The sequence below is a fragment of the Burkholderia sp. Bp9143 genome, from assembly GCF_003853645.1.
GTDB lineage: Bacteria > Pseudomonadota > Gammaproteobacteria > Burkholderiales > Burkholderiaceae > Burkholderia.
The window spans coordinates 114,006-171,676 of record NZ_QTPO01000004.1 but is presented as its reverse complement, the minus strand read 5'-3'; the positions used below and the strand labels follow the sequence as shown (position 1 = coordinate 171,676).

At 68.1% G+C, this 57,671-nt stretch carries 48 protein-coding genes (2 of these 48 cut by a window edge); 29 read left to right on the top strand and 19 right to left on the bottom strand.

The annotated features are described in order from the left end of the window. Positions 1-2,153 carry the 5' portion of a penicillin-binding protein 1C gene (gene pbpC / locus DIE23_RS04465; protein ID WP_124610991.1) on the bottom strand. Its footprint begins 85 nt before the window's first position, so the window shows 2,153 of its 2,238 coding nt (coding positions 1-2,153); it begins with the start codon at positions 2,151-2,153; the stop codon falls past the left edge of the window. Positions 2,154-2,163: 10 nt separating this feature from the next. After that, the gene (locus DIE23_RS04460; protein ID WP_124610990.1) at positions 2,164-8,193 is read right to left on the bottom strand and encodes an alpha-2-macroglobulin; all 6,030 of its coding nucleotides are present in this window, start codon (positions 8,191-8,193) and stop codon (positions 2,164-2,166) included. A 303-nt stretch (positions 8,194-8,496) separates the two neighbouring features. Between DIE23_RS04460 and DIE23_RS04450 the strand changes: the two genes are divergently transcribed. The 5 genes from DIE23_RS04450 to DIE23_RS04430 all read left to right on the top strand — a co-directional run bounded on the left by DIE23_RS04450 (position 8,497) and on the right by DIE23_RS04430 (position 13,667). Continuing rightward, positions 8,497-9,003 carry a sugar dehydrogenase complex small subunit gene (locus DIE23_RS04450; RefSeq protein WP_124610989.1) on the top strand — a complete coding sequence of 169 codons (507 nt, stop codon included), beginning with the start codon at positions 8,497-8,499 and terminating at the stop codon, positions 9,001-9,003. Then, entirely contained in the window at positions 9,003-10,622 is a 1,620-nt protein-coding gene (locus DIE23_RS04445; protein ID WP_124610988.1) for a GMC family oxidoreductase, read from the top strand. Before DIE23_RS04450 ends, DIE23_RS04445 begins: the two co-directional genes overlap by 1 nt. A gap of 2 nt (positions 10,623-10,624) precedes the next feature. Then, positions 10,625-11,902: a cytochrome c gene (locus tag DIE23_RS04440; RefSeq protein ID WP_124610987.1), complete on the top strand. Its 1,278-nt coding sequence runs from the start codon at positions 10,625-10,627 to the stop codon at positions 11,900-11,902. 178 nt (positions 11,903-12,080) lie between these two features. Then, positions 12,081-12,500, top strand: coding sequence for a DoxX family protein (locus DIE23_RS04435; RefSeq protein ID WP_124610986.1), 420 nt, complete (start codon positions 12,081-12,083; stop codon positions 12,498-12,500). A gap of 63 nt (positions 12,501-12,563) precedes the next feature. Further along, positions 12,564-13,667 (top strand): porin, encoded by a 1,104-nt coding sequence (locus DIE23_RS04430; protein ID WP_124610985.1) that lies wholly within the window; start codon positions 12,564-12,566, stop codon positions 13,665-13,667. Positions 13,668-13,762: 95 nt separating this feature from the next. Here the strand turns inward: DIE23_RS04430 and DIE23_RS04425 are convergent, their stop codons facing one another. From DIE23_RS04425 to DIE23_RS04415, 3 genes are all read right to left on the bottom strand, one after another. Then, a complete protein-coding gene (locus tag DIE23_RS04425; RefSeq protein WP_124610984.1) occupies positions 13,763-14,305 on the bottom strand; it encodes a cysteine hydrolase family protein in 543 nt (180 codons plus the stop codon). A gap of 229 nt (positions 14,306-14,534) precedes the next feature. After that, positions 14,535-15,860 (bottom strand): MFS transporter, encoded by a 1,326-nt coding sequence (locus tag DIE23_RS04420; protein ID WP_124610983.1) that lies wholly within the window; start codon positions 15,858-15,860, stop codon positions 14,535-14,537. Between the two features lie 43 nt (positions 15,861-15,903). Then, positions 15,904-17,088 (bottom strand): M20 aminoacylase family protein, encoded by a 1,185-nt coding sequence (locus tag DIE23_RS04415; RefSeq protein WP_124610982.1) that lies wholly within the window; start codon positions 17,086-17,088, stop codon positions 15,904-15,906. 181 nt (positions 17,089-17,269) lie between these two features. Between DIE23_RS04415 and DIE23_RS04410 the strand changes: the two genes are divergently transcribed. Both DIE23_RS04410 and DIE23_RS04405 read left to right on the top strand, forming a co-directional pair. After that, a complete protein-coding gene (locus DIE23_RS04410; RefSeq protein WP_124610981.1) occupies positions 17,270-18,172 on the top strand; it encodes a LysR substrate-binding domain-containing protein in 903 nt (300 codons plus the stop codon). Between the two features lie 177 nt (positions 18,173-18,349). Beyond that, positions 18,350-18,670 carry a pyrimidine/purine nucleoside phosphorylase gene (locus tag DIE23_RS04405; protein ID WP_006478890.1) on the top strand — a complete coding sequence of 107 codons (321 nt, stop codon included), beginning with the start codon at positions 18,350-18,352 and terminating at the stop codon, positions 18,668-18,670. A 112-nt stretch (positions 18,671-18,782) separates the two neighbouring features. Here the strand turns inward: DIE23_RS04405 and DIE23_RS04400 are convergent, their stop codons facing one another. From DIE23_RS04400 to DIE23_RS04385, 4 genes are all read right to left on the bottom strand, one after another. Beyond that, positions 18,783-19,115, bottom strand: a complete 333-nt coding sequence (locus tag DIE23_RS04400; protein ID WP_185646383.1) for a hypothetical protein — start codon at positions 19,113-19,115, stop codon at positions 18,783-18,785. 513 nt (positions 19,116-19,628) lie between these two features. Next, positions 19,629-21,416 (bottom strand): chloride channel protein, encoded by a 1,788-nt coding sequence (locus DIE23_RS04395; RefSeq protein WP_124610980.1) that lies wholly within the window; start codon positions 21,414-21,416, stop codon positions 19,629-19,631. A 30-nt stretch (positions 21,417-21,446) separates the two neighbouring features. Then, complete coding sequence (locus tag DIE23_RS04390; RefSeq protein ID WP_124610979.1) at positions 21,447-21,860, bottom strand: MarR family winged helix-turn-helix transcriptional regulator; 414 nt, start codon at positions 21,858-21,860, stop codon at positions 21,447-21,449. A 102-nt stretch (positions 21,861-21,962) separates the two neighbouring features. Beyond that, positions 21,963-23,138 (bottom strand): HPP family protein, encoded by a 1,176-nt coding sequence (locus DIE23_RS04385; protein WP_124610978.1) that lies wholly within the window; start codon positions 23,136-23,138, stop codon positions 21,963-21,965. A 363-nt stretch (positions 23,139-23,501) separates the two neighbouring features. Here DIE23_RS04385 and DIE23_RS04380 point away from each other — a divergent pair, with 363 nt between their 5' ends. After that, the gene (locus tag DIE23_RS04380; RefSeq protein WP_124610977.1) at positions 23,502-24,470 is read left to right on the top strand and encodes a LysR family transcriptional regulator; all 969 of its coding nucleotides are present in this window, start codon (positions 23,502-23,504) and stop codon (positions 24,468-24,470) included. Between the two features lie 39 nt (positions 24,471-24,509). Here DIE23_RS04380 and DIE23_RS04375 read toward each other — a convergent pair whose 3' ends face one another. Continuing rightward, on the bottom strand, positions 24,510-25,886 hold the full coding sequence (locus DIE23_RS04375; protein WP_124610976.1) for an MFS transporter: 1,377 nt from the start codon (positions 25,884-25,886) through the stop codon (positions 24,510-24,512). A gap of 71 nt (positions 25,887-25,957) precedes the next feature. Then, the gene (locus tag DIE23_RS04370) at positions 25,958-26,896 is read right to left on the bottom strand and encodes a 2-hydroxyacid dehydrogenase (protein WP_124610975.1); all 939 of its coding nucleotides are present in this window, start codon (positions 26,894-26,896) and stop codon (positions 25,958-25,960) included. Between the two features lie 113 nt (positions 26,897-27,009). Between DIE23_RS04370 and DIE23_RS04365 the strand changes: the two genes are divergently transcribed. The 8 genes from DIE23_RS04365 to DIE23_RS04330 all read left to right on the top strand — a co-directional run bounded on the left by DIE23_RS04365 (position 27,010) and on the right by DIE23_RS04330 (position 36,561). Further along, on the top strand, positions 27,010-27,918 hold the full coding sequence (locus DIE23_RS04365; protein WP_124610974.1) for a LysR substrate-binding domain-containing protein: 909 nt from the start codon (positions 27,010-27,012) through the stop codon (positions 27,916-27,918). A gap of 238 nt (positions 27,919-28,156) precedes the next feature. Then, positions 28,157-29,185, top strand: coding sequence for a TRAP transporter substrate-binding protein (locus DIE23_RS04360; protein WP_124610973.1), 1,029 nt, complete (start codon positions 28,157-28,159; stop codon positions 29,183-29,185). Between the two features lie 3 nt (positions 29,186-29,188). Then, entirely contained in the window at positions 29,189-31,075 is a 1,887-nt protein-coding gene (locus DIE23_RS04355; protein ID WP_124610972.1) for a TRAP transporter large permease subunit, read from the top strand. A gap of 8 nt (positions 31,076-31,083) precedes the next feature. After that, positions 31,084-32,163 carry a LacI family DNA-binding transcriptional regulator gene (locus DIE23_RS04350; protein WP_124610971.1) on the top strand — a complete coding sequence of 360 codons (1,080 nt, stop codon included), beginning with the start codon at positions 31,084-31,086 and terminating at the stop codon, positions 32,161-32,163. Beyond that, complete coding sequence (locus tag DIE23_RS04345) at positions 32,160-33,182, top strand: D-isomer specific 2-hydroxyacid dehydrogenase family protein (RefSeq protein WP_124610970.1); 1,023 nt, start codon at positions 32,160-32,162, stop codon at positions 33,180-33,182. The genes DIE23_RS04350 and DIE23_RS04345 overlap by 4 nt, the downstream gene beginning before the upstream one ends. Next, positions 33,179-34,033 (top strand): amidohydrolase family protein, encoded by an 855-nt coding sequence (locus tag DIE23_RS04340; protein ID WP_124610969.1) that lies wholly within the window; start codon positions 33,179-33,181, stop codon positions 34,031-34,033. Before DIE23_RS04345 ends, DIE23_RS04340 begins: the two co-directional genes overlap by 4 nt. 603 nt (positions 34,034-34,636) lie before the next feature. Further along, positions 34,637-35,407, top strand: coding sequence for a hypothetical protein (locus DIE23_RS04335; RefSeq protein ID WP_124610968.1), 771 nt, complete (start codon positions 34,637-34,639; stop codon positions 35,405-35,407). Positions 35,408-35,427: 20 nt separating this feature from the next. After that, entirely contained in the window at positions 35,428-36,561 is a 1,134-nt protein-coding gene (locus DIE23_RS04330; protein WP_124610967.1) for a transporter substrate-binding domain-containing protein, read from the top strand. A 93-nt stretch (positions 36,562-36,654) separates the two neighbouring features. Here DIE23_RS04330 and DIE23_RS04325 read toward each other — a convergent pair whose 3' ends face one another. Then, positions 36,655-37,743 carry a calcium:proton antiporter gene (locus DIE23_RS04325; RefSeq protein ID WP_124610966.1) on the bottom strand — a complete coding sequence of 363 codons (1,089 nt, stop codon included), beginning with the start codon at positions 37,741-37,743 and terminating at the stop codon, positions 36,655-36,657. An 11-nt stretch (positions 37,744-37,754) separates the two neighbouring features. Further along, on the bottom strand, positions 37,755-38,126 hold the full coding sequence (locus DIE23_RS39390) for a hypothetical protein (protein WP_185646382.1): 372 nt from the start codon (positions 38,124-38,126) through the stop codon (positions 37,755-37,757). 164 nt (positions 38,127-38,290) lie between these two features. Here DIE23_RS39390 and DIE23_RS04315 point away from each other — a divergent pair, with 164 nt between their 5' ends. The 5 genes from DIE23_RS04315 to DIE23_RS04295 all read left to right on the top strand — a co-directional run bounded on the left by DIE23_RS04315 (position 38,291) and on the right by DIE23_RS04295 (position 44,078). Further along, a complete protein-coding gene (locus DIE23_RS04315) occupies positions 38,291-39,844 on the top strand; it encodes a 3-hydroxyacyl-CoA dehydrogenase (protein WP_124610964.1) in 1,554 nt (517 codons plus the stop codon). Positions 39,845-39,912: 68 nt separating this feature from the next. Further along, on the top strand, positions 39,913-41,235 hold the full coding sequence (gene paaK / locus DIE23_RS04310) for a phenylacetate--CoA ligase PaaK (RefSeq protein ID WP_124610963.1): 1,323 nt from the start codon (positions 39,913-39,915) through the stop codon (positions 41,233-41,235). A gap of 40 nt (positions 41,236-41,275) precedes the next feature. Beyond that, the gene (locus tag DIE23_RS04305; RefSeq protein ID WP_124610962.1) at positions 41,276-42,076 is read left to right on the top strand and encodes an enoyl-CoA hydratase-related protein; all 801 of its coding nucleotides are present in this window, start codon (positions 41,276-41,278) and stop codon (positions 42,074-42,076) included. A gap of 119 nt (positions 42,077-42,195) precedes the next feature. Continuing rightward, positions 42,196-42,870, top strand: coding sequence for a MarC family protein (locus DIE23_RS04300; protein ID WP_185646381.1), 675 nt, complete (start codon positions 42,196-42,198; stop codon positions 42,868-42,870). A gap of 227 nt (positions 42,871-43,097) precedes the next feature. Continuing rightward, positions 43,098-44,078, top strand: a complete 981-nt coding sequence (locus DIE23_RS04295) for an aldo/keto reductase (protein WP_124610960.1) — start codon at positions 43,098-43,100, stop codon at positions 44,076-44,078. A 46-nt stretch (positions 44,079-44,124) separates the two neighbouring features. Here DIE23_RS04295 and DIE23_RS04290 read toward each other — a convergent pair whose 3' ends face one another. The 3 genes from DIE23_RS04290 to DIE23_RS04280 form a co-directional block, all read right to left on the bottom strand. Continuing rightward, the gene (locus tag DIE23_RS04290) at positions 44,125-44,991 is read right to left on the bottom strand and encodes a CPBP family intramembrane glutamic endopeptidase (protein ID WP_124610959.1); all 867 of its coding nucleotides are present in this window, start codon (positions 44,989-44,991) and stop codon (positions 44,125-44,127) included. Between the two features lie 92 nt (positions 44,992-45,083). Beyond that, entirely contained in the window at positions 45,084-45,740 is a 657-nt protein-coding gene (locus DIE23_RS04285; RefSeq protein WP_124610958.1) for a VC0807 family protein, read from the bottom strand. A 214-nt stretch (positions 45,741-45,954) separates the two neighbouring features. Continuing rightward, on the bottom strand, positions 45,955-47,019 hold the full coding sequence (locus tag DIE23_RS04280; protein WP_124611042.1) for a 2,3-butanediol dehydrogenase: 1,065 nt from the start codon (positions 47,017-47,019) through the stop codon (positions 45,955-45,957). A gap of 499 nt (positions 47,020-47,518) precedes the next feature. On the opposite strand from DIE23_RS04280, the gene DIE23_RS04275 reads away from it, so the two are divergent. Next, positions 47,519-48,001, top strand: a complete 483-nt coding sequence (locus DIE23_RS04275) for a DUF3331 domain-containing protein (protein WP_124610957.1) — start codon at positions 47,519-47,521, stop codon at positions 47,999-48,001. Between the two features lie 23 nt (positions 48,002-48,024). On the opposite strand, the gene DIE23_RS04270 is transcribed toward DIE23_RS04275, so the two are convergent. Then, on the bottom strand, positions 48,025-49,224 hold the full coding sequence (locus DIE23_RS04270; RefSeq protein ID WP_124610956.1) for a GNAT family N-acetyltransferase: 1,200 nt from the start codon (positions 49,222-49,224) through the stop codon (positions 48,025-48,027). Between the two features lie 175 nt (positions 49,225-49,399). On the opposite strand from DIE23_RS04270, the gene DIE23_RS04265 reads away from it, so the two are divergent. Beyond that, positions 49,400-50,872 (top strand): PLP-dependent aminotransferase family protein, encoded by a 1,473-nt coding sequence (locus DIE23_RS04265; RefSeq protein ID WP_124610955.1) that lies wholly within the window; start codon positions 49,400-49,402, stop codon positions 50,870-50,872. Between the two features lie 40 nt (positions 50,873-50,912). Here DIE23_RS04265 and DIE23_RS04260 read toward each other — a convergent pair whose 3' ends face one another. Beyond that, positions 50,913-51,809 carry a LysR substrate-binding domain-containing protein gene (locus tag DIE23_RS04260; protein WP_124610954.1) on the bottom strand — a complete coding sequence of 299 codons (897 nt, stop codon included), beginning with the start codon at positions 51,807-51,809 and terminating at the stop codon, positions 50,913-50,915. Between the two features lie 198 nt (positions 51,810-52,007). Here DIE23_RS04260 and DIE23_RS04255 point away from each other — a divergent pair, with 198 nt between their 5' ends. The 5 genes from DIE23_RS04255 to DIE23_RS04235 all read left to right on the top strand — a co-directional run bounded on the left by DIE23_RS04255 (position 52,008) and on the right by DIE23_RS04235 (position 56,146). After that, positions 52,008-52,667 (top strand): RraA family protein, encoded by a 660-nt coding sequence (locus DIE23_RS04255; protein WP_124610953.1) that lies wholly within the window; start codon positions 52,008-52,010, stop codon positions 52,665-52,667. Between the two features lie 29 nt (positions 52,668-52,696). After that, positions 52,697-53,377 (top strand): RraA family protein, encoded by a 681-nt coding sequence (locus DIE23_RS04250; RefSeq protein WP_124610952.1) that lies wholly within the window; start codon positions 52,697-52,699, stop codon positions 53,375-53,377. After that, positions 53,378-54,025 (top strand): RraA family protein, encoded by a 648-nt coding sequence (locus DIE23_RS04245; RefSeq protein ID WP_260435959.1) that lies wholly within the window; start codon positions 53,378-53,380, stop codon positions 54,023-54,025. Then, positions 54,022-55,239, top strand: a complete 1,218-nt coding sequence (locus DIE23_RS04240) for a pyridoxal phosphate-dependent aminotransferase (RefSeq protein WP_124610951.1) — start codon at positions 54,022-54,024, stop codon at positions 55,237-55,239. The genes DIE23_RS04245 and DIE23_RS04240 overlap by 4 nt, the downstream gene beginning before the upstream one ends. A 100-nt stretch (positions 55,240-55,339) precedes the next feature. After that, the gene (locus tag DIE23_RS04235) at positions 55,340-56,146 is read left to right on the top strand and encodes an alpha/beta fold hydrolase (RefSeq protein WP_124610950.1); all 807 of its coding nucleotides are present in this window, start codon (positions 55,340-55,342) and stop codon (positions 56,144-56,146) included. Between the two features lie 38 nt (positions 56,147-56,184). Here the strand turns inward: DIE23_RS04235 and DIE23_RS04230 are convergent, their stop codons facing one another. Beyond that, positions 56,185-57,426: an MFS transporter gene (locus DIE23_RS04230; protein WP_124610949.1), complete on the bottom strand. Its 1,242-nt coding sequence runs from the start codon at positions 57,424-57,426 to the stop codon at positions 56,185-56,187. Between the two features lie 142 nt (positions 57,427-57,568). Here DIE23_RS04230 and DIE23_RS04225 point away from each other — a divergent pair, with 142 nt between their 5' ends. Then, positions 57,569-57,671: the start of a LysR family transcriptional regulator gene (locus DIE23_RS04225; protein WP_124611040.1), read on the top strand. 773 nt of this gene lie beyond the right edge of the window; the window shows 103 of its 876 coding nt (coding positions 1-103); the start codon lies at positions 57,569-57,571; its stop codon lies off the right edge, out of view.

Genomic DNA, 57,671 nt, shown 5'->3' with positions numbered 1-57,671 from the left:
AGTTCCAGCCGGTGCCGGCCCGGCCACGGCATCCACGCGATGCGGTCGGCGTGCCCGATCACCTTGTCGTCGAGCCGCCACGCGAATCGCGCGGCATGCCCGGACGATCGCTCGAACCAGATCCGCTGATTCTTCGGCGGAATGTCCGGATCGATCGCGAAGATCGTGCCGTCGGTCGGCGCGCCGATCGTCAGGGGGGCGCGCGCGCCGTCCTTGCCCGGCGTGACGGGCGCGGCGAGCCGGATCGTGTCCAGCGCCGTGCCCGCAACGAACCACTCGTCGCGCGACGGCTCGACGTCGCGCTCGAACGTGATGCGGCGCGTTTCCACACCGGCCGGCGGACGCGGCGCGCGGCTCGGCAGGTCGCGGTGCAGGTAGCCGACGACGGCCGACCACACCGGCGACGCGCCGGTTACCCCCGACACGTCCCACATCGGCGAACCGTCCGCATTGCCGACCCACACGCCGACCGTATAGCGCGACGTGAAGCCGACCGTCCAGTTGTCGCGCATGTCCTTGCTCGTGCCGGTCTTGACCGCCGAGAAGAAGCGCGTCGCGAGCGGGTTGTCGAAGCCGAACGTGCGCACGCGCGCGTTGTTGTCGGAGAGGATGTCGGTGACGACGAAGCTGGCCGCTTCGCTGAATACGCGCGTGCCGTTGTCCGGACGTCCTGGTGTCGATACGCCGGAAACGGGCGCCGACGCAGGCAGGTCGACGACCGTTCGCGCGACGCCGCCGTTCGCGAGCGCGCGGTACGCATTGGTCAACGACAGCAGCGTGACGTCGGCGCTGCCGAGCGCGAGGCTGAAGCCGTAGTAGTCGCCTTCCTGCGCGAGCGGCAGGCCGAGCGCGGTCAGCGTGCGCGCGAAGCGGTGCGGCGTGACGAGCACGAGCGTGCGCACGGCCGGCACGTTCAGCGAGCCGCCGAGCGCGGTGCGCACGCTCACCCAGCCCTTGAAGTCCTTGTCGTAGTTCTGCGGAATGTAGAGGCCGCCGCCGGCCGAGAGGTTGATCGGTGCGTCGTCGAGCAGCGATGCGGCCGTCAGCCGCTTCTCGTCGATCGCCTGCGCGTAGAGGAACGGCTTGAGCGTCGAGCCGGCCTGACGCGGCGCGAGCACGGCGTCGACGTCGCGCGCGTTCGACAACGCACCCGACGAACCGACCCATGCGCGAATCTCGCCGGTCGCGTTGTCGATCACGACGACCGCGCCATCCTGCACGTTGCGCCGGTGTGCGGGCGCGTTGAGTTCGGTCAATGCGCGCGTCAGCGTGTCGCGCGCGAAGCGCTGCAGCGGTGCATCGAGCGTCGTGCGCACCTGCGCGCCGGCCGCCGGTTTTACCTCGGCCGCGATGCGGCGCGCGAAGTGCGGGGCGAGGGCGGCGCCGTCGTCGCGCACAGCGTTGGCCGGGCGGGCGATCACGAGCTGCACGTAGCCGTCGAGCGACGCGCATGCCTGCTCCGCATGCATGTCGCGCAGGATCCGGCAAGCACGCTCGGCGACCTTCGCGGGTGCCGCGTTGGGTGCCCGCACCAGCGCGGCCGCGATCGCGGCTTCACGTGCGTCGAGGCCGGACGGCGCCTTGCCGAACAGCACCTGCGACAGCGCGGCGAGCCCGACCGTTTCGCCGCGGAACGGCACGAGATTCAGGTAGGCCTCGAGGATCTGGTCCTTGCGCCAGCCGCGTTCGAGCAGCAGCGCGTTCATCGCCTGCGTGGCCTTCTGCGGCAGCGAGCGCTGGCCCGAGCGGCGCGGTGAATCGCTGAGCAGCCCGGCGAGCTGCATCGTCACGGTCGACGCGCCGCGCGTGCGTTCGTTCCACAGGTTGCCCCACGCCGCGCCGGCGATCCCGCGCCAGTCGACGCCGCTGTGTTCGTAGAAGCGCTTGTCCTCGGACACGACGATTGCCTCGCGGAACGCGGGCGACACGTCGGCGAGCGACACCCAGTCGCCGCGCCGTTCAATGAGGTCGACACGCGTGCGCTGCAGCGGCGTGCCGTCGCGCGCGAGCAGCACCCAATCGGAACTGCGCCAGTTGCGGCGCACGTCGTCGTAGCCGGGCAGCGCGTGCGCGACGAGCGGCACGGCCAGCACGGCGGCGATGAAGACGCGGCCGGAGAAACGCGCCGGCCGCGGCAAGACACGATCGATCATCACGGTCTCATTACTTGCCCGCGTCGGCGGGCTTCACGGTCATCGGCGGATTCGGCCACAGACCGTACACGGATGGCGCATACAGAGCCTCGACGCGCGTCGGCGGCAGCCCGAAGGTGCCGACGTTGTTCAGCCGCACCGTGTACTCGACCGAGAATTTGCCCTTCCGCAGATAGTCGTAGTACGCGCGGTAGCCGTCGAAATCGCGTTCGATGAACGCCGGCCATGCACCGTCCGGTGTTTTCTCGCCCTGCGTCGCGGCTTCGGAGTCGCGGCCAAGGCCCGAGCCGAGGATCGTCGCGCCCGACGGGATCGGATCGTTGACGACCACCCACGTCATATCGCTCTGCGCATCGATGTCGAGATGCACGCGTACGACGTCGCCGCGCGTCAGCACGCCCTTGACGGCGGGCGACACGGGCGTGACGGTCTTGGTAATCCGGTAGCCAGCCGCGAACGGCGCGCGCAACGGGACGGCCGCGAGGCTCTCGACAGTCGCCCACGGGCGGCCCGTGCCGTCCCGCGTGACGGATAGCGTGGCCGGCGCCTGCGACGCACGCGGCCACGGCATCAGCACGCTGCGTGCGGCGGCGCGGGTCGCGGCAGTGGCCGACGCGGGCACATCGGCGGGCGCCGGTGCCTGCGACCACGAGATCGCGCGCTCGTTGCCGCCGAGCGCGACCTTCGTCGTGCCGGCGACCGGCGTGCTCTCGTAGGTGCGCGAGAAGCGTTCGATCGCGAGCTGGCCGAGTGCGTTCGACGTCGTCGTCTGCCATGCGCCCTGGCGTTGCAGCGCGAGCAGGCCGGTCGCCACGCGCGGCATCTCGTCCTTCCACGCCGGGTCGCCCGCGAATTCCAGCGCGAGACGCGCGGCGTTGGTCTCGTTGCTCGTCATCAACCACCACAGGTCGTCGTCGCGCGCGGTCGAGAACACGAGCTGCGTGCCCTGGTAGGTGAGGCGCGCACGCAGGATCTGCTCGACCTGTGCGCGTTTCTCGTCACGCTGCGGGATGTCCTTCACGCGCGTGAGGATCGCGTGATAGTCGATCACCGCCGACGTCGGCCACTGGTTCGGCGCGATCTCGATCGAACCGAGCATGCGGCCCTGTGCTGCGCCGTAACGCGACAGCGCCTCGATCGCCGCGAGCTTGCGCAGGTCGCGATCCTGGCGCGGCGCCCACGCGTTGCGCTCGATGCGGCCGTCGACGAAACGCGCGAGCCCGGCCTCGATCTGCGTGCGCAGGTCTTCCGGCAGCGCGAAGCGCGGGTCGAGGCGGCTCGCCTCGTCGGCGACCACGAGCAGGTACGACGACAGCGTCGGGCTGCCGTAGTGCGCATCGTCGGACGATGGCGGGAAGTAGCTCGCGAGCCCGTCGTTGTCGAGGTAGACGGGCATGCGTGCCACCAGCGCCTGCCATTGCGCGGCGTCGTGCAGGCCGATCGCGCGCGACGTCTGCTGTTCGAGGCAGCGGTACGGATAGCGCTCGAACCAGCGCCGTACGCCAGGCAGGCCGTCCGCGAGCTTCGATTGCAGCGACACGGCGATGCCGCCGCGCGGCGCGCCTTGCGCGTTGTTGACGGCACCGGCCGGGGCTGACACGGGCACCGTCAGCGTGCCGTCGACCTGGGTGAGCGTGGCCTGCTGCACGGTCACCGGCAGCGCGGGCACGACCTTCTGCGCGACGGCCAGCGCGTCGGACGCGCGCTTGCCGCCTTGCTCGGCTGCCTCGATGCGCCAGTTCAGCGCGCCGGCCGCGTCGAGCGCCTGCTCGGGCACGGTGATCGTCCACGCGACCTCGGTTGCCGCATTGGCCGCGAGCGATACGGTTTGCGGCGCGACGTCGAGGCCCGTCACGTGCGGCGTCACGACGACCTGCATCGCGCGGTCGGTCGTGTTGCGCAACGTGACCTGCGCGCGGAACGCATCGCCTTCGCGCACGAGCGGCGGCAGGCCGGAGATCAGTTGCAGGTCCTGCGTGCTGCGAATCGACGTGCTGCCGGTGCCGAAGCGGTCGGGGCCGACCGCCGCGATCGCGACGATCCGGAAGCGCGTGAGCGCGTCGTTCAGCGGCACCTCGACGGTCGCGCTGCCGTTCGCGTCGAGCGTCACGCGCGGATTCCACAGCAGCAGCGTGTCGAACAGCTCGCGCGTCGGTGCGCTGCCGCCGCCGCCGCCGGCCGGCACGGCCTTGCGGCCGAAATGGCGGCGGCCGACGATTTCCATCTGCGCGGTGGCCGTCTCGACGCCGTACGCGCGTCGCTGCAGCATCGCGTCGAGCAGGTCCCAGCTGTTGTTCGGCATCAGTTCGAGCAGCGCCTCGTCGACGGCCGCGACCGCGATCTGCGTGCCGGCCGGCGCGGGCTGGCCGTTCGGCAGCGTGACCTTCACGTGCGCCTGCGCCTTGCTGCGCACCGTGTAGCGCGTCGCGTCGGTCGTCACGGCCACGCCGAGACGATGCACGCCCGTGCCGACCTTGATCTCGCCGAGGCCGTAGCGGAACGCCGGCTTCGACAGGTCGACGAACGCGGTCGGCGCTTCATAGTGACGGCCTTCGCGCCAGAACGCGCGGGCCCATTCGACCGGAGCCTTCCAGCCCCACGTGAAGAACGAGTACCACGGCACTTCGCGAATCCGGCCGCGTAACGCGAGCACCGACACGTACACGTTCGGCCCCCACGATTCGCCGACCTTCAGGTCGACGGTCGGGTTCTTGCCGTTCAGTTCGACGATGTGCGTTTCCATCACGCCGCCGCGTTCGACCGCGACGAGCGCGGTCGCGTAGCGGAACGGCATGCGCACCTGGAAGCGGGCTGTTTCGCCCGGTTCGTAGGACGTCTTCTCCGGGATCACGTCGATCCGGTCGGTGTTGTCGCCGCCGAACCAGAGTTCGTCCTCGCGCGTGACCCAGACGGACGTCGACGCATTCGACGTCCGCCCGTCGCCGTCCTTCGCGACCGCGATCAGCTGCACGTTGCCGGCCTGCTCGAGCGTCGCGTCGCAGGCCATGCGGCCCTTGTCGTCGGTCTTGCCCGAGCACAGCACGCCGAGGTCGCGCGTGTCGCTCTTGTTGTCGTATGCATAGAAGCCGCCGACCATCCGCTTGCGCGACGACGTCGTGATGTGCGCGACGCCCTTGATCTCGATCGGCACCGATGCACGGGGCTTGCCCTGCAGGTCGACCGCGAGCGCCTGCACCGGCACGCGCTGGCCGACCGATACCCAGCGGCCGGCCTTGATGCCGGCCACCACCGCGGCCGGCCACAGGATCGTGTCGCCGCGGATCGTCTGCACTTCGCCGTTCGGGTCCGCGAACGTCGCCTCGAGCGCGATGCGCTTCGGCGCGTCGACGTCGGGCAGACCCTTGAGCGTGACGGCACCCGCGCCGTTGCGGTCGAGCGTCAGCGGCAGCTTGTCCGCGATCAGCTTGGTCGCGTCGGGATCGTTGTTCGCGGCCGATGCGCTGTCACCGTCCTGCGAGTCGTCGTCGGCATTGCCGTCGCTCCGTTCCGGACGATATGGCGTGAAGCTGAAGTCCTCGAAGCGATCCACGAACGGCGGCGACGCCCACTTCATCAGCGCCGATACCTGCACGGGCAGATTCGATGCACCGCCACCCGACACGTAGTCGATCTGCACCGCGAGCGGCGCTTCCTTGACCGCGACGAGCGGGCTCTTTTGTGCGTCGCGCGCGCTGATCGTCCCCTTGAGCACCGGCAGGCGGAACGCCTCGACACGGAAGCTGCCGCTGTAGTAGCTGGTGGTTGGCGCATCGTCCGGGCCGCCTTCGAGCGACACGCTGTATTCGCCGAGCTTCGCCGCGGGCGGCAACGCGAACCGCGTGTCCGCGCTGTGATCGGCCGACCACGTGAGCGGCAGCTTGTAGGTCTGGTCGGAGCCGAGATGGCGGATCGTCACGCGCGTCGGGTATTGCGCCGGGATCGCGAGGCTTTGCAGCGTCTCGGTGCGCAGGAAGTGCTTCATCGACACGGTTTCGCCGGCACGCAAGAGTGTGCGGTCGAACACGGTATGCGCGCGCACGGTCGGCGCGCTGTCGGTGTCGGTCGGCACGTTGAAGCGCCACGCTTCGATCCCGCGGTTCCAGTTCGAGCTGACGAACGCCATGTCGGGGCCCGTCTTCGGATCGTCGACGCGCGCCGACACGAAGTAGTCGCCGAAGCGTTCCGACTGGCTGCATTCGTGCTTCGGCTCGAACGGACCGTCGATCTTCAGCAGGCCTTGCGCGTCGGTCTTGCCGGACGCGATCTCGTCGCCGTTGCAATCCGACACGCGGATCCGCGCGTTCGGCACCGGCTTGCCCTTGTCGAGCGTCGTGACCCACACGAGGTTGTTCTCGCGGCCCTGTTTCAGATGCACGCCGAGGTTCGTGACGAGCACGGTGGTGCGCACGTACATGCTCGACGGCTTCGCGAGCAGCGAGCGGCCGAGCGCGGGCGACGCGAGTTCGAGCACGTAGAAGCCGGGTTTTTCGATCGGCACGCCGACGACCTCGAACGGGCGCAGTGCCTTCGGATCGGCCTTCGGCAGCGTCAGCGCCTGCGCACCCCGTTCGCCGGTGAGCAGCGACAGCGAGCGCACGTCGATGCGGCGGTTCTGCGGCGCGGGCATCTTCTCGCCGGCCTCGAGCGGCACGTAGACGGGGTGCTGGCCCTTGCGCCGGAGCAGGCCCGGGATGCGCTCGTCGATCGTGCCGGCCGTCATCGACCAGTTGTCGAAGCGCTCGACGGTGCGCATCCATTGACGGATCGCGGTGTCGTCGTCGACCTTCAGGTTCGAGAATTGCGCGCCGCTCGTGTTGAGGCCCGCGATATGCAGGTCGGCCTCGACGTTGCGCAGCGTGACGGGCACGAGCGCGGGCGTATCGGGTTCGGCGAAGCGCTCGACGATCCCGAACGTGCCCGACGAGAATTTCGCGAGCGGTGGCATCGGCGCGGTGCGCGTCGCGAGCGGGAACAGGTCGGCGTTCGCGAGCGAACGGTCGGTCACGTCGCGCAGGCCGGACGGCAGCTCGATCGTCAGGTTCGCCCGCGCGGGCAGCGGCGGGTTGAACGTGACGGTCGTCACTTCGTCGCTGTGGTCGTCGGCGGCGAAGGTCGGCGAAAGCGAACCGTCAGGGCCGCGCAGCTTGATCGCCTCGGCGTTCTTGCGCGAGATCGGTGCATTGAACGAAAGCGTCAGCGGACGCAGCGGCGTGCATGGCGCCTTCGCGTTCTCGCGCTCACACGAGAAGCTCGCGGCGAACGGGGCGCGCACGGTGAAGTCGAAGCGGCGCTCGGTGTCGTTCGCGATGCCGCTCGGGCTCGCGACGCCCTTGCCGTAGACGAGCTGCATCTTCGCGCTCGCGGGCAGCGCCTGCGCGCACGACAGCGTCAGCACGCGCGCGGCGTCCTTCTTCAGCCCGAAGTGGTCGAGCAGCGCGTTGCGGGTATCGTCGTCGGCGGCCGTGACGGGGATGCGGTTGCCGATGCCGGCCGCTTCGCACCAGATGTTGGCGAGCGCGGAACGCGGCTCGGCCGGGCCGTTCAGCTTCAGCACGAAGACCTGGCGTTCCTCGATCTCGCGCGAGCCGGGGCGCACCGTCACCGGGAACGGGCCGCCGGTTTGAAACGTGAAGCGGCGCGGGCCGCTGACCGCATTGCCGGCGACCGAGCGCAGCGTGTCGTTGAGCGCGACCGAGCAGCGCACGCCTGGCGGCAGGTCGTTCTCGAAATCGTAGACCCACGTCTTGTCGTCGAGCCAGTGACCCTGGCCGCGTGCGGCGGTGGAATCGTTGCAGGTCATGCGCGCGGGGTTCGGCGCGGACGCCGAGCCGAACGCGACCATCGGTTCGTCGAACTTGACGACGCTCTGCCGGACTTCGGTGACCGTGCCTTGCGGCGATACGCTCACCGTGCGTGCCGCAAGTGCATGCAGTGACAGTGCCGCGGCGCCCCCGAGTGCGGCGACCGCGCCGATGCGCCAGAGCAGCCGTGTGGTGTGATTGGATTGATGCGTGTTGTTGTGTTTGTCGTGCTGCTTCATCGCTCGGTGCCCTCGGAGGGAAGCTTTCTGTTTGATTGCACGGGATTCTAACCGACGGGCATGCGAGCGGATGGCGGGAGGGGCCGTGTCGTCGGCGTGCGACACACTGGATCGCAATGCAGAATTGTCGCGTCGACGACACAAAATTGCAGCGAAATGTCGATTGTCTCGGATTGCGGAACATTTAATGGACTATAAAAGCATTGTCCGATCCGAATTGTGCGCGTACATTTCAGGGCCGCGCGAAAGTTTGAGAAATATCAAGCGTGGTTTTCCCGAATCCGGTGTTCGAGAGAAGGAAACATGCACAACGACAACACCCCCCACTCGCGTCGTGACAACGACGCAGCCGCAAGCGGCATCACACGGCGTCAATGGCTGCAGGGCGCACTGGCGCTGACGGCGGCGGGCCTCACGGGCTCGCTGGCGTTGCGGGCCCTGGCCGATAACCCCGGCACCGCGCCGCTCGACACGTTCATGACGCTCTCCGAAGCACTGACAGGCAAGAAAGGGCTGAGCCGCGTGCTCGGCGAACGCTTCCTGCAGGCCTTGCAGAAGGGTTCGTTCAAGACGGCCGACGGTCTGTCGCAACTCGCCGGCGCGCTTGCGTCCGGTTCATTGAATCCCGATCAGCAGGCTTCCGCGCTGTCGATTCTCGAAGCCTGGTATCTCGGCATCGTCGACAACGTCGTGATTACCTACGAAGAGGCATTAATGTTCAGCGTGGTGTCGGATACGCTCGTGATCCCTTCGTATTGCCCCAACAAACCTGGCTTCTGGGCCGAAAAACCGATCGAGAGGCAAGCCTGATGGCCGATACCGATACGCAAAAAGCCGACGTCGTGGTCGTCGGGTCCGGTGTCGCAGGCGCGATCGTCGCGCACCAACTCGCGATGGCCGGCAAGTCGGTGATCCTGCTCGAGGCAGGCCCGCGCATGCCGCGCTGGGAAATCGTCGAACGCTTTCGCAACCAGCCCGACAAGACGGACTTCATGGCGCCATACCCGTCGAGCTCGTGGGCCCCGCATCCGGAATACGGCCCGCCGAACGACTACCTGATCCTGAAGGGCGAGCATAAATTCAATTCGCAGTACATCCGCGCGGTGGGCGGCACGACGTGGCACTGGGCCGCGTCGGCGTGGCGCTTCATCCCGAACGACTTCAAGATGAAGACGGTGTACGGCGTCGGCCGCGACTGGCCGATCCAGTACGACGACCTCGAGCATTACTACCAGCGCGCCGAGGAAGAGCTCGGCGTGTGGGGCCCCGGCCCTGAGGAAGACCTGTACTCGCCGCGCAAGCAGCCGTACCCGATGCCGCCGCTGCCGTTGTCGTTCAACGAGCAGACGATCAAGAGCGCGCTCAACGGCCATGACCCGAAGTTCCACGTCGTGACCGAGCCGGTCGCGCGCAACAGCCGTCCGTACGACGGCCGCCCGACCTGTTGCGGGAACAACAACTGCATGCCGATCTGCCCGATCGGTGCGATGTACAACGGCATCGTTCACGTCGAGAAGGCCGAGCAGGCCGGCGCGAAGCTGATCGACAGCGCGGTCGTCCACAAGCTCGAGACGGGCCCGGACAAGCGCATCGTCGCCGCGATCTACAAGGACAAGACGGGCGCCGACCATCGCGTCGAGGGCAAGTACTTCGTCGTCGCCGCGAACGGCATCGAGACGCCGAAGATCCTGCTGATGTCGGCGAACCGCGATTTCCCGAACGGCGTCGCGAACAGCTCCGACATGGTCGGGCGCAACCTGATGGACCACCCGGGCACGGGCGTGTCGTTCTATGCGAGCGAGAAGCTGTGGCCGGGCCGCGGCCCGCAGGAGATGACGTCGCTGATCGGTTTCCGCGACGGCCCGTTCCGCGCGACCGAAGCCGCGAAGAAGATCCACCTGTCGAACATGTCGCGCATCAACCAGGAGACGCAGAAGATCTTCAAGGCCGGCAAGCTGATGAAATCCGACGAGCTCGACGCGCAGATCCGCGATCGTTCCGCGCGCTACGTGCAGTTCGACTGCTTCCACGAAATCCTGCCGCAGCCCGAGAACCGCATCGTGCCGAGCAAGACGGCCACCGACGCGGTCGGCATTCCGCGCCCGGAAATCACATATGCGATCGACGACTACGTGAAGCGCGGCGCCGTGCATACGCGCGAGGTCTATGCAACGGCCGCGAAGGTGCTGGGCGGCACGGAGGTCGTGTTCAACGACGAGTTCGCGCCGAACAACCACATCACGGGCGCGACGATCATGGGCGCGGATGCACGCGACTCGGTCGTCGACAAGGACTGCCGCACGTTCGACCATCCGAACCTGTTCATCTCGAGCAGCTCGACGATGCCGACCGTCGGTACGGTGAACGTGACGCTGACGATCGCGGCGTTGGCGCTGCGGATGTCGGACACGCTGAAGAAGGAAGTCTGACCGTGCGGAAATCTACTCTCACCTTCCTCCTCGCCGGCTGCTTCGCGCTGCCGGGCCTCGTGCGCGCGGCCGATTCGGCCGATCCCGCGCAGATCAAGCGCGGCGAATACCTCGCGGTCGCGGGCGACTGCATGGCCTGCCACACCACGAAGGGCGGCAAGCCGTTCGCCGGCGGCCTCGGGATGCCGGTGCCGATGCTCGGCAAGATCTATACGAGCAACATCACGCCCGACCCGGACACCGGCATCGGCAACTGGACGTTCGACGACTTCGAGCGCGCGGTGCGTCACGGTGTGTCGAAGAACGGCGACAACCTGTATCCGGCGATGCCGTACGTGTCGTACGCGAAGATCAACGACGACGACGTGCAGGCGTTGTACGCGTACTTCATGCACGGTGTCCAGCCGGTCAAGCAGACGCCGCCGAAGAACGAGATCCCCGCGCTGCTGAGCATGCGCTGGCCGCTGAAGATCTGGAACTGGCTGTTCCTGAAGGACGGCGCGTACCAGCCGAAGCCGTCGCAGAGCGCCGAGTGGAACCGCGGCGCGTACCTGGTGCAGGGCCTCGCGCACTGCAGCACGTGCCACACGCCGCGCGGCATCGCGATGCAGGAGAAGTCGCTCGACGAGACGGGCGGCAGCTTCCTGTCGGGTTCGGTGCTGGCGGGCTGGGACGGCTACAACATCACGGCCGACCCGAACGCGGGGATCGGCGGCTGGACGCAGCAGCAACTCGTCCAGTACCTGCGTACCGGCAGCGTGCCGGGCGTCGCGCAGGCGGCCGGTCCGATGGCCGAGGCGGTCGAGCACAGCTTCTCGAAGATGACCGACGCCGACATCGGCGCGATCGCGACGTACATCCGCACGGTGCCGGCAGTGGCCAGCGGCGACGCGAAGCAGCCGCGCTCGTCGTGGGGCAAGCCGGCGGAAGACGGCCTGAAGCTGCGCGGCGTCGCGCTCGCGTCGTCGGGCATCGATCCGGCGCGGCTGTATCTCGGCAACTGCGCGACGTGCCACCAGATGCAGGGCAAGGGCACGCCGGACGGCTATTACCCGTCGCTGTTCCACAACTCGACGGTCGGTGCGTCGAATCCGGCGAACCTGGTGCTGGTGATCCTGAACGGCGTGCAGCGCAAGGCCGGCAGCGAGGACGTCGGCATGCCCGCGTTCCGCAACGAGCTGTCGGATGCGCAGATCGCCGCGCTGACGAACTACCTGACCGGCCAGTTCGGCAACCCGGCCGCGAAGGTGACCGAGCAGGACGTCGCGAAGGCGCGTTGACGCCAGGCGCGACGCGGCACGAAGCAGGGCAACACTGACAAGAGGAGGAGCACAGCACATCGGGCGGGCCCCGATGCCGGTTGTTGCAGAGCGGGGCGGGCGGCACGAGTGGCCGCCCGTCCCGGTTCATTGGCAATCCGGTGCGCGCGGTTCGCGCATCGCTTTCGTTGATCACACCATGACACCGAATCAACCGTTTCTCGCGTCCCAGCGCGATGTGCTGCTGCTGCTGTCCCGAATCCTGCTCGTGATCCTGTTCGTGATGTTCGGCTGGAAGAAGGTCGTCGACTTCCACGGGACCATCGCGTTCATGGGTTCGGAGGGCGCGCCTGCGCCGATCATCTCCGCCGCGATCTCCGTTGTGATGGAGCTGTTCGTCGGCATCGCAATCCTGGTCGGCTTCCAGACGCGGCCGCTCGCACTGCTGCTTGCGCTGTATACGATCGGCACCGGCATCATCGGCCACCACTACTGGACGATGACGGGCGGCGAGCAGATCGACAACATGATTCATTTCTACAAGAACATCGCGATCTCGGGTGGCTTGCTCGCGCTTTGCGCGGCCGGCCCCGGGCGTTTTTCGATCGATCGCGGGTGAACGGACCGCCGACGCGCGCATCGGGCGCGTGTCGGATGGTCGAGACTCCGAGGGGGCAACATTTTGCGACTCAAACACTTCGCATGGCTGATCGCGGCTGCCGCACCGGCGGGCGCGTTCGCACAGACCAGCGTGACGCTGTACGGCCGTATCGACGGCGGCGTCGAATATCTGAACCACATCGCGACGCCCAACGGCAGTTCGACGCGCTGGAGCGCGGAAGGCGGCGACTGGGGCACCAGCATGTTCGGCCTGAAGGGCGTCGAGGATCTCGGCGGCGGGATGTCGACGGTCTTCAACCTGGAAACCGCGTTCCAGGTGATGAACGGCACCACGGGCGGCGGACGCATGTGGTCGCGCCGCGCGTATGTCGGGCTGAAGAGCGACACGTGGGGCCAGCTGCAGGCCGGCCGAAACCTGTTCATCGACAGCGACGGCGTGTGGGAATTCGATCCGTTCGTCCAGCAGGCGTTTTCGTCGGCATCACTCGTGCGCGGCCGCAACTGGCAGCAGAGCAGCAACAATATCGAATATCACAGCCCGGTGATCGGCGGCTTCGACGTGCAGGCGCAATACGCGTTCGGCAACCAGTCGCGCGGCTTCAATTACGGCGCGGCCGACGATTTCGGCCGCTCGGACGGGATCATGATCTCGTATCACTCGCCGGTGCTCGACGTGCGGGGCATCTACGACGAACTGCGCGACAACAACGGCAAGTTCAGCAACATCTTCACCGCGTCGCGCGAGTATTTCGTCGGCGCGAACGTGAAGGTGTCGAAGTTCAAGATCCAGGGCGCGTATACGCACTACCAGGCGCCGGATAGCCTGGCCGGTGTCGCCGATCGCGCCGATCACTACTGGCTCGGCGCGACCTATACGGCCACGCCGCAGTGGGCCGTGACGGGCGGCGGGTACTACGTGAAGGTCGGCGACGGCGGTGGCGATGCGTCGCACGATCCGTCGGGGCACGCGATCATGTATGTGCTCGGGACTACGTACAACCTGTCGAAGCGTACGTTCCTGTACGGCACGGTTGCGTACGTGCGGAATGGCGGCAACTCGAACTTCTCGCTGCTCGCGTCGCCGCGCGACGCGACTTCAGGGACGAGCCCGATGACGGGCGAGTCGCAGACGGGTGCGTATGTGGGGATGATGCATACGTTCTGAGCGGGGCGTGGCGCACGCAAGGCACGGGTGAGGGCGGCACGTGCCTTGTTGCGTTTACGGGCGGCAGGCATGCGGCGCGCCGTAGGCGTTGCCGGTCAGAACACACAGGCCTCGGTCGTCGTCAGCGTCGCGAACGGCCCGCCAAGCGTCGCATTGTGATGTGCGACGATCCGCTCGGCCGACAGTTCAGGCGTATCCATGCAGGTATGCGCATCCGTCACGAGCACCGCGCGAAAGCCGAGATCGGGCGCCGCGCGGCACGCCGTGTCGATGCAGTACTGCGTCTTCATTCCGGCAATCACGATCTCGCCGATACCGGCCGCGTGCAGCCATTCGGCGAGCCGGGTGCCTGCGAAGCAGCTCGGCCGGGTCTTGTCGAACACGATGTCGCGTGCCGTATCGATCGCGAGCTCCGGCAGCAATGCGGCCAGCGGCGCATCGGGCGCGATCGGCGAGCCGGCCGGGCCGGTGTGACGCACGGCGAACACCGGCGCACCGGCTTCATGTGCGTGGCGAATCAACCGGTTGATGTTGCCCAGCACGCGCTCGCCGTCATGCGGACGATCGGGGCCATGGAACAGCCCGACCTGCATGTCGATGACGAGCAGCGCGCGTTTCGGGGAAGGGGCTTCGGACATCGCGTTTCTCCTGAGTGGCCGATGCGGACGGAGAAACGACAAGACCCCGTCCGGAACCGGCGGGGCCTGTGAGGAATGGCGCTACGACCTTGCGTGCACTCGCCGCACGGGCCCGCCGAAGGCGGTCGTGCGCGTCGTGGTCGAAGAGGTGGTCGTGATGTGGCGCATGGATCGATCATGCACGATGCGCGCGCACCACGTCAATCACGCATCGTGCATCGGCCATCGGTCAGTCGAGCGCCTTCCCGGCCTTCTCGTCCATGCACCGTATGGCGAGCAGCGTCAGCACACCGCAACCGATCGCATACCACGCGGGCGCATTCGGATTGCCGGTCGCCGCGATCAACCATGTCACGAAGAACTGCGCGAAGCCGCCGAAGATCGCAACCCCGACGCTGTACACGAGTGCGCCGCCGGTCGCCCGCACCGCGCGCGGGAACAGCTCGCCGAGCATCGCGCCGGTCGCGCCGATGTTGATCGCATGCACGATCGACAGCGCGGCGATGATCGACAGCAGCGACGCGGCGCCCGGCCAGCGGTTCAGCGCGATGAACGCGGGATAGATCGCGGTCATCAGCACGATGCGCGTCCACCAGACGATCCGGTTGCGTCCGTAGACGTCCGACAGATGGCCGCCGATCGGCGTCACGAGCATCAGGATCGCGCCGGCGACGCAGCCGGCCGTCATCGACAGCCAGGTCGGTAGGTGCAGCACCTGCACGCCGTAGATTGCCATGTAGAACACGATGATGTAGTGGATCGACGTGCCGCCGATCGTCACGCCCAGGCCCGCGAACACGGCCTTGCCGTGATGGCGCAGCACGTCGGCGAGCGGCAGCGACGCGACCGGCTCGTCGTGCGTGGCAGCGGCAGCAGGCGCGGCAGCCGGCACTTCCTCGACGGTGCGGCGCAGCCAGTAGCCGATCGGTACGAACAGCGTGCCGATGATGAACGGCACGCGCCAGCCCCAGCTTTCGAGCTGAGCGGCATTGAGCGTCGACGTCAGCGCGACGCCGGTGAGCGCCCCCGCGAGCGCGGCGAGCCCCTGGCTCGAGAACTGGAACGACGCATAGAAGCCGCGGCGGTGCTGCGGCGCCTGTTCGAGCAGCAGCGTGGTCGACGCGCCGACTTCGCCGCCCGATGCGAACCCCTGCAGCAGGCGCGCAAGCACGAGCAACAGCGGCGCGGCGATGCCGATCTGCGCGAAGGTGGGCGCGACCGCGATCGTCGCGGTGCCGAGCGCCATCAGCAGCAGCGTCAGGATCATCGCTTTCTTGCGGCCGGCGCGATCGGCGTACATGCCGATCACGAGCCCGCCGAGCGGACGCGTGACGAAGCCGACGCCGAAGCTCGCGACCGCGAGCATCAACTGCCCGAACGACGAGTGCACCGGAAAGAACAGCTTGCCGATCAGGATCGCGAAGAAGCTGTAGACCGTGAAGTCGTAGAACTCGAGCGCGTTGCCGACCGCGGCGGCCGCGATCAGGCGGCGTTTCTTCGCGGCGGCGCGGGCATCGGCCGGCGAGCCGGCGTACGAAAGGGCGGACGTTTCCATGGGGTTCCCCTGCTAAGGCGCGGAACTGCGTGATGAAGGGCCGTCAGGCCGCGAGCCAGGCTTCGGCGATGCGAACCCAGTAACTCGCGCCGATCGCGAGGATGTCGTCGTTGAAGTCGTAGCCGGGGTTGTGCACCATGCAGCCGCCCTTGCTGCCGATCCCGTTGCCGATGAACGCATAGCAGCCGGGGCGTGCCTCGAGCATGAACGCGAAATCCTCGCTGCCCATCAGCGGCGCGGCCTCGGTTTCGACACGCTCGGCGCCGAGCATCTGGCGTGCGATGTCCGCCGCGAACGCGGTCGGTTCGGGATGGTTGACGAGCACCGGATAACCGTAGTCGTAATCCACTTCCGCGGTGACGCCGAAGCTTTCCGCCTGGCCTTTCGCGAGCGCTTCGATGCGGCGCGCGAGCAGCGCGCGCACGTCGGCGTTCAGCGCGCGCACCGACAGCTTCATCGTGACGGTTTCGGGAATGATGTTGAAGGTCTCGCCGGCCTGCACGCTGCCGACCGTGATCACGGCCGCATGCTGCGCATCGACCTCGCGCGCGACGATCGTCTGCAGCGCGACCATGATGCTGCCCGCGGCCGACATCGGGTCGCGCGCGAAATGCGGCATCGCGCCGTGGCCGCCGACGCCGCGCAACGTGATCGTCACGCGATCGGCCGACGCCATCGCGGCGCCGGTGCGGAACGCCATGTCGCCGGCGGCGCGGCCCGGCATGTTGTGGATCGCGAAGATCGCGTCGCACGGGAAGCGGTCGAACAGGCCGTCGTCCATCATCGATTTCGCGCCGCCGAAATTTTCCTCGGCCGGCTGGAAGATCAGGTTCAGCGTGCCGGAGAACTGGCGCGTGGCGGCCAGGTGACGCGCCGCGCACAGCAGCATCGCGGTGTGGCCGTCGTGGCCGCACGCATGCATCTTGTTCGCATGGCGGCTCGCATAAGGCAGGCCGGTGGTTTCGGCGAGCGGCAGCGCGTCCATGTCGGCGCGCAGGCCGACGGTGCGCGTGCCTTGCCCTTCGCGCAGCACGCCGACGACGCCCGTCTTGCCGATGCCGCGATGCACTTCGTAGCCCCAGCCGGTGAGCAGCTCGGCGACGAGATCGCTGGTCAGCGTTTCCTCGAACGCGAGCTCCGGGTGCGCGTGGATGCGGCGGCGCACTTCGATCAGGTCGGGGGCGATCGCGGCGATGCCGGGGATGACGGGGTTCACGGCTTGCAGCATGGTGTCTCCTGTGGGGCCGGTGGGGCGTTTGACGCGCATATGACGTGACAGCATATAAATTTCTTTTGTGCACCAGAAGCTGCTAAATTGCTTCGGTGCACACCATCGGTTGCCGCTCGGGAATACCCTGAGCCGGCATGCGCCGCGCCGCACAGGGTTTCCACGAATCACGCATGCCGCCATGAAATACCATCAGCTGAAAGCGTTCGTCACCGTCGCGGACGAAGGGAGCATCCGCGCGGCCGCGCGGCGCCTGAACGTGTCGCCGGCGGCGCTGACGAAGGCGGTCAAGGAGCTGGAGATCGCGCTCGGCGTGTCGCTCGTCGTGCGCACCGCGCGCGGCGTGCAGCTCACCGCGTTCGGCCAGCAGCTGCAGGTGCGCGCGCGGCTGATCGTCGCCGAGATGCAGCGGGCGCGCGACGATATCGAGCAGGCGCAGGGCGCGATGACGGGCTCGGTCGCGGCGGCGATCACGCCGGCCGCGGCGGTGACGATCCTGCCCGACGCGTTTCGCGCGTTCCGGCGGCGCTTTCCGGTCGCGCGCGTCAATCTGATCGAAGGGTTTCCGGGCGTCGCGCTGCCGCGGCTGCACGACGGCTCGCTCGATTTCGCGGTGGCCGTCGTCGTGCCCGAATTGCTCGCGGCCGAGTTCGATCACGCGGAACTCTATGCGAGCCGATCGCTGATCGTCGCGCGCAAGGGGCATCCGCTCGCGTCGGCCACGTCGCTCGCCGATCTCGTCGAGGCCGACTGGCTGATGAATCCGTCGCCCGAAAGCTCGACCCAGGTGCTGTTCAACTCGTTCGTCGCTTATGGGCTGCCGGTGCCGCAGCGGGTCGTCGAATGCCCGAGCTTCGGGCTCGCGCACAGCCTGATGACGGGCTGCGACCTGATCGCGTCGATGCCCGAACAGTTGCTGCAGGGCGAGTGGGCGCGTGACCAACTCGCGGTGCTGCCGATCCGTGAGCGGCTGCCGGGCGTGTCCGTGCAGGTCGTCACGCGCCGCGACAGCCCGCTCACGCCGGCCGCGGCGATGCTGCTTGACTGCCTGCGCGATTCCGCGCGACGCAAGGGGCTCGGATGAGGCAGTGAATCCGGGTCGTGCAATGCATCAGGTAGTGATCCTGACTATCCGTTGCATATCCTCGGCGAGCCTCACTCGCGGCACGTCCGCCGCGAGCCGGTATCATAGCGGCCGGCCTGCCGCTCCGGCCGGCTTCCGACAACACGCCATCCGGCACCCAGCAATCAGAGGCATCACATGACCAGTGCAACCCAATTCGACAACGTATCGGTCGTCAAGCGCGCGAACGTCTATTTCGACGGCAAGTGCGTGTCGCATACCGTGCTCTTCCCGGACGGCACACGCAAGACGCTCGGCGTGATCCTGCCGTGCGCGCTTAACTTCGGCACGGACGCGCCCGAATTGATGGAAGTGCAGGCCGGCAAGTGCCGCGTGAAGCTCGATGGCAGCAGCGAATGGCAAACCTACGGCGCCGGCGAATCGTTCTCGGTGCCGGGCAAGAGCCGCTTCGACATCGAAGTGCTCGAGACGCTCGACTACGTCTGCAGCTACCTGTAGGCGCGCAAGCACCGGCCGCGGCATGTGCGCGCGGCCGGTGCGACCAAACAAAAAGCCCCGCCGAAGCGGGGCTTGTCGCATGTGGACGGCGCAAGGCCGTCCGGCGCGGCGCTTACAGGCAGGCGTTGATGTCGCCCGCGGCAGCGGCGTCGCCGCGCACGGCGACCCACGTCTTCGCGCCCGGCTTCGACGCCGGACGAACCATCGCGGCCGCGCCGTTCGGCGGCTGCTGGCCCGGTGCGTAGACATCGGTCGCGAGGCCGTTGGCCAGCACGTTCTGCGAAATCACCTGTTGTTGCGACTTGTCGGCCCAGGTCTTGGCGATGCACGCCGAGACGTCCTGCGTGGACTTCTGGCTTTGTCCCACATTCTGCATGGCAGGATCGGCGGCATGAGCAGAAACTGCCACGGTCAATGCGATGAGCGGTAAGTATTTCACGTTCACGTTTTATCTCCCTCGAGTCGTGATTGATTGGGTGGGATGCGCAGCAGGACTGCGTAACAGTGAGATTGCATCGGACAAATGCGGTTCCGGCGATTCCGAAACAAGTTGTTAACGCGCTTGCCAAACGACAACCGGATGCTGTGAGTGCTGCGGCGCAGAGGCATGTGTCGCTTGCGGCCCGCATGGAGAACGGGGGACGCGGCAACGACGTCATGCGTCGTGAGGCCGGCTCGCTGCCCTGTGGTGTGGCGGATTGACGGCCGCGGCGTGCTGCATGTGTCTGCATGTCGCGCCGCGACGTTTCTTTATTGGATGACGAAGTGGAACGGCTGAATGGTGGCCCCGTCGCATGAGCACCATGATGACAAATTTTCGTCCGACGAATTGTCAACGAAGTTTAAACGCCGGACGCGGCGAAATGCGAAAACGGCGCGCAGGGTGCGCGCCGTTTCGGAAGGCGGAAGACGACGATGAATGCGGTGCACGTCCGGCGCGCCGCGCACGCGGCAAAGGTCAGCCGGCCTTGCGGGCACCGGCTTCGCGCAGGTTGACGGGTACGACCGGACGGAAGCGTTCGCGCTTATGTTCGTCGTCGAAGTGCTGGAGCGCGGGCTTGATGAGGTCGCTACGCGACACGATGCCGATGATGCGCAGCGATTGCGGATCGTCGACGACCGGCAGGCGTTCGTGGCCGAGCATCGCGAGCCGCGACGCGACCACGCGGCACGTTTCGTGTGCCTGCGCGACGGCCGGTGAGCGATCGACGAACGCGCTCGCGAGCGCCGCGCCGGGGCCGGCTTGCGCGCGCTGCGCGTCGAGCGTCGCGCGATCGACGAGGCCGAGCAGGCGGCCGTTCTGCACGACGGGGTACGCACGGTGCGTCTGCTTCGCGCCGAAGTACTGCGACTCGACGGCGTCGAGCGTCGTGGCGCCGTCGATCGCGACGAGCGCGTCGGCCGGCGTCATCACCTCGGCCACGTCATGGCGTTCGAGCGGGTCGACACCGTATTCGCGATAGATGTGATAACCGCGGCGCGCGATCTTCTCCGTCATGATCGAGCGCTTCATCACGACGGTCGCGAAGCCGTGCGCGACGAGCGTCGCCGCGAGCAGCGGCAGCAGCGCGTTCGCGTCGTGCGTGAGGCCGAATGCAAACACGATCGCGGTCAGCGGCGCGCCGAGCGTGGCGCCGAGCGTCGCGGCCATGCAGACGAGCGGCCACAGCGCCGGATCGCCGCCGGGCAGCACCGGAGACAGCACGGTGCCGAGGCCCGCGCCGAGCATCAAGAGCGGCGCGAGCACACCGCCGGACGTGCCGGAGCCGAGCGCGATCACCCACATCACGGCCTTCACGATCAGCAGCGCGAGCGCGATCTTCAGCGCGATGTGCTGATGCAGCAGGTCGCCGATCACGTCGTAGCCGACGCCGAGCGCGCGCGGCTCGAGCCAGCCGCCAATGCCGATCGCGATCGCGCCGAGCGCCGGCCACCACATCCAGTGCACGGGCAGCTTCGCGAAGGTGTCCTCGACGCGGTACAGCGCGGCCGACAGGCCGCACGCGAGCATGCCCGACAGCAGGCCCGCGACGATGCACGACAGCAGCGCGACGGGCGTCGGCGAAGCCGTGGTCAGCGGAAACAGCGGGTCGACACCGAAGAACACGGCGCGGGCGAAACCGGCGACCGCGCAGGCGAGCGCGACCGGCAGGAAACTGCGCGGACGCCATTCGAACAGCAGCAGTTCGACCGCGAGCAGCACGGCGGCGACCGGCGTGCCGAACACGGCGGTCATGCCGGCGGCCGCGCCCGCGACGAGCAGCGTCTTGCGCTCGGCGGCGGTCACGTGCACGCATTGCGCGATCAGCGAGCCGAGCGCGCCGCCCGTCATGATGATCGGGCCTTCGGCACCGAACGGGCCGCCGCTGCCGATCACGACGCCGGACGACAGCGGCTTGAGGATCGCGACCTTCGGCGACATGCGGCTCTTGCCGAACAGGATCGCCTCGATCGCTTCGGGAATGCCATGGCCGCGGATCTTCTCCGAACCGAAGCGCGCCATCAGTCCGACGATCAGCCCGCCGATCACCGGCACGACGATCACCCATGCGCCGAGCGTGTTGTGGGCGGGCGAACGGTCGGCGAACGAAAACTGCTGGAAGAAGAACAGGTTCGTGAACAGGTGGATCAGGCTCAACAGCACGAACGCCGCCAGTGTGCTGAGCAAGCCGATCCCGGCAGCGAGCAACGCGATCCTGGGCAGGCGTTCGTTGGTCGAGAAATCGCGTTTGTGTGGTGCGTTCATCGGAGTGGGGAAAGGTCGGTAAAGCCTGGGTCAATAATCGATCTGCGGGACCTGGAACGCGTCCTTCAGCGATTTCAGCTCGGCGCGGTGCATGGCCGCGAGGCGCGCGAGCAGCGTTTCGCCGGCGTCTTCGAGGTGGACCTCGACCTGCCGGCGGTCCGCTTCGCTCGTCTTGCGCTTCACGAGCCCGAGCGCCTCGCAGCGCGTCACCAGCGCGACGACGCCGTGATGCTGCGCCTGCAGGCGTTCCGCGAGTTCGCCGATGGTGGCCCATTCGCGATGCGGGTAGCCCTTGATGTGCAGCAGCAGCAGGTATTGCAGCGGCGTCACGCCTTCGCTTTGCGCGGCGCGTTCGGAGAAGCGCTCGAAGCAGCGCATCTGGTAGCGGAACTCGGACAGTTGCTGAAAATCGCTCTTGGTCAGCGCGCGTCGGGTATCGTTCATTACGGTCGGTCGGGCAGCAGTTTCGGTAGCGTGAAATATATCACAACATGATATAAATGGCCGATTTTCAGCGGAATTTCTGCATTCCGCTGTTCGTCAGCGTTACGCGGCCTCGAGCATCCGCGTCTGCTGGTACAGGCCCGTGACGAGATCCGTCTGCGTGATGATGCCGACGAGCCGGCGCGATGCGTCGACGACCGGAATATGGTGGTGGCCCGAATGCGTAAACAGCGGCACCAGCGCGGTGATCGGCATGGTCTGCGGCACGGAGGCGACGTCGCGGGTCATCACGGTGGCGACGCTGGGCGGCAGGCCGCGGAACGACTCCGGCAGCCGCGCGGCCAGCCGCTGCCACAGCGGGGCCGGGCGGCGCAACTGGCGCGTGAGGTCGGCGCGCGTGACGATGCCGACCAGGCGATCGTCGCCGTCCACGACGGGCAGCGCCTTCACGCGATGGCGGTCGAGCAGGGTCAGCGCGGCCGTGACCGACGTCGACGGTGTGACTTCGATCGCGTTCTTCGTCATCAGGTCGGTACACGTGAGCTGGCCGAACGTGCGCGCATAGGCTTGCATCTCGGTTTCGCGCAGCAGCATCTCGAGGTCGTCCGGATCGACGTCGAGCCATTCGCCGCGGCGCTTCAGCACGGCGTCGAGATCGGCGCGCGTGAAGCCGCCGCGTGCCGGCGCGGCGCTGCCGCCTTGCGGCTTCGCGTCGGGACGCACGCCGCCGTGCGGATAGCGGTGGCCCGTCAGCGCGTGGTACACGAGCGCGGCCGACAGCAGGATCGCCGATTGCAGTGCGATCGGCTCGACCACGAAGCCGAAGCCGAGCGCGTGGATCGCCGGGCCGCCGAGCACGGCCGTCAGCGCGACCGCGCCCGACGGCGGGTGCACGCAGCGCAGTACGAACATGCCGCCGATCGCGAGGGCGACCGCAACCGCGGCGGCCGTGATCGGATCGGCGATCCACTGCGCGCAGGCGACGCCGACGGTTGCCGCCACCAGATTGCCGCCGATGATCGACCACGGCTGCGCGAGCGGACTCGCGGGCACCGCGAACAGCAGCACGGCCGACGCCCCCATCGGCGCGACCAGCAGCGGGACGAGGCCCGGCACGCCGGGCAGCAGCCGCATCGTCACGCCGACCGTCGCAATGCCGACGAGCGCGCCCGCGCACGAGCGCATGCGCTCGCGCCAGCCGAGCGTCATCGGATGGGGAATGAAGCTGTGCAGCCATTGGCGGAACGTGCGGCGCGACGGGGAGGAGCCTGACGACATGGACGGTAAGCGGTAAAAATGACGGCGCGGATGACGCAGCGCAAGAGAAGTGGAATTATATCGTGTTGTGATACAAATTGTCGCGCCGCATCAACGCGTTGCATGTGCGCGACGCGTCCGTCTTGCAAAAATCTTTCATCGGATGAAAGCCTGGGGCCGTGCGATCGCGCAAATTTGTCTGCGGCGGCGTACAATTCGGGCCACCGAATTCCCCGATATGCCACAACCACGCACGCGATGCCCGCTCTCCCGCCCGTTCCCCGGCATGGTGATCGCTTGCGCGTGGTTCGCGCGCACGCCCCGATTCCCGTCTGACGCGAGCGCCGCCGACGTTTCCCCACCGACACTCCCCAAGCCAATTCAATGGACATGCTCGAAAACATGCGCCTGTTCGTGCGCGTTGTCGAAGCCGGCAGTTTCACCGCGGTCGCCAAAGAAATCGATGCGACCACCGCGCAGGTGTCGCGCGCGGTGTCGAATCTCGAAGCCCACGTGCAGACGCGCCTGCTGCATCGCACGACGCGCCATCTCGGCCTGACCGAAAGCGGCGAGCGCTACTTCGAGCGTGCGAAATCGATCCTGGCTGAATTCGACTACGCGAACGCCGAGGCGCGCAACGCGCTGCTGCGGCCGAGCGGCAAGATGCGCATCCATGCGATGACGGGGCTGGGGCAGAGCCATGTTGTGTTGTCGATCGTGCGCTACCAGGAAGACAACCCGGACGTATCGGTCGAGCTGACGCTCGCGCAGCGGATGCCGAACCTCGTCGAGGAAGGCTACGACGTGTCGATCGTGACCGCGTCGCAGCTGCCCGATTCCGGCTACGTCGCGCAGACCTGCGGCACGAGTTGCAGTGTGCTGGTCGCCTCACGCGAATACCTGGCGCGGCACGGCACGCCGAAGACGCCCGAAGACCTGCCGAACCATGTGTGCCTGCGCCTCGATACGCCCGCCTCGCCGGCCAGCGAGTGGCGGCTCGAGCGCGGCGACGACGAGGAAACGGTCTACGAACTGCAGCCGGCGCCGTTCCAGGTCAACGTGCCGGATGCGCTGTGCGTCGCGGTGCGGGCGGGGCGCGGCATCGCGTGCGTCGCGCTGTACACCGTGCTCGACGACATCCGCGAAGGTCGGCTGATCCGCGTGTTGCCCGAGTATCGGTTGCAGACGGTCAGCGTGTATGCCGTCTATGCGACGCGCCGCTATCTCGACGCGAAGATCCGCACCTTCCTCGACCATCTGCGCACGACGCTCACGCCCGCGCTGGAAAACGACCTGCGCGAACTCGACCGGCTCGCGGTCGAGCCGACGCCGGGCAGCCGCCAGCGCGCGTGACGCCGCCGCCGCCGGTTGCTTGCCCGGCGGTGCCGGGTGTCATGCGTCCGGCGTGACGCGAATCCGTTCGAAGCGGCCGGCGAGCCACGCGTAGGCGGCGATGCCGATCAGCCCGTGCGCGGCAACGAACCACAGTGCACCCGCGAACGAGCCCGTGTGCGCGACGAAGTAGCCGATCACGAGCGGCGTGACGATCCCCGCGATGTTGCCGAGGCCGTTGAACACGCCGCCGCTCAGGCCGACCATGCCTTCCGGCGCGGTATCGGCGAGCACGGCCCAGCCGACCGCCGCGAGCCCCTTGCCGAAGAACGCGATCGTCATCAGTGCGATCACGACTGCGTTCGACGACACACCGTTCGCGAGCACGAGCAGCGTCGCCATCGCCATTCCCACGACGAACGGCGTCTTGCGGGCGCGCGACGGATGCACGCCGCGCCGGATCAGCCAGTCCGACAGCACACCGCCGAGCACGCCGCCCGTGAAGCCGCAGAGCGCCGGCAGCGCGGCCACCCAGCCGGCTTCCATGATCGTCATCCCGCGTCCCTTGATCAGGTAGATCGGGAACCACGTGATGAAGAAGTAGGTGAGCGCCGTGATGCAGTACTGGCCGATATAGATCGCCCACAGGTTCCGGTGGCGGAACAGCTGCGATGCGTCGCGCCACGATACGCGCGAGCGCTGGCGGACGCGGTTCGCCTCGAGATCGACGAGTGCGCCGTGCGCGCGCAGGTAGTCGCGTTCGGTGTCGGTGACGCGCGGATGGCCGTGCGGCTCGCGATACCACGCGAACCAGAGCGCCGACAGCGCGACGCCGAGCAGCCCCATCCACAGGAACACGTGTTCCCAGCCGAGCGCGTGCGTGAGCCACGCCATCACGGGCGTGAACAGCACGACGGCCATGTACTGCGCGGAATTGAACAGCGCCGATGCGGTGCCGCGCTCCGCGGTGGGGAACCAGCAGGCGACGATCCGTGAATTGGCCGGGAACGCCGGCGATTCGACCAGGCCGAGCATGAAGCGCATCGCGAACAGCGCGAGTGTCGCGGCCGCCCCTTGCACGGCGAACCCGCCGACCGTGCCCTGCAACATCGTGAAGACCGACCACAGCAGCAGGCTCAGGCCGTACACGCGGCGCGCACCGAAGCGGTCGAGCAGCCAGCCGCCCGGAATCTGGCCGATCGCATAGGCCCACGCGAACGCGGAAAAGACGATGCCGAGCTGCACGGGCGTCAACTCGAGGTCGTGCGCGACGCCGGTGCCGGCGATCGACATCGTCGCGCGGTCCGCATAGTTGACGACGGTGACGGCGAAGATCAGCGCGAGGACCGTGTAACGGACGCGGCCGATCGTGCGCGACGCGGCGGATGAGGCGGGTGAGGCGACGACGGCAGCGCTGCCGCTGGATCGATTGGGCATGCGAGTCTCCTGGCCTCCGTCGTGCGGAGGCGTTTCGTTTGGTGTCTTGGTCGGGGATGGGCGTGAGGCGGTCAGCTGGTGACGCTGGTCGGCGGGCGCTGGCCAGCGAAGCACGCGGCGAGGTTGGCGAGCACGATCCGGCCCATTTGTTCGCGCGTCTCGTGCGTGGCGCTCGCACGGTGCGGCTGCACGACGACGCGCGCGAGTTCGAGCAGCGCGTCCGGCACGCGCGGTTCATCGGCGAACACGTCGAGGCCCGCGCCGGCGATCGTGCCGTCCGCCAGCGCGCGTATGAGCGCGGCTTCGTCGACGAGCTTGCCGCGCGCGACGTTGATCAGGAATCCTTTATTGCCGAGCGCGGCGAGGACGTCGCTGGTCACGAGCACGTTGCCGTGATCGGCCGACGCCGCGAGCACGAGCACGTCGCTGTCGCGTGCGAGCGCGACCAGGTCGGGCACGTAGCGGTGGCCGCTGTCGCGGTGTTCGCGCGGGCCGAAATAGCTGACCGGCATCCGGAACGCCTGCGCGCGCTGCGCGATCGCGCGGCCGACGCGGCCGAGGCCGACGATGCCGAGCCGCTTGCCCGTCACCTGCGTCGCGAGCGGCTGCGCAACCTTGCCCCAGCGGCCGGCGCGCACGATGCGCTCGCCGGCGCCGAGGTCGCGCAGCGTCATCAGGATCAGGCCCATCGCCATGTCGGCGACGTCGTCGGTCAGCACGTCGGGTGTCGTCGTCACGTGGATGCCGCGGGCGCGCGCGCGGTCGAGATCGACGGCGTCGGTGCCGATGCCGCTGATCGCGATGATTTCGAGCGCGTTCAGCCGGTCCATCAACGCGGCCGACAACCCGTTCGCGCCGCCCGTGACGACACCGCGGATACGCGATGCGACGCGATCGAGCAGCGCGTCGGGCTGCTCGGCCGCATACAGCCGATGCACCGCATAGCGGGCGGACAGTTCGGCGTCGATGGTGTCGGGGAGCGGCTGGGTGAGCAGGATGTCGATGGTCATGAAGGTCTCGGTCGTCGTGCGCGGCGCGGGCCGCGCATCAGGTGCAACCGAGTATAGAAATCGTATCGATATCGGTCTAACATCAAGAGGCTATCGATTGATTCAAGATTTGAATGATTGAACTGAACCAGCTTCGCTGCTTCGTCGCCGTCGCCGAGGAACTGCATTTCGGACGCGCGGCCAGGCGGCTCTTCATGACGCAGCCGCCGCTCAGCCGGCAGATCCAGTTGCTCGAACATGCGCTCGGCATCGCGCTGCTCGAACGCAGCAGCCGGCAGGTCAGGCTGACCGCGGCCGGCGAGCGCTTCCTGCGCGATGCGCGGCACATCCTCGAGTTTTCCGCGCGGGCCGAACAGGCCGCGCAGCGCGTCGCGCACGGCGGGGCCGGCCGCATCACGCTCGGCTTCACGGCCGTCAGCGCGTACCGGATGATTCCGGTGCTGCTCGCGCATGCGGCGCACGCGCTGCCGGACGTCGATGTCGAACTGCGTGAAATGGTGTCGACCGTGCAGATCGACGCGCTGGCGTCGCGCATGCTCGATGCGGGCTTCGTGCGCCAGCGCGCGGCGCGCCACCCGCTCGAATACCGGCTCGTGCAGCGCGAACCGATGCTCGTCGCGGTCGCGCAAGGCGCACCGCTGGCCGCGTACGAACGGATCGGCCCGGACGAGCTCGACCGGCAGCCGTTCATCGCGTATTCGCCGAACGAGGGCAAGTACTTCCACGACATGATCTCGGGGATGTTCGCCGGCGCCGGGCGCTTGCCGAACTACCTGCATTACGTCGGGCAGACGCATACGATCCTCGGCCTGGTGCGCGCCGGGCTGGGTGCCGCGCTGGTGCCGGCGTCGGCGCGGGAGCTGCATGTCGACGGCGTGGTGTTCCGGCCGCTCGCGGGCGTCGACGTGGCGGCCGAGCTGTATCTCGCGTGGCGCGCGGACAACGACAATCCGGCGCTGCCGGTGTTCAACGCGATGGTCGAGCAGTTTCTGACGGAAGGGGCGGCCGGCGGCGCCGTGTAGCCAAGGTCGGTTGTCTGACGATGCAGGCAACCGCGCCTGGCGCGCGCTGTGGGCCCGAAAGGCCGAAACAGGCCGCCACCGCAGGCCCTTCCGGCCCGAAATCGCCGTCCGGAATCCCCGCTTTTCATCCTGGTCACGGGAAAACCCTCATTTTTCTCTCGTCGGTCGTCGTATTACTGTATCGATACACTAAATCGATACAGCTGCGCCGGGAGGCGCACTTGCAAAGGAGACGGCCATGACTACCTTTACCCGGCGGCGCTTTCTGCAAACGGCGTCCGCCGCCACGCTCGCGGCCGCGGGCGGGCTGCCGCAGATCGGCCGCGCCGCGCAGACCGTGACGCTGCGCTGCTCGTCGTCGATGCCGGCCGACCAGAACGCCGCGCACTACGTATGGTACGAGCGCCTCGCGGCGAACCTGAAGGCGAGCGTTGGCGACGCGATCCGGGTCGACTACTTTCCAAACAGCCAGCTCGGCAAGGAGAGCGACGTCGCGCAGCAGGTGAAGATCGGCGCGATCGACATGATGATTGCCGGGTCGTCGATCTGGGCCACGGTCGCGCCGGAGCTCGGCATGCTCGATCTCGGCTACCTGTTCGACAGCTATGCGCACGTCGCGAAGGTGCTCGACGGCGAGGTCGGCACCAGCCTGAACGCGCTGCTGCAAAAGCGCGCGGGCTGCTCGGTGCTGACGTGGGGCTCGCACTTCGGCGGGCGCTGCGTGTTCACGAAGCAGCCGGTGACGGCGCTGCAGGGCGTGAAGGGCACGAAGCTGCGCGTGCTGCCGACACCGGCGTTCATGGACACCTTCAAGGTGATGGGCGCGGTGCCGACGCCGATTCCGTTCGGCGAGCTGTACATGGCCGTGCAGACGGGCGTCGTCGACGGGCTCGAGCACGATCCGGCCACCGTGCTCGCGAGCCGCTTCGACGAGATCGTCAAGTCATGCTGGCAATCGCACCACGTGTTCGCGGCGATGACCGTCGTGATGGGGCGGCGCGCGCTCGAGCGGATTCCGGCAAATCTGCGCCCGGCGTTCGACCGTGCGGTGGCCGATGCGACCGCGCAGCAGCGCGCGATCGCGACGCAGAAGGCCGCGCAGGCGGAGGCGGCGCTGAAGCAGCACGGGATGACGTTCCATCCGATGGCGGAGGCCGAGCGCACGGCGCTGCGGCAGACGATGCACGACCGCCTCTACGTCGCGTTCGCGAAGCAGTATCCGGCCACCGCGCCGCTGTTTCCGGCCATTGTCGCCGCGCGGGGTTGAGCGATGGATACCGGTTCCGTTTCGAGCGCCGTGCCGAGTGCCGGCACAGGCCGCCTCGTGCGCGTCGCCGCCCGCGCGCTGGAGGTGGCGATGCGCTGGATCGAATACGTGTCGGCCGCGGTGCTGGCCGTCGACGTGCTCGTCGTGTTCGTGTCGGTTGTCTTCCGCTATTTCCTGCACGACCCGGTCGACTGGGCGGAGGAGGTCGCGAGCGCGCTGATGATCGTGCTGGTGTTCTTCGGTGCGGCGACGGTGCTCGGGCGCAGCCAGCACGTCGGCATCGACCTGTTCCGCGGCTGGCTGCCGGCGCGCTGGCAAGGCGCGCTCGTGCAGATCGGGCACTGGATCGTCGCGGCGGTGTCGCTGAACCTGCTGGTGTCGTCGTGGCAACTGCTCGGCGATTCGTACGATCAGTTGACGACCGGCGGCCTGCCGGGCTGGATCAACGTGTATCCGATGATGTTCGGTGCGCTGTTCATGAGCGTGTTCGCGCTCGCGAACGCGCTGAACGCGCCGCGCCGCCGCGTGCTCGGTACGCTCGCGTGCTGCGCGGTGCTCGCGGGTGCCGTGTACGGCTGGAACGCGCTGTGGCCCGAACATGCGATCGCGCCGGGGGCGCTGCTGATCGCCGGCTTCGTCGGCGGGCTCCTGCTCGGCGTGCCGATCGGCTTCGTGCTCGCGTTCTCGGCGCTGCTGTACTTCCTAGCCGACCCGACGCTGCCGTTGCTCGTCTACTCGCAGCAGGTGATGGCAGGCGCGGATCACTTCGTGCTGCTGGCAGTACCGTTCTTCGTGCTGGCCGGCTTGCTGATGGAGTCGAACGGGATGTCCGCGCGGCTCGTCGAATTGCTGCTGCGGATCTTCGGGCGCGTGCGCGGCGGGCTCGGGCTGATCGTGATCTTCGCGACGGCGTGCTTTTCCGGCGTGTCGGGTTCCAAGCTGGCCGACATCGCTGCGGTGGGCGGCGTCGTGATGCCGGCCGTGCGCCGTGCGCGCCAGGACCCCGACGAAACCGCGGCGCTGCTCGCGTGCAGCGCGGTGATGGCCGAGACGATCCCGCCGTGCGTGAACATGATCATCATGGGTTTCGTCGCGAACATCTCGATCGCGGGGCTGTTCGTCGCGGGGATCGTGCCGGCGGCTGTGCTCGCCGTGTCGTTGGCGGTCGTGACCGTGATCTGCGGACGCCGGATCGACATCGATGCGGTGTTCGTCGAGCGCCGCGCGTGGCTGCCGCTCGCGGGCGGCGCGCTCGTCGCGTTGATCATGGTCGCGATGATCGGCAAGGGCGTGACGTCGGGCATCGCGACGTCGACGGAAGTGTCCGCGTTCGCGGTGGTCTATGCGCTCGGGGTCGGCTGGGCGGCGTTCCGCGAACTGACCTGGCGTTCGGTCGGCCGCGTGTTCGTGCGGGCGGCGTCGATGGCGAGCGGTATCCTGTTCATCGTCGCTGCGGCGTCGAGCGTGTCGTTCGCGCTGTCGATCGAGCAGATTCCGGCGCTCGTCTCGGGCACAATGACCGCGTTTGCCCATCACTATGGCGCCACGGCATTCCTGTTGCTGGCGGCGCTCTTGATGATCGTGTTCGGCGCCGTGCTCGAAGGTGCGCCCGCGCTGATCATCTTCGGGCCGCTGCTCGCGCCGATCGCGCTGCAGCTCGGCATCAACCCGCTGCATTTCGGCACGGTCGTGGTCGTGGCGATGGGGTTGGGGTTGTTCGCGCCGCCCGTCGGCCTCGGGCTGTTCACGACCTGCGCGATCACGGGGACCGAGGTCGCGCGCGTGACCCGGCCGATGCTGAAATACCTGCTGGTGCTGTTCGTCGCCCTCGTGGCGCTGATCTTCGCACCGGCGTTTTCGTTGTGGCTGCCGGCCCACTTCGGCCTGTAGCCCGTTCAATGCAAGATGACATGAGTACGATTCAGGACGTGGCCCGTCATGCGGCCGTTTCGGTCAGCACGGTTTCGAACGTGCTCAACGGCCGCACCGATCAGATGAAGCCCGAGACGCTCGAGCGCGTGAAGGCGTCGATGGATGCGCTGCAGTACCGGCCGAGCACGCTCGCGCGCCAGCTCAAGACCGGGCAGACGCCGCTCGTCGGGTTGCTGGTACCGTCGATGGCGAATCCGATGTATGGCTACATCGCACGCGAGATCGAGGCCTGCGCGCAGGAGCAGTACGGTCATCGCGTGCTGATCGGCAACACATACCGCGATGCGGGCAAGGAGGCGGCGTTCTTCGACGATCTGTTCGCGCACGGCGTGCGGCGCGTAATCGTGATTTCGTCGCTCGCTGACGAAAGCCACCTTGAACGCGCGGCTGAACGCGGGATGACGGTCGTCAGCTACGATCGCCGCGCGACGCCCGGCGAGCAATCGAAGGTCGATCACGTGACGGCCGACAACGAGGCGGCCGCGCGGCTCGCGACCGGCTGCCTCGTCGCCGCGGGCCATGCGCGGCTCGCGTTCGCGACGGTGGCCGGCATCACCGTGAGCCGCAGCGACAAGATTCGCGGCTTTCTCGCGGTGGCGCGTGACGCGGGAGCCGACGGGCAAGTGCTCGACGGCGGTCCGGCGAACGAATATGGCGACGCGGTGATCGTCGAGGTCGGGCGTGCGCTCGGCGCCGCGCTCGCGGCCGATCCGGCGCGGCCGACCGGCATCGTCGCGGTCAACGACCTGTTCGCGCTCGGCCTGATGGCCGGGCTGCGCGACGGCGGATTGCGCGTGCCGGACGATGTGTCGGTCGTCGGGATGGACGGCCATTTCCTGTCGGCGATCTCGTGGCCCGCGCTGACCACGGTGCAACTGCCCGTCACCGACATGGCCGCGGAGATGGTGCGGCGCGTGATGCGGCACGATGGCGACACGTCGTCGTCGGAGCCGGGGCAGTGCGTGTTCCCGGGCGTCACGCTCGTCGAGCGCGCATCGGTCGCGCCGCCGCCGCGCGCGGTCGAATCGAAGGGAGACAACGCATGACGCGCGTCTACGTGACCCATCCGTCCGGGATGCTCGATTACTACTTCGGTGCGAAGGCGCTGCGTGCGTTGCAGGCGATCGCGGACGTCACATGCAATCCGTACGACCGGGAGCTCGGCACGGACGAGCTGATTGCTGCCGCGCAGGGATGCGACGCGATGATCGCGTACCGGCAGACACCGGCGCCGCGCGCGCTGTTCGCGGGATTGCCCGTGCTCGCCGCGTTCCTGCGTTGCGCGGTCGACATCCGTACCGTCGATGTCGGCGCGGCGAGTGAGTTCGGCGTGCTGGTCACGCAGGCGAGCCCCGGGTTCGGGCCGGCCGTCGCGGAGTGGGTGATCGGTGCGATGATCGACCTCGCGCGCGGTATCGGCGGCTATGTGGATGCGTACCATCGTGGCACGCCGCCGCTGCCGCGGATGGGCCGCGAATTGCGCGGCAGCACGCTGGGCATGGTCGGCTATGGACAGATCGCGCGCCATCTTGCGCCGATCGCGACGGCGTTCGGGATGCGCGTGCTCGTGACCGATCCGTACGTGCGGGTCGATACTCCGTCGCTCGAGCAGGTCGATTGCGCGACCTTGCTGCGCGACGCGGATTACGTCGTGTGCCTCGCGCCGGCGACGCCGGCCACCGCGAACCTGTTCGATGCGCGCGCGTTCGCCGCGATGAAGCCGGGCGCGTGCTTCATCAATGCGTCGCGCGGCGAGCTCGTCGACGAGCAGGCGCTTGCCGACGCGCTCGCCGGCGGCCGGCTGGCTGGTTGCGCGCTCGATGTCGGCCGCGCGGCGGACCAGATGCCGACGCCCGAACTCGCCGCGCATCCGCGCGTGATCGCCACGCCGCATATCGGCGGGCTGACGCGGCCGGCGGTCGAGCACCAGGCGCTGGAGACGGTCGACCAACTCGCCGCGCTGCTCGATGGACGCGTGCCGAAGGGCGTGGTCAACGTCGAGCATGCGACGCGGCTCGAACGCTGGCGGTCGGTCGACGCGTCCGCCGCATCGGGTGCACGATGACGCGCGACGACGTCGGCATGCGGCTGGCGCACGCGTGCGATTGCCATATCCACATCTACGACGATGCCTATCCGCTCGCGCCGATGGCGACGTTCCGCCCGCCACATGCGCCGGTGGACGCGTATTGCCGTGTGCAACAGGCACTCGGCCTCGCGCGCGTGGTCGTCGTGCAGCCGACCGGTTATGGCTTCGACAATCGCTGCACGCTCGATGCGCTGGCCGCGCTGGGCCCGCAGGCGCGCGGCGTCGCGACGTTGCCGGTCGATGTGCCGGATGCCGAACTTGAGCGGCTGCACGCGGCGGGCATCCGCGGCGTGCGGTTCATGACACTGTCGGGCGGCGTCGCGCGCTGGGACGATCTGGAGCGGGTGGCCGCGCGAATTGCGCCGCTCGGCTGGCACATCGACCTGCAGCTCGACGGCCGGACGCTGCCCGACGTCGAGCCGATGCTGGCGTCGTTGCAGGCGCCTGTCGTGATCGATCACACGGGCAAGTACCTGACGCCGGTGGTACCGGATGCGCCGGCGTTCGTTGCGTTGCGGCGCCTGCTGGATCGCGGCCACGTATGGGTGAAGCTGTCCGCGCCTTACGAAACCTCGCAATCCGGTGCGCCCGGTTACGACGACGTCGCACGCCTTGCCGCCGTGCTCGCGCGTGAGCATGCGGCGCGCTGCGTCTGGGGCACCAACTGGCCGCACCCGAACGCGTCGCCGGTGCCCGACGATGCGCACCTGCTCGGTTGGTTGCACGCCTGCGCGGCGGACGATGCGGCTAGCCGCGCGATTCTCGTCGACAACCCGGTCGTGCTGTACGGGTTCGACGCGGACGCCCCGATCGGCGCCGCGACGTGACGTCCTGTCGGCCGCGCCTCGGTGACGAGCAATCCTGACCGAGCGCCGCGAATCGCTGCATCGGCAACATCCTTACCGTTCTGAAAGCTGGCGCGCCACGCACGCTTTCAATCGCGAAACGCATCGCACCGCGCCGCGCCGACCGCTTGACGCTGCATGCCGGTCGGCGCAGGATACGTGCGTGCATTTCGAGCGGGGCGCGCTGGCCGCGTGTTCCCGCATCCGCGACGCGCAAAAGAACAATGATGAGCCTTCACGCACTCGTACCGGAATCCCGGCGCCGCAGCCCCCGGCGCGCCGGAGCCACGATTCTCCCGACGCCCGTCGCGTCACGTATCCGTCATCCCGTTTCGTACCGTGCATCGGTACACTTTCCCGTCCGCGCACGGGCCGTGCCGACGAACGGTGCCGATCGGCGCCGCCGCGTCGCGCGGCAGCCTGCCACGCCCGAATACCGTATCGCGCATGACGCTTACACCGGCGTCTCGTGACGCCGCCGCCGCCCGTCCCGCACGCGCGGCGGCACCGGAATCCGAAGCATTTCGATTGAGCATGACGCAGCACACGCACGCAGTTCAGTTCGAGGTTCAAGGAGAAAAACTCATGTCGCAGCTTTCGAATGAAGCAAACGGCAGTTCGGGGAGTGGCAAGGCAAAGCTGATCAAGTGGGCGATCATCATCGCCGGCGTCGCGATCGCGGCACCGGCCGCGCTGTTCATCCTGAAGGGGATGATCGCGCTGATCACGGCGGCCGTGATCGGTCTCGGGGCGATCTATTTCGCGCCTGTCGTCGCGATGAAGTTCGCGAACCAGAAGGTGAAGATGATCGTCGAGGAAGCGCAGTCGAATCCGATCGAGACGCTGATCAACCAGCTCGCGGAAAAGCGCCAGGCGGCGCAGAAGTTCGCGGACAGCATCACCGCATTCCGCACCGAGGTGAAGAACTTCGAGAACAAGACCGAGCTGTTCGAGAAGCAGTATCCGGACGACGCGCCGCGCTTTCGCGCGCAGCTCGACACGATGAAGCAGCTGCTCGCGTTCCGCGAAAGCCGCTACAAGCAGGTGCAGGCCGAACTGAAGAATTTCGCGTTGGCGATCGATCGCGCGAAGGCGATGTGGGACATGTCGCAGGCCGCGCAGCACATGAACAAGCTCGCGGGCCGGCAGACGGCCGATACGTTCGAGCAGATCAAGACCGACGTGGCCGTCGATTCGGTGATGCGCTCGGTGAACAAGGCGTTCTCCGAAATGGAGACGTCGCTGCTGGACAACCCCGAGGTCAAGCAGGCGCAACAACAGGCGGTGATGAACGGCACCCCCGTGCCCGGCCCCGATGCGGCACAGGCCGCCGCACTGCCGTCGAAACAACAATAACTTCCCGCAGGCACGCAACCATGAAAAAACTTCTCGGCGCAGTCGTGTTCCTGGTGGTGCTCGTCGGCGTATGGATCGTCCACCAGGGCGGCCTGTCGACGCTGATTCCCGCGCATGATGCGGCCCCGACCTCGACGTCCGCGCAAAACGGCGACGCGGGCCAGCCCGCGCAGCCGTCGGCGTCGGGCAACGTGCTGCCGGCCGGCTTCACGCCGCAGGCCAGCACGCTGAAATCGATCGCCGAAAACGGCATCGTGCGGGTCTCGGTGCAGAACCCGAGCGAGCCGTTCTTCGGTGAGGACAAGGGCGCACCGCACGGCTTCAACGTCGAATTCGCGCGGCTGCTGTTCGCGGACCCGTCGTTCTCGCACGGCGGCAAGCCGGTCGTCGTCGATACGCGTCACGAAGTCGATACGTACCCGGGCGTGCCGAAACAACTGCTCGACACCGATGCGAAGGGCAACCATGTCGTCGACGTCGCGATGGACGGGCTGACGTTCCCGGACAACACGCCGGCAGGCGTCGTCTACTCGGTGCCGTACGTCGACGATTTCGGTTATTCGCTGATCGTGCGGCAAGGCTCCGCGATTCGCTCGGCCGACGATCTGGTCGGCAAGACGGTCGGCATCCTTAAGGGCGATCCGGACGTGCGTGCGTTCGTCACGCGCCAGTATCCGAACGTCCGGTTCGTCGAGGTCGACGATTCCGATCCGGCATTCATCGCGAAGAGCCTCGACGGCCATGCGGTCGACGCGTTCATCTACGACTATCCGTTCGCGGTCAGCTCGATCAAGGGCACCGACCTGAAGTTCGCGGTGACCAAGCTCGACGGCTCGAACATCGCGTACAAGATCGGCGTGCGTGCCGACGACCAGGATCTGCTGATCTACCTGAATGCCGCGATCGCGAAGCTCAAGCAGTCGCCGCAGTATCTGGACCTGCTGCGCAAGTATTTCGTCAGCGACCAGACGATGACGACCGCGGCCGCATCCGGCGAGCACACGTACGTGGTGAAGGCGGGCGATACGCTGAACCTGATCGCGGCGAGCAAGCTCGGCAGCGGCCAGCGCTATCGCGAGATCCAGCGCCGCAACAACCTCGCGAACCCGAACCTGATCCTCGCCGGCCAGCATCTCGTGATTCCGGTCCGGTAGGCGCGCGTGCAGCGAAGAAGGTGAAGCAGAGGACGGTGAAGCGACGCGCGGGGCCCGGCGGAGAGAATCCGCCGGGCCCCGCGCCGTTCTGCATCAGTGCGTGATCGACAGGAACAGGTAGGCGGCGAACAGCGACAGGTGCACGACGCCGTGCAGCACCGTCGTGCGTCCCTGGCTGAGCGTCAGCGTGCTGACGAGCAGCGTCAGCGACAGCAGCACGGTTTCCATCGCGCCGATGCCGAGCGTGAGCGGCTGGCCGACCCAGATGAACACGGCCGCGACGGTCGGGATCGTGAGCCCGATGCTCGCGAGGGCCGAGCCGAGCGCGAGGTTCATGCTGGTCTGCAGACGGTTCGCCCGCGCGGCGGTGACGGCCGCGAGCCCTTCGGGCAGCAGCACGAGCGCGGCGATCACGATGCCGACCGCGGCTTCCGGCGCGCCGAGCTTCATCACCGCATGCTCGACGGCCGGCGACAGCAGCTTTGCGAGCAGCACGACCGCGACGAGGCTCGCGAACAGCAGCACGAGGCTGATCAGCGCGGTGCGGCTGCTCGGCGGCGCCGCGTGCACCGATTCGTTCGCGCTGTCGTGCTCGGTGAGGAAGTAGTCGCGGTGGCGCACGGTCTGCACGAACACGAATGCGCCGTACAGCACGAGCGACGAAACACCGGCGAACGCAAGCTGCGATTTCGAGAAGAACGGGCCCGGCGCGGCGTTCAGGTAGTTCGGCATCACGAGCGACAGCACCGACAGCGACGCGAGCACCGCGAGCGCCTTGCTCGCGCCGCGCCCCTGGAAATCCTGCTCGCCGTGCTTCCACGCACCGACCAGCAGGCAGAGGCCGACGATGCCGTTGCAGATGATCATCACGGCGGCGAACACCGTGTCGCGCGCGAGGCCCGATTTCTCGGGACCGGCGCCGAGCATCACCGACACGATCAGCGCGACTTCGATGACGGTCACGGCGACCGCGAGCACGAGCGTGCCGAACGGCTCGCCGACGCGGTGCGCGACGACTTCGGCATGGTGGACGGCGGCGAATACGGCGCCGGCGAGCGCGGCGGCGAACACGGCGATGACGAGGCCTTCGGCCGGCACGACGCGCGACAGCGCGAGTACCAGCCACGCGGCAAGCGGGGCCACGAGGGTCCAGCGCGGGAGCTGGTTGGACGAGAGCGGCATGGAGGGTTTCCTTATGCGAGTGGCGGCGCGCGACGCGCCGTCACGGGTTGACGAAGCCCGGCCGGAAAATCCGCCGAACGAGGACGATGAAACTGATGGGCGGCAGCACGGCGCTGTGCTGCCTCGGGTTCGCCACCGTGAGGCGGCGAGCGGCGCGGGCGGGCCGAGGCCCGTCGCTGGATGAAACGGTTCGATGCGACCGGGTGCGGATGGCGGAGCGCTTGCACGTGACGACAAACGGGCCGGCGGTTCTGAATCGACCCCGAAATGGCGCGGACGATGGACGGCAGCGGCGTGACACGCGGTTTCCCCCTGAAATCCGGCGGTTTGTCGAATTTTATCAGGCGTTTGGGGGACACTATCTCATATTCGAACGATTTCATTGACCTTTCGGTTTGCAAAAAGTGCCCCGATCGTTCGATTTTTTTGTTTTTGCAGTTTTCGTAACGGTCTCTTGCACGACATATTCGGGCTCGCCCTGACATAAATCTACCGACCGGTCGGTTTATAATCGCTCGCACTTCCACTTCATGACGGATCGCAAGCGATGGCTGTTTCTTCTGCACATTCGGTGAATTCGGGCGCGCTCGCGCAGTCGGCGGTCGTTGGCGTGATCGGCGCGGGCGCGATGGGCGCGGGCATCGCGCAGGTTGCCGCGGCGGCCGGCCATGCGGTGCTGCTGTACGACCTGAACGAGACGGCGTGCGACAAGGCGCTGGCCGGCATCCGCGCGCAGTTCGCGCGGCTCGCGGAGAAAGGCCGGATGGCGCCGGCGCAGGCCGATGCGGCCGGCAGCCGGATTCGCGCGGTGCGCGCGCTGGCCGATTTCGCCGGCGCCGCGCTGATCGTCGAGGCGGCGGCCGAGCGGCTCGACGTGAAGCGCGAGATCTTCGCCACGCTCGAGCGTCATGTCGACGACAGCTGCGTGCTGGCGACCAATACGTCGTCGATCTCGATCACGTCGATCGCGGCCGGGCTGCGCGCGCCGCAGCGCGTGGCCGGCCTGCATTTCTTCAATCCGGCGCCGCTGATGGCGCTCGTCGAGGTGGTCAGCGGGCTCGCGACCGCGCCGGACGTCGCGCAGGCGCTGTACGACACGGCCGCCGCGTGGGGCAAGCGGCCGGTGCTGGCGAAATCGACGCCGGGCTTCATCGTGAACCGCGTCGCGCGGCCGTATTACGCGGAGGCGCTGCGCGTGCTGAACGAGCAGGGCGGCACGCCGGCCTCGATCGACGCGGTGATGCGCGACGCCGGCGGCTTCCGGATGGGGCCGTTCGAGCTGATGGACCTGATCGGCCACGACGTGAACTTCGCGGTGACCGAGTCGGTGTTCCGCGCATACTTCAACGATCCGCGCTACACGCCGTCGCTGATCCAGCAGGAACTCGTGAACGCGGGCTTCCTCGGTCGCAAGTCGGGGCGCGGCTTCTATTCCTATGCGGACGGCGCGACGCCGCCCGCGCCCGAGCTCGAAGCGCCCCGCGACGCGCCGGTCGACGTCGCGCTGTTCGCGCAGGACGGCCCGGCCGCCGCGCTGCATGCACGCTTCGCCGAACGTATCGCCGGCGCACGGCAGAACGGTGCGCATGCCGACGAACTGCTTGCCGTGGCCGGTCACGTGTCGATCGCGCTGACCGACGGCCGCACCGCGACGGTGCGCGCCGCGCAAACCGGCGTGGCCGACCTCGTGCTCGTCGATCTCGCGCGCGATTACGCGCAGGCCGGGCTCGTCGCGCTGACGCGCGCGCTCCAGTGCAGCGACGCCGCCTACGCGGATGCGGTCGGCCTGTTCCAGCAAGCCGGTTTCCGGGTCGTCGGCGTCGCGGACGTGCCGGGCATGGTCGCGATGCGCACCGTCGCGATGCTCGCGAACGAGGCGGCCGACACGGTGAACCAGGGCGTGTGCTCGCCCACCGATCTCGATCTTGCGATGGAGAAGGGCGTGAACTACCCGTGCGGCCCGCTCGCATGGGCCGATGCGATCGGCATCGGCCGCGTGCATCGCGTGCTGTCGAACCTCGCGGCGAGCTACGGCGAGGACCGCTATCGCGTGTCGCCGCGCATCGCCGCGCTGCACGCGGCCGGCCGTACGTTCCGCTAGCCGCCGGCCGCGTCACCCGGATCACCCGCATCACGATAACGACATCACTCCATTGGAGGAGCACCCCGATGACTCACCTGACGCATCCCGCCGCCGCCCTCGAGCCGATCGAGACCGCCAGCCGCGACGAACTGCAGGCGCTGCAGCTCGAGCGCCTCAAGTGGTCGCTGCGCCACGCGTACGACAACGTCCCGCACTATCGCCGCACGTTCGACGCGGCGGGCGTGCACCCGGACGACCTGAAGACGCTCGCGGATCTCGCGAAATTTCCGTTCTCGACCAAGAACGACCTGCGCGACAACTACCCGTTCGGGCTGTTCGCGGTGCCGCGCGAGCAGGTCGTGCGCGTGCATGCGTCGAGCGGTACGACCGGCAAGCCGACGGTGGTCGGCTACACGGCGCGTGACATCGACACGTGGGCGAACGTGACCGCGCGGTCGATCCGCGCGGCCGGCGGCCGCCCGGGCGACACGCTCCACAACGCATTCGGCTACGGGCTCTTCACGGGCGGCCTCGGGATTCACTACGGCGCGGAGCGGCTCGGCTGCATGGTCGTGCCGATGTCAGGCGGGCAGACCGAGAAGCAGGTGCAGCTGATCCGCGATTTCGAGCCGAAGATCATCCTCGTCACGCCGTCGTACATGCTGAACCTGATCGACGAGATGGTGCGGCAGGGGATGGACCCGGCCGAGTCGTCGCTGAAGATCGGCATCTTCGGCGCGGAGCCGTGGACGCAGGCGCTGCGCGAGGAAGTGGAGACGCGCGCGGGCATCGACGCGCTCGACATCTACGGGCTGTCGGAAGTGATGGGCCCGGGCGTCGCGTGCGAATGCGTCGAGACGAAGGACGGCCCGGTGATCTGGGAAGACCATTTCTATCCGGAGATCATCGATCCCGTGACCGGCGAAGTACTGCCGGACGGCAGCGAGGGCGAGCTCGTGTTCACGTCGCTGACGAAGGAAGCGATGCCGGTGATCCGCTACCGCACGCGCGATCTCACCGCGCTGCTGCCGCCGACCGCGCGCGCGATGCGCCGGCTCGCGAAGATCACGGGCCGCTCCGACGATATGCTGATCGTGCGCGGCGTCAACGTGTTCCCGAGCCAGATCGAGGAAATCGTCGTCGCGCAGACGAAGCTGTCGGGGCAGTTCCAGATCACGCTCTCGCGCGCCGGCCACATGGACCGGCTCGATCTCGCGGTCGAACTGCGCTCCGAGGCCGCCGCGTGCGTGACCGACGACGAGCGCGCGGCGATCGCGCGCGAGCTGCAGCACCGGATCAAGACGATGATCGGCGTGTCGGCCGGCGTGACGGTGCTCGCCGCGGGCGGCATTCCCGCGAGCGCGACCGGCAAGGCCCGGCGCGTGATCGACCGCCGGCAGGCCGCCTGAGTTTCGCCGTTCCCTGTTCTACCCCGAGGAAACCTGTTCGATGGATGAATTGAAGACCCTGGCCGTCGCCGTCGATGCGCGCGGCATCGCGACCGTCGCGCTGCAGCGTGGCGACGTGCTCAACGCGTTCGACGAGACGATGATCGCCGAGCTGACCGACGCGTTCACCACGCTCGGCGGGCGCGACGACGTGCGCGCGATCGTGCTGCGCTCGGACGGCCGCGCGTTCTGCGCGGGCGCCGATCTGCAGTGGATGCAGCGCGCGAGCGCGAACGACGCGGCCGCGAACCTGCGCGACGCCGAGCGGTTCGCCGCGATGATGCGCGCGATCCGGCAGTGCCCGAAGCCGACGGTCGCGCGCGTGCAGGGCCACGCGTTCGGCGGCGGCGTCGGCCTGTGCGCGGCCTGCGACATCGTGATCGCGAGCGATCACGCGCGCTTCTCGGTCAGCGAGGCCCGTTTCGGAATCCTGCCGTCGGTGATCGGCCCTTATCTGGTCGAGGCGGTCGGCCAGCGCCAGGCGCGCCGGCTCGCGCTGACCGCGACACAGCTCGCAGCCGGCGAAGCCGTCGCGATCGGGCTGATTCATCAGGCCGTGCCGCTCGACGCGCTCGACGCCGCACTCGACAAGACGCTCGCCGAGCTGAGCCGCAACGGCCCGAACGCGCTGATGGAGATCAAGCGCTTTTTCGACGCGATCGGCGAGTATCCGCCGTCGGACGAACGCGCGGCGTTCACCGCGCAGACGATCTCCCGCGTGCGGGCGACGCCGGAAGCGAAGGAGGGCTTCGCCGCGTTCTTCGCGAAGCGGCCGCCGGCGTGGGAGCCGGGCGCCGAATAAGGCGGCGGCGCGGCGCGGCGGCCCGGGGCGCGATTTGCGTCTCGGGCGCGGGCGCTTGCTCTACAATGCGTGACCCCCGGCGCGCCGCCGGCCCAGCCCCGACCGCTTCTTCGCTTCCGATGATCGTCAATCGCCTTATCTCCGAGATCCTGTTCGGTTTCACCGGCCTGATCGGCATCATCAATCCGATCGGCATCGCGTTCCTGTTTCTCGAACGCACCGAGGCGCTGACCGAGCACGAGCGCAATCTGCTTGCGAAGAAAGTGGCGTTCAACGCGTTCATCGTGCTGCTGGTCGCGTTCTTCGCCGGCACGCCGGTGCTGCATTTCTTCGGGATCTCGATGGAAGCGCTGCGGATCGGCGGCGGCTTCGCGGTCGCCGTCGCGGGCTGGCAGATGCTGAACGAGCCGGACGGGCCGGCGGGCGGCGGCGATACGCCGGTCAGGCCGATCGACGCGAATGCGATCATGACGCGCGCGTTCTTCCCGCTGACCATGCCGCTGACGGTTGGCCCGGGTTCGATCGCGACCGCGATCGCGCTCAACGCGAACCGCACGCACAAGCTGTCGGAGTTCATGCTGTCGAGCATCGTGTCGATTACCGTCTCCGTACTGGTTGCGATCGTGATCTGGCAGGTCTACAGCCGCTCCGCGCTGCTGTCGCGCTACCTCGGCAGCGAAGGTACCAAGGTCGCGAAGCGCGTGTCGGCGTTCCTGCTGCTGTGCATCGGTGTGCAGATCATGCTGACCGGATTCTCCGAATTCCTGCAGCCGATCGCCGACCAGATCAAGTAACCCGTTCATCCCTCGCGCGTGACCCGGCCCGGCGCGACGCGTCCGGGCTGTGGGGCGCGTTCGTCCGTTCATCTTGCCGGGCCGCCGGCGGGCGCACCGATACGCGTTTGCGCATCGCGGGATACCATGCGACGTCCGGCTGATGCATGGCGCGGCGTTCGTGCCCGGCGCACCGAACCGTGCCGCGCATCCGGCCGCAACCCCCACCTTCAATGACGAGGCGCGCGATGGAATACGTGAAATTCGGGTCGACCGGGATGGACGTGTCGAAGCTGGTGCTGGGCTGCATGACGTTCGGCGAGCCGTCGCGCGGCACGCACCCGTGGACGCTGCCGGAAGCGGACAGCCGTCCGATCATCCAGCGCGCGATCGAGGCCGGCATCAATTTCTTCGATACCGCGAACATGTATTCGGACGGCACGTCCGAGGAGATCGTCGGCCGCGCGCTGCGCGACTTCGCGAAGCGCGACGACGTGGTGATCGCGACCAAGGTGTTCTACCGGATGCGGCCGGGGCCGAACGGCGCGGGGCTCTCGCGCAAGGCGATCATGACCGACATCGACCAGAGCCTGAAGCGGCTCGGCACCGACTACGTCGACCTGTACCAGATCCACCGCTGGGATTACGGCACGCCGATCGAGGAGACGCTCGAGGCGCTGCACGACGTCGTGAAGGCCGGCAAGGCACGCTACATCGGCGCGTCGTCGATGTTCGCGTGGCAGTTCGCGAAGGCGCTGTATACGTCGAAGCAGAACGGCTGGACCCGCTTCGTCAGCATGCAGAATCACCTGAACCTGCTGTATCGCGAGGAAGAACGGGAAATGCTGCCGCTGTGCGAGGCCGAAGGCATCGCGGTGATTCCGTGGAGCCCGCTCGCGCGCGGCCGGCTGACGCGCAACTGGGACGAGTCGTCCGGCCGGCAGCAGAGCGACGAGGTCGGTCAGCGGATGTATGACGCGACGGCCGATGCCGATCGCGCGGTCGTCGAGGCCGTCGCGGCAATCGCCGCCGCGCGCAACGTGCCGCGCGCGCAGGTCGCGCTCGCGTGGGTCGCGCACAAGCGCGGCATCACCGCGCCGATCGTCGGCATCTCGAAGCCGCATCATCTCGACGATGCACTCGGCGCGCTGGAACTGAAATTGACGGACGATGAAATCGCGGCGCTCGAAGGCCCGTACGTGCCGCACGCGGTGGCCGGCTTCAACTGAGTTCGACCGAACGAAACCGGCGGGATGCCGCCGCCGCGCACGGCGTTCAGCGCGCGGTGGCGAGCATCGGGTAGGTGAACAGCCCGAAGTGGATCACGTTCAGCCCCGCATGCGCGAGCGCGGATGCGAGCAGCCCGCCGCGCCGCCATGCCAGGCCGTAGCCGACGCCGGCCACCGTGCCGAGCACGATCCAGGGCCAGCCGCCGGCCGCGTGCGCGGCGCCGAACAGCACCGCGCCGATCGCGAGCGCGGCCCACGGCCCCCAGCCGAACCGGCCGAGCACGCGCGTGAGCCCGCCTTGGACGTAGCCGCGAAACAGCGCTTCCTCGGCGAGCGTGACGAGCAGCACGTTGTTGACGAGCCACATCCAGCCCGACGCCGGCCATTTCGGCGCCCAGCCGACCATGCCGAACGCGAGCGCGCCGGCCAGGCAGGCCGCCGCCGTCGCGACGGCCGCCACGGCGCCCGCGCGCAGCGCGCGCGCCGGCGGAACGTCCGGCGCGACCCACGGCAGCGCCCACAGCAGCCACAGGCCGACCAGCGGCTTATCGAAATTCAGGTACATCGTGAACGGCACGGCGTCCGGCGTGAAGCGCGTCGGCTCGATCACGCGCGGATTGTGGAAACCGGGTATGAGGTGCAGGCTCAGCGCGATTGCGAGGGCGGCAAACACGACGTGCGCGACGATCCGCACCGCGAGCGGACGGTCCGGCGCGACGCCCCAGGCGGCAGCCACGAGCAGCGCGAGCGGCGCGAGCACGATCGGATCGAGCTTGCCGAACGCCAGCGCGCCGGCATAGCCGAGTGCGGCCAGGGCGATGCTCAGGACGTGCAGCGGGCGCTGCCATGCGAACGCGGCGGCCGCGAACAGCGCGAGCCAGATCGTGGCAGACGGGAGAAGCGAAAGAGACATGGGGCGATGCATGGGGCGAACGAGACGCCGCGCATCATACCCTAGTGACGGTGACGTACCGCCGGGCCGGCCGCGCGGGGCGGGGCCGGCGGTCAGCGGCCGGCGATCTCGGTGACGCCGTCGCGGGACGGGATGTCGACGCTGTTGCGCTCGCGCATCCGCCGCCGGTACCAGAAGGTCCAGAGCAGCAGGGTGCCGAACACCGAGTAGCCCATGATCGGCGACACGACGAGCACGCGCTCGACGGGCCAGGTGACGACCATCCACAGGCGCAGCAGCATCTCCAGCGTCATGCATGCACCCCACACGAAGGTCATCAGGCGGAGCATCTGGCGCAGCCCCGGCTGTTCGGCCCAGACCGTCTCGAAACGCGCGGCGCCGCCGGCCGTCTCGCGCGCCACCGTCGCACGTGCGAGATAGAAGATCAGCGGGCGATCGCGGAACAACGACAGCAGGAACACGACGCCGATCGTGCCGGACGCGAGCGATTCGCGCATCAGCAGCGTGCGCGCGCTGCCGCCGAGCGCCATGCCGGCGATCGACAGCGCGATGCCGAGCAGCACGACGGCGGCCACCGCATCGACGCGGCGCGAGCGGATGAATTCGACGACGGACCAGACGATGGGCGGAATCGCCGACGCGTACAGCGCGCCGGTTTCGCCGAAATACGGATGCGCGACCCGGTATGCGACCCAGGGCAGCAGCAGGTTGACGACGAGTTCGAGGATCAGGCCGGCTCGTGGTTTCACGGAAGCGGGCGCGCGGGTGGCGCGCGGAGCGGTGATGTCGCTTCGAGTATATCCAAGTCCGACCCCGCGCGTCGCGCCCGGCGCGGTTGTGCTCGCACCGAAAACGGGCGCGTCACGCGCCGGCCGGACGGCCGGGCCGCGCCAGGGCTGCCCCGGCACCGTTCGGCGCCGCGTCCGGCCGCCAGGCGGCCGTCATCGCCCGATCATCGTTGGGTCAGGCGGTCGCGGGCTGGACGATGATCTTCACGTTCCGGTCCTTGTGGTTGACCAGCTCCTCGAAGCCGTGCGTGACGATGTCGCCGAGCGTGATCCGGCCGGTGATCAGTGGCTGCACGTCGATGCGGCCGTCCGCGATGAAGCGGATCACGTCCGCGAATTCGCCGTTGTATGCCAGCGAGCCGATCACTTCCTTCTCGGTCGACACGATGTCGAAGAAGTTGAACGACGTCGGTTCCTCGAAGATGCCGACCATCACCGACTTGCCGGCCTTGCGGATCACGTCGATCGCGAGCTGCGCGGTGGCCGTGTGCCCGATGCACTCGAACGACACGTCGGCACCGTAGCCGCCCGTCAGCGCCTTGACTTCGGCGATCGCGTCGCACGCCTTCGGGTCGATCACGGCCGTCGCGCCGACCTCCAGCGCCTTCTGCTTGCGCGCGGCCGACATTTCCAGCGCGATCACGCGTCCGGCGCCCGCGGCCTTCGCGCACATGATCGTGCACAGGCCGATCGTGCCGGCGCCGACCACGACGACGGTCTGGCCAACGATGTTGCCGGCCTTCTTCACCGCATGCAGCCCGACCGCGAGCGGCTCGATCAGCGCGCCGGCCTCGGTCGGGAAGTTGTCGGGCAGCTTGTACAGCAACTCGGCCGGCACGTTCACGTATTCGGCGAACGCGCCGTTGTTCATCAGACCGGTGAACGCGAGGTTTTCGCAGATGTTGTACAGCCCGTGCCTGCAATACCAGCAGGTGCCGCAATGCTGGCACGCGTCGGCCGTCACGCGGTCGCCGACCGCGAAGCCCGTCACGCCGGTGCCGAGCGCCGCGATCTCGCCGCTGAACTCGTGACCGAGGATGCACTGGCCCTTCAGGCCCGTCAGCGGATGCGGCGCGTCGACGGGGATGAACACGGGCCCGGCGACGTACTCGTGCAGGTCCGAGCCGCAGATGCCGCACCAGTGCACGCGGATCTGGACCCAGCCGGCCGGCGGGTGCGCCGGAACGGGAACCTCTTCGACGCGGATGTCGTTGCGGCCGTGCCAGACGGCGGCCTTCATGCTGGGTGCGGTGTTCAGTGCCGGTGTACTCACGTTGCTGTCTCCGTCAGGTTGTCGTCGGACGCGCGGCACGGGGCCGGTGCGTCCGTCGCGCGATTGCGCGAGCGATCGATATGCAGGAACGGGGCCAGCTTGAAAGGGCGGCGGTGTGGCACTGGAAACGGGCGGACGGTGTGCGGTGCAGCAGGTCGCCGTGCATTGAAATCGTGCGGTATCGCGTGAATCGCGCGTGGAATTTGCTGCGATTGCGACGGAGTGGCTCGCGTGAGACGCCGGGACAGTCGTCTCAGCCGTTTGAGACGAAACGCGAGACGCGCGGGTCGGTCGGGGACACCGTCACCGTCGTCGTTTCGGTCCATTGTGGCGATCGGCGAAACACATCGTTGCGCACGTTCCCTCTTTACTTGAAGTTAACTTCAATTTGTATCATCTGCGGCAGTCCGATCGCGTGCGGTGCCGGCGGCGGCCCGTTTTCAATCTTCACGGAATGTCGTCGAGCATGTCGAACTTCATCGAAAGCCTGATCTTCGAATACGTGTCGTACCACATGCTGGTAGCCGACGAGCGGGATGCGACGCCGTCGCCGGCCGAGGTCGGGATGGTCCGGCCGTCAGCGAGCGCCGCGCGCGCGTCGGTTCCGGAGCCTGTCGGACCAGGCGTTTCACCGTTGCGACCGCAACTGTTCGTCACGGTCCTGGAGGCCGGCGACGACGGCTTGCTGGTGCGCTGGAGCGAAAGCGGGCGCTGCCATTACGGCGAGCAGCGCTGGCGCTTGCGGGTCGCGTTGCAGCCGGGCCGCTGCGCGATCTCGGGGCAGGCGATCGAACCGGGCGAGCCGGTGTACCGTCCGGTGCGGCGGCCGGTGCCCGTCAACGGCGACGAGATGATCCGCCCCGCGTCGGTGCCGGGCGCGGCCGGCGCCGCGCATCATGTCGCGCCGGCCTGCGGCGAGGCGGCGGATCCGGCCGACGTCCTCGGCTGAGCGCGGCCGGTTGCGCCCGCGCGTTACTTGAGATCCTTCCGGTACTGGATGAACCCCGCGTTGTTCGCGAGCTTGTCATACAGCGCGCGGGCGGTCGTATTGGTTTCGTGCGTGAGCCAGTACACGCGGTTCGCACCGGCTTCGCGGGCCCGCTCGAACACGGCCTCGATCAGCGCGCCGCCCGCGCCCTGTCCGCGTGCGTCGGCCGCCGTGAACAGGTCCTGCAGATAGCAGTACGGCCCTTCGGTCCAGCACGAGCGGTGATAGATCGCGTGCACGATGCCGACCAGCGTACCCGACGCGTCGAATGCGCCGAGCACGAACATCGGCTCGGCGGGATCCATCAGGCGCGCCCACGTCGTCGCGAACACGGCGTCGCTCAGCGCGGTCTCGTAGAACGTCTGGTAACCCTGCCACAGCGGGCGCCACGCGGCTTCGTCGGCGGCCACGAGCGGCCGGACCGTGACGCGCGTCGCGTCGTTCGTGCGGCCGGCCGCGTCGCGTGCACGCGCCTGTGCGTGGCGGATCGCGACGAGCGACTCGCGCTGCGCGCCCTGCGCGTCGAAGTTCTCCGGCGCGAGCCATGCTTCGAACGCGGCGCGCACGTCCGGCCATTCGCCGTCGACGATCGAGAACCACGCCGTATCGCGATTGCGGCCCCTGTAGATGATCGCCTGCCGGAACGTGCCTTCGTAACGGAAGCCGAGCCGCGCGGCCGCCTTGCGCGACGGCTCGTTGAGGTCGTCGCACTTCCATTCGTAGCGCCGGTAGCCGAGCGTGTCGAACGCGTACTTCATCAGCAGGTATTGCGCTTCGGTCGAAATCGGCGTGCGCTTGAGCAGCGGCGAGAACGTGACGGAGCCGACCTCGATCACGCCGTTGGCCGGATCGATGCGCATCAGCGCGAGCGTGCCGACCGCGCGGTTCGTCGCGCGGTCGATCACCGTGTAGTGCAGCGGATCGGCGCTCGCCGCCGCGCCGCGCGCGTAGTCGCGGTAGCCCGACTCGTCGGTGTACGGACCGTGCACGAGATAGGTCCAGTCGCCGCCGTCGGCCGCCTGCGCGTACGCGGCGTACAGGTCGGCGGCATGGCGGTCGGCGTCGAGCGGTTCGAGGCGGCAGTAGCGGCCCTCGAGCACGATGCGCTCCGGGCGCGGGCGCGCGGACCAGTCGGGAACGGGGTGGCCGATGGGCTGCTGGAAGTCGTTGGTGAGCGTGGACAAGGTCGATCTCGCTTCGGTTGGCGGCCGGCGACATACCGGCATGCAGACGATCGTAGTCCCGGCGAGGTACCATGAGAAGCGCCAGGCAATGGCAAATTTATGGTGCCACGAAGGTGCGGTGACGGCGCCACGACTGACGCGCCATGTACCGAGACTTCCACGCCGCGATACCCCGATGACGACTGCCTTTCCTTCCGGCGCCGCGCCGCTGTTGCCGCTCGACGCGCCGCTCGCGCGCACGGCCGGTGCGCCTTCCTTGCAGCGGCAGTTGCTGCGCCGCGTGCGCGACGCGATTCTTGGCGGCGCGATGCCGGCCGGCACGCGGCTGCCCGGCACGCGCGCGCTGGCCGAGACACTCGGCGTGTCGCGCAACACGACGGCAGCCGTCTATGAACAACTCGTCGCCGAAGGCTTCCTGCAATCCGATCGTCGCGGCACGCGCGTGGTCGGCCTGTCGCGGCCGGCCGCGCCGCGCCGGCGGGCCGCACCGCCGGCCGTCGCGCAGCGGCTCGGCCGGATCCGCCCGAGCCTGATCGGTACCGGCGAATCGGAAGGCTTCCGGCCGGGCGTGCCCGCGCTGTCGCATTTCCCGGTCGATGCGTGGCGGCACGCGATCGACCGCGCGCTGCGCCGCGCCGGCCGCGACCTGCTCGCGTACGGCGACCCGCTCGGCGAGCGCGCGCTGCGCGAGTCGATCGCGCGCCATCTGGCCGTGACGCGCGGTGTGCGCTGCGATCCCGAGCAGATCGTGATCACCGAAGGCGCGCAGGGCGCGATCGCGCTGTGCGCGCAGCTGCTGACGAATCCCGACGACACGGTCTGGGTCGAGGAGCCCGGCTATCGCGGCGCGCGCACCGCGATGCAGGCGGCCGACCTCGAGGTGCTGCCGATGCCAGTGGACGCGGAGGGGCTGCGCGCGGAAGACACGGACTGGCGCGAACGGACGCCCCGGCTCGTCTACACCACGCCGTCGAACCAGTTCCCGACCGGCGCGGTGCTGTCGATCTCGCGCCGCCTCGCGCTGATCGATGCCGCCCGCCGGCATCGCGCGTGGATCATCGAGGACGATTACGACAGCGAGTTTCGGCATACCGGCGAGCCGATCGGCGCGTTGCACGGGCTCGCGGCCGATTCGCCGGTCGTCTATCTCGGCTCGTTCAGCAAGACGATGTTTCCGGCGTTGCGGATCGGTTTTCTTGTGCTGCCCGACGCGCTGCTGGCCGCGGTGCGGCCGGCGCTGCCGGAGATGCTGCGCGGCGGGACGCGCCACGTGCAGCTCGCGCTCGCCGATTTCATCGAGACGGGGGAGTACGGGCGGCACCTCGGGCGGATGCGCCGGCTGTATCGCGACCGGCGGCGCCTGCTGCTCGCCGCGCTGGACGACGCCTTCACCGTGCCGCATCAGGTCGAGGGCGGGCCGTGCGGGCTGCATCTGACGCTGCGGTTGCCGGCTCGCTATCGCGACCGCGCGATCGTCGAGGCGGCGCGCGCGCACGGGATCGGGCCGTTTCCGCTGTCGGGGTTTTCGATCCATGCGACGTCGGCGGCCAACGGGCTCGTGCTCGGGTTCGGCAATACGTCGGCCGATGCGTTCGCGCCGATGTTGCGGACGTTGTCGACGATCGCGCATCGGGTCGCGGGCGATTGAATGGCTGCGGCATCGGACGTAGCCCGATCGCCGCGCGGCGCTACTTTTTCAGCATATCGAGCACGGCATCGACCATCGGATGATGCCGGTTCGTATTCCAGACTGCGGCCGCCGTCACGACCATCACCTTCTCCTTCAACGGCCGCACGACGACGTTCTCCGGCGCGAGCTTGCGCGTCGACGCCGGCACCAGCGCCACGCCCTGACCGCAGCCGACGTACGCGATCTGCGACGTCACCGACCGCACCTCGTGAATCACGCGCGGCGTCAGCCCGTGCGCGCGGCAGACCGACGTCAGCATGTCGAAGTAGACCGGGCTGACCTGTCGCGACGACATGATCAGCGGCTCGTCCATCAATGCGCGCAGCCGCACCCGCGGCATCGCAGCGAGAGGATGTTCCTTCGGCAGCGCCACGGCGAGCCGGTCCTCGGTCAGCGGCATCGTCGCGATGCCGTTCGCCACCTCGCCATCGACGCGCGCAAAGGCGAGATCGAGCTCGCCGGCCTCCAGCGCCGGAATCGCGTCGACGCTGTCGATCTCGTTGACGAACACGGTCAGGTTCGGATGCGCGCGCTTGAGCGCGTCCAGTAGCGGCGGCACCGTATCGAGCATCGCGGACGTGATCGCGCCGACGTGCAGCACGCCCGACTGCCCGGCCGCGACCTCGCGCACGACGCGCTGCAGCCGCTCGGCCTGGCCGGCGAATTGCCGCACGGCCGGCAGGATCGCGGCGCCGGCGGGGCTCAGTTGCGTTCCCTGGCGCGAGCGGTAGAACAACTGAATCTTGAGCGACTGTTCCAGTACCTTGATCTGTTCGGTCAACGGCGGTTGCGACATGTTCAGCCGCTTCGCCGCGCGCCCGAAATGCTGCTCCTCGGCGACGGCGAGAAACATCCACAGCTGCCGAATCAGCCGGTAGTCGATCGTGTTGCTCATGGTGGGCATGCCCAGGGGTGAAAGCGCGCGGAAAACGCCGCGGGGCGGGCGGCGCGGCGCGACTTCGTGGCTGCCGGCCGAGCGCGATGGGGTGCTTTTCGTATTCCGGAAATCGTATCACGCAGATACGAAATGCGAAATTTACATACCACGCTGCCGAGGCGACGATGGCCGCACTTCTCAACGGGGATCAGCGTGATGAACCAGCCTTCCTTGCTCGAGCGCCTTGCATCGCTCGACACGAACACCGTATCCGATGCGCTCGACTTTCTCGGCATGCCCGGCGCGACGGTCGGCCTGCGTCCATTGTGGGACTGCCCGAAGATCGTCGGGCGTGCCAGCACGATTCAGCTCGGACCGAAGACGGATGACAGGCCGACCGTGCACCTCATCTCGCCGGTCGTCGACGCCGTCACCACGGACGATCGCGTGCTGGTGATCGCCGGCGGCGCGGACGGCATTTCCTGCTGGGGCGACATCCTGGCCAACGCGGCGACCGCGAAGCGGATTCGCGGCTCGGTGATCGACGGGCTGAGCCGCGACATCGACGGCAGCGAATCGATCGGGTATCCGGTCTACGGGCGCGGCGTCACGATGATCAGCGCGCGCAACCGCGTGATCCAGGTCGCTTCTGGCTCGCCGGTGCGGATGGCAGGCGTGACCGTCCATCAGGATGACTACGTGATTGCCGACCGCTGCGGCACGGTGTTCGTGCCGGCCAGGTATATCGAGGACGTGCTCGATCTCGGCGAGCGCATCGCGAAGCGGCAGGACGGGATGGTCGCCGCCGTTCGCGCGGGCCGCCCGGTCGCGGACGTGATGCACGACAAGGAATTCGAAGCCATCGCGGTGCGCTGACCGCTCATCCTTCCTTCGGAGTATTTGATATGACGAATCCCAACGAGGCCGCGGCGGAAGACCTGGAGCTGGTCGCGCTGTTCGAAGGGCTCGACACGCCGGGCGTGTCCGATGCGATGGACAAGCTCGGGCTGCACGGGCAGGCGCTCGGCATCATGCCGCTGGCCGATTACACGCAGGTCGTCGTCGGTCCCGCATTCACGGTCAAGTACGTGCCGGCGAGCGTGCCGCCCGGCACCGTCGGCGATTTCATCGACGACGTCGCGCCGGGCGACGTCGTGGTGATCGACAACGACGGCCGCACCGACTGCACTGTGTGGGGCGACATCATGACCCAGTACGCGGGGCTGCGCGGCATCGCGGGCACCGTGATCGACGGCGTGTGCCGCGACGTCAACAAGGCACTGGGCGACAACTATCCGTTGTTCACCGCGGGGCGCTTCATGCGGACCGGCAAGGACCGCGTTCAGGTCGAGTCGGTGAACGCGACGGTCGGGATCGGCACGGTGCGCGTGGCGGCGCGCGACATCGTCGTCGCGGACGCGAACGGCGTCGTGATCGTGCCGCGCGGCCGGGCACGCGAAGTCGCGCAGGTGGCACACCGGATCGAAGCGGTCGAATCGCACATCCGCGAGCAGATTGCACAGGGCAAGTCGCTCGGCGACGCACGCGCGGCGCTGGGCTATCACACACTGCAGAGCAAGGGCTGAATGATGAACGCGATTCGCACTTACGATGCAGCGCTGCTGGAACAGGCTCGCACACTCGGCACCTCCACGCTGTTCGAGGCCTCGGGCCTGGCCACCAGCGCCGTCGATCCGGCCATCCGCACGGTGTGGCCCGGCGCGTCGGTCGCCGGTCCTGCGTATCCGCTCGAATGCTCGCCCGGCGACAACCTGGCGATTCATGTCGCGATGGAGCAGGTGCCGCGCGGCAGCGTGCTCGTCATCTCGACGGGCGGCTTCGTCGCCGGTTACTGGGGCGAGGTGCTGACGGTCGCCGCCGAGGCGGCCGGTGTGGCAGGGCTGGTCATCGACGGCGGTGTGCGCGACATCGCGGCGCTGGTGGCTCGCCGTTTCCCGGTGTTCACGCGCGGCGTGTCGATGCGCGGCACGATCAAGGCGAGCGCGCCGTCGGTCGGGCAGCCGATCAGCTTCGCGGGAACGCCCGTGGCGGCCGGCGACCTGGTCGTGGCCGACGACGACGGCGTGCTGGTGATTCCGGCCGCGCACGTCGACGCGACGCTGGCCCAGGGGCAGGCGCGCGCCGACAAGGAAGCAACGTTGATGAACGCGTTGCGCGAAGGGCATAGCACGCTCGAACTGATGGGGCTGACGAACTGGAGGAACGCGCAATGAGCGCACCGATCGATACGCTGAACCGCTTCCTCGCCGCCGCTCGCCCGTCGGCGACCTACAAGGTGATGGATCGCGTGGCCGCCCGGCGCGCGAGCGGCGCCGCGGTGATTTCGCTGAGCGCAGGCGAGCCGGATTTCGACACACCGGCACACGTGCGCGAAGCCGGCATCGCCGCGATTCGTGAGGGCCACACGCGTTACACGCAGGTGGCCGGGCTGCGCGCGCTGCGCGAAGCGATCGCCGACAAGTTCGGGCGCGAGAACGGTCTCGACGTGGACTGGCGCGACACGCTCGTGTGCAGCGGCGGCAAGCAGGTGATCTTCAATGCGCTGGCCGCGACGCTGAACGAAGGCGACGAAGTCATCGTCCCCGCGCCGTACTGGGTCAGCTATCCGGAGATCGTGCAGCTTTGCGGCGGCAGATCCGTCGCCATCCCCTGCGGCGCGAAAAGCGGCTTCAAGCTGACGCCGGACGCGCTGCAGGCGGCGATCACGCCGCGCACGCGATGGCTGATCCTGAACTCGCCGTCGAACCCGACCGGCGCGGTATACAGCCGAGCGGAACTGCGGGCGCTCGCAGCGGTGCTGCTCGCGCATCCGCAGGTGCTCGTGCTGTCCGACGACATCTACGAGCACCTGGTTTTCGACGGGATCGAATTCTTCACGATCGCCCAGGTCGAGCCGAGATTGCGCGAACGCGTGCTGACGATGAACGGCGTGTCGAAGGCGTATGCGATGACGGGCTGGCGCATTGGTTTCGGTACGGGGCCGCGCTGGCTGATCGATGCGATGGAGAAGTTGCAGGGGCAACAGACGTCCGGTGCGTCGACGATCTCGCAGCACGCGGCGCTGGCCGCGCTGACGGGGCCGCAGGATTTCATCGCGCATTCGCGCGTCGCATTCCAGCGGCGGCGCGATCTGGTCGTCGAGCAACTCGACCAGGCGCCGGGTTTGCGCTGCGATGTCCCGGAGGGCGCGTTCTATGCGTTCGCGTCGTGCGAAGGGCTGATCGGTACGACGACACGTGCGGGCACGCGACTGGCGAGCGACGAGGACGTTGTGAACGCGCTGCTCGACGAAGCCGGTGTGGCCACCGTGCACGGCAGCGCTTTCGGGCTCGGCCCTTATCTCCGGATCGCTTACGCGCTCGACGACAAGTCGTTGCTGCGTGCATGCACTGCGATCCAGGATTTCTGCCGGACGGTGACGGCCTGAACGTCATTGTCCGTCCCGTATCAGCATGCCCGCTTCGGCCGACGTGTGTCGTGTCGTGGCGACGCGGGCGCTACGCCCTCTTTACCCGGGATTCGATCAGATGAGTCATGAATTTTCCCAGTCGCGCTTGTCGTTCGCCGTCGACCGCACCGAACTCGATGTGTCGGCCATTCATCGCGGTGGCGTTCACGCGCCCGTCGTGTTCCTTCACGGCTTTGGCTCGACCAAGGAGGATTACGCGGACATCGTGCGCCATCGCGCATTCGACGGCCGGCCTTTCGTTGCGTACGACGCGCCGGGCTGTGGCGAAACCTGGTGTGCGGATCTGTCGAAGGTCTCGATCCCGTTCCTCGCCGAAACGGCGCTGAACGTGATCGACCGCATGGGTTTCGATCGATTCCACCTCGTCGGACATTCGATGGGTGGGTTGACGTCGTTGATGCTCGCACACCGGTATCCGCCGCGCGTGCTGAGTTTCATCAACATCGAAGGAAACGTCGCGCCCGAGGATTGTTTCCTGAGCCGGCAGATCGTCGACCATCCGCGCGACAGCGCCGAGCGGTTCTTCAACGATTTCATCGACCGCACCCGCCGCGCGCCGGCCCATGCAAGCGCGCTGTACTCGGCGAGCCTGCGCCACAAGGTGCGGGCGGAAGCGGTCGGCGGGATCTTCCGCTCGATGGTCGACCTGTCCGACAACGGCGACCTGATGCGCAAATTCCTCGGCCTGCCGTTCCCCAGGATGTTCATGTACGGCGAGCAGAACGCGTCGCTGTCGTACTTGAGCGCGATCGAGGCACATGGCGTCGTACTGTCCGAAATCCCGGATTGCGGACACTTCCCGATGTACTCGAATCCGGTGCTGATGTGGCAGGCGATCGCGGACTTTCATGCACGTGCGGGCTGACATGCGTCATCCCGTGCCGGCGCGCGCTTCAAAAGTGCTTACCCCACGCGTTCCGCGTGAACGAGTCGGCGGGCGGCCGCCAGGCTGAGCACGAGCAGCGCCGCGACATACGCGACGACGGCGCCCCACGCACCGTGTTGCCAGAACGTGCCGCCGACCGAGCCCAGCACGCTCGACCCGAGGTAATAGGCCAGCAGGTAGAGCGATGCGGCATGCCCCTTCGCGGAACCGGCGAGATGCCCGACCCAGCCGCTCGCCACCGCATGAGCAACGAAGAAGCCGATCGTGATCAGCACGATCCCGGCGATGATCGCGACGAGCGAATGCGACAGCGTCAGCGCGAGGCCGGCCGCGAATACGAGCATGCCGCTGACCAGGACGGGCGCGCGCCCGAGACGATCGGCGAGCGCGCCCGCGCTCGACGAGGACACCATCCCGAACAGGTAGGCGCCGAAGATCAGCCCGCATGCGGTCGCGCTCAGGTTGAACGGCGCGGCCGTCAGCCGGAACCCGGCGTAGTTGTAGACCGTCACGAACGCGCCCATCACGAGGAAGCCGATCGCGAACACGAACGGCAGCCGCGCGTGATGCAGTTGCGCGCTCCACAGTCGCAGGTGGTGACGCAGCGTCAGGTCGGTTCGCTTTACGAAGCGTCGCGACTGCGGCAGCAGCATCACGAACGCGACCGCCGCGACGAGGTCGACGACGCCGATCGTCAGCATCGCGGTGCGCCACGAGAAATACTCTTCGAGCGCGCTCATCCCGATCCGCCCGATCATGCCGCCGAACGCGGTGCCGCCGACGTAGAGCCCCATCGACAAGCCTAGCCCGTCGGCGGCGATTTCCTCGGCGAGATAGGCCATCGCCACCGCCGGGACGCCGCCGAGCGCGAAACCTTCGAGTGCGCGCCAGATCAGCAGCAGGTTCCAGTTCGGCGCAATCGCCGAGAGCACGTTGAACAGCGCGGCCAGTGTCATCGACGCGAACATCAGCCCGCGTCGTCCGACGCGTTCGGACAGCGCGCCGGCGCACAGGATGGAGACCGCCAGCATCCCGGTCGACAGCGACAGGGACAGCGAGCTCGACGCCGCGCCGATGTGGAACTCGCGCGCGAACGCGGGCAGCAGCGGCTGCACGCAGTACAGCAGCGAGAAGGTGGAAAAGCCGGCCAGGAACAGCGCCAGCGCGATGCGCTTGTAGGCCGCCGAACGCGGCGACACGCCGGCGGGCAGCGCATCCGGCGCGGCGTTCGGGGCGCGCGAAATCGCGGGAGTAGACATGGGAGGGTCCCGGTGGGCCTGGGAATACCCGAATTCTTGCGCACGCCAACATATATGTCCAATATATGAAAGAAACCGTAGCGATACGTTTTGCGACTGGCTTGAAGGCCGTTTCTGTCTTTCCCCGGGATCACATAAGCGCATGGAACTTCGGCATCTCCGATACTTTCTGGCCGTGGCCGCCACATCCAACTTCACGAAGGCCGCGGAAACGCTCGGCATCGGGCAGCCGCCGCTCAGCCAGC

Coding starts and splice junctions, on each gene's coding strand:
- DIE23_RS04355 (WP_124610972.1), top strand. CDS start 29,189: ATGGATACCGGTTCCGTTTCGAGCGCCGTGCCGAGTGCCGGCACAGGC.
- DIE23_RS04315 (WP_124610964.1), top strand. CDS start 38,291: ATGGCTGTTTCTTCTGCACATTCGGTGAATTCGGGCGCGCTCGCGCAG.
- DIE23_RS04380 (WP_124610977.1), top strand. CDS start 23,502: ATGGACATGCTCGAAAACATGCGCCTGTTCGTGCGCGTTGTCGAAGCC.
- DIE23_RS04325 (WP_124610966.1), bottom strand. CDS start 37,743: ATGCCGCTCTCGTCCAACCAGCTCCCGCGCTGGACCCTCGTGGCCCCG.
- DIE23_RS04330 (WP_124610967.1), top strand. CDS start 35,428: ATGAAAAAACTTCTCGGCGCAGTCGTGTTCCTGGTGGTGCTCGTCGGC.
- DIE23_RS04410 (WP_124610981.1), top strand. CDS start 17,270: ATGAAATACCATCAGCTGAAAGCGTTCGTCACCGTCGCGGACGAAGGG.
- DIE23_RS04375 (WP_124610976.1), bottom strand. CDS start 25,886: ATGCCCAATCGATCCAGCGGCAGCGCTGCCGTCGTCGCCTCACCCGCC.
- DIE23_RS04405 (WP_006478890.1), top strand. CDS start 18,350: ATGACCAGTGCAACCCAATTCGACAACGTATCGGTCGTCAAGCGCGCG.
- DIE23_RS04300 (WP_185646381.1), top strand. CDS start 42,196: ATGATCGTCAATCGCCTTATCTCCGAGATCCTGTTCGGTTTCACCGGC.
- DIE23_RS04350 (WP_124610971.1), top strand. CDS start 31,084: ATGCAAGATGACATGAGTACGATTCAGGACGTGGCCCGTCATGCGGCC.
- DIE23_RS04255 (WP_124610953.1), top strand. CDS start 52,008: ATGAACCAGCCTTCCTTGCTCGAGCGCCTTGCATCGCTCGACACGAAC.
- DIE23_RS04305 (WP_124610962.1), top strand. CDS start 41,276: ATGGATGAATTGAAGACCCTGGCCGTCGCCGTCGATGCGCGCGGCATC.
- DIE23_RS04295 (WP_124610960.1), top strand. CDS start 43,098: ATGGAATACGTGAAATTCGGGTCGACCGGGATGGACGTGTCGAAGCTG.
- DIE23_RS04260 (WP_124610954.1), bottom strand. CDS start 51,809: ATGAGCAACACGATCGACTACCGGCTGATTCGGCAGCTGTGGATGTTT.
- DIE23_RS04435 (WP_124610986.1), top strand. CDS start 12,081: ATGACACCGAATCAACCGTTTCTCGCGTCCCAGCGCGATGTGCTGCTG.
- DIE23_RS04345 (WP_124610970.1), top strand. CDS start 32,160: ATGACGCGCGTCTACGTGACCCATCCGTCCGGGATGCTCGATTACTAC.
- DIE23_RS04450 (WP_124610989.1), top strand. CDS start 8,497: ATGCACAACGACAACACCCCCCACTCGCGTCGTGACAACGACGCAGCC.
- DIE23_RS04290 (WP_124610959.1), bottom strand. CDS start 44,991: ATGTCTCTTTCGCTTCTCCCGTCTGCCACGATCTGGCTCGCGCTGTTC.
- DIE23_RS04335 (WP_124610968.1), top strand. CDS start 34,637: ATGTCGCAGCTTTCGAATGAAGCAAACGGCAGTTCGGGGAGTGGCAAG.
- DIE23_RS04230 (WP_124610949.1), bottom strand. CDS start 57,426: ATGTCTACTCCCGCGATTTCGCGCGCCCCGAACGCCGCGCCGGATGCG.
- DIE23_RS04415 (WP_124610982.1), bottom strand. CDS start 17,088: ATGCTGCAAGCCGTGAACCCCGTCATCCCCGGCATCGCCGCGATCGCC.
- DIE23_RS04385 (WP_124610978.1), bottom strand. CDS start 23,138: ATGTCGTCAGGCTCCTCCCCGTCGCGCCGCACGTTCCGCCAATGGCTG.
- DIE23_RS04445 (WP_124610988.1), top strand. CDS start 9,003: ATGGCCGATACCGATACGCAAAAAGCCGACGTCGTGGTCGTCGGGTCC.
- DIE23_RS04370 (WP_124610975.1), bottom strand. CDS start 26,896: ATGACCATCGACATCCTGCTCACCCAGCCGCTCCCCGACACCATCGAC.
- DIE23_RS04250 (WP_124610952.1), top strand. CDS start 52,697: ATGACGAATCCCAACGAGGCCGCGGCGGAAGACCTGGAGCTGGTCGCG.
- DIE23_RS04235 (WP_124610950.1), top strand. CDS start 55,340: ATGAGTCATGAATTTTCCCAGTCGCGCTTGTCGTTCGCCGTCGACCGC.
- DIE23_RS04340 (WP_124610969.1), top strand. CDS start 33,179: ATGACGCGCGACGACGTCGGCATGCGGCTGGCGCACGCGTGCGATTGC.
- DIE23_RS04395 (WP_124610980.1), bottom strand. CDS start 21,416: ATGAACGCACCACACAAACGCGATTTCTCGACCAACGAACGCCTGCCC.
- DIE23_RS04360 (WP_124610973.1), top strand. CDS start 28,157: ATGACTACCTTTACCCGGCGGCGCTTTCTGCAAACGGCGTCCGCCGCC.
- DIE23_RS04275 (WP_124610957.1), top strand. CDS start 47,519: ATGTCGAACTTCATCGAAAGCCTGATCTTCGAATACGTGTCGTACCAC.
- DIE23_RS04460 (WP_124610990.1), bottom strand. CDS start 8,193: ATGAAGCAGCACGACAAACACAACAACACGCATCAATCCAATCACACC.
- DIE23_RS04245 (WP_260435959.1), top strand. CDS start 53,378: ATGATGAACGCGATTCGCACTTACGATGCAGCGCTGCTGGAACAGGCT.
- DIE23_RS39390 (WP_185646382.1), bottom strand. CDS start 38,126: ATGAAATCGTTCGAATATGAGATAGTGTCCCCCAAACGCCTGATAAAA.
- DIE23_RS04390 (WP_124610979.1), bottom strand. CDS start 21,860: ATGAACGATACCCGACGCGCGCTGACCAAGAGCGATTTTCAGCAACTG.
- DIE23_RS04420 (WP_124610983.1), bottom strand. CDS start 15,860: ATGGAAACGTCCGCCCTTTCGTACGCCGGCTCGCCGGCCGATGCCCGC.
- DIE23_RS04280 (WP_124611042.1), bottom strand. CDS start 47,019: ATGAAGGCCGCCGTCTGGCACGGCCGCAACGACATCCGCGTCGAAGAG.
- DIE23_RS04265 (WP_124610955.1), top strand. CDS start 49,400: ATGACGACTGCCTTTCCTTCCGGCGCCGCGCCGCTGTTGCCGCTCGAC.
- DIE23_RS04425 (WP_124610984.1), bottom strand. CDS start 14,305: ATGTCCGAAGCCCCTTCCCCGAAACGCGCGCTGCTCGTCATCGACATG.
- DIE23_RS04365 (WP_124610974.1), top strand. CDS start 27,010: ATGATTGAACTGAACCAGCTTCGCTGCTTCGTCGCCGTCGCCGAGGAA.
- paaK (WP_124610963.1), top strand. CDS start 39,913: ATGACTCACCTGACGCATCCCGCCGCCGCCCTCGAGCCGATCGAGACC.
- DIE23_RS04240 (WP_124610951.1), top strand. CDS start 54,022: ATGAGCGCACCGATCGATACGCTGAACCGCTTCCTCGCCGCCGCTCGC.